The 57,671-nt window shown below is 65.1% G+C and carries 48 protein-coding genes and 3 pseudogenes (2 of these 51 only partly in view); 25 read left to right on the top strand and 26 right to left on the bottom strand.

What is annotated here, in order from left to right; genetic code table 11:
• From CAURIS_RS10500 to CAURIS_RS10480, 5 genes are all read left to right on the top strand, one after another.
• A protein-coding gene (locus CAURIS_RS10500; protein ID WP_290342010.1) for a cutinase family protein crosses the window boundary here: on the top strand, positions 1 to 404 show its 3' portion. It extends 538 nt beyond the left edge of the window; 404 of the gene's 942 nt are visible here — the last part of the coding sequence; the start codon falls outside the window, past its left edge; it ends in the stop codon at positions 402 to 404.
• Between the two features lie 39 nt (positions 405 to 443).
• The gene (locus tag CAURIS_RS10495) at positions 444 to 2,252 is read left to right on the top strand and encodes a FadD32-like long-chain-fatty-acid--AMP ligase (protein ID WP_290342009.1); all 1,809 of its coding nucleotides are present in this window, start codon (positions 444 to 446) and stop codon (positions 2,250 to 2,252) included.
• Positions 2,253 to 2,284: 32 nt separating this feature from the next.
• Complete coding sequence (pks13, locus tag CAURIS_RS10490; protein ID WP_290342008.1) at positions 2,285 to 7,015, top strand: polyketide synthase Pks13; 4,731 nt, start codon at positions 2,285 to 2,287, stop codon at positions 7,013 to 7,015.
• Positions 6,999 to 8,540: an acyl-CoA carboxylase subunit beta gene (locus CAURIS_RS10485; RefSeq protein ID WP_019194796.1), complete on the top strand. Its 1,542-nt coding sequence runs from the start codon at positions 6,999 to 7,001 to the stop codon at positions 8,538 to 8,540. Before pks13 ends, CAURIS_RS10485 begins: the two co-directional genes overlap by 17 nt.
• 858 nt (positions 8,541 to 9,398) lie before the next feature.
• A complete protein-coding gene (locus CAURIS_RS10480) occupies positions 9,399 to 10,643 on the top strand; it encodes an HNH endonuclease signature motif containing protein (RefSeq protein WP_290342007.1) in 1,245 nt (414 codons plus the stop codon).
• On the opposite strand, the gene CAURIS_RS10475 is transcribed toward CAURIS_RS10480, so the two are convergent.
• The 5 genes from CAURIS_RS10475 to trmB are packed head-to-tail and all read right to left on the bottom strand — an operon-like array spanning position 10,640 to position 15,777.
• Positions 10,640 to 10,987 (bottom strand): DUF3054 domain-containing protein, encoded by a 348-nt coding sequence (locus CAURIS_RS10475; protein ID WP_290342006.1) that lies wholly within the window; start codon positions 10,985 to 10,987, stop codon positions 10,640 to 10,642. The genes CAURIS_RS10480 and CAURIS_RS10475 overlap by 4 nt on opposite strands.
• A gap of 10 nt (positions 10,988 to 10,997) precedes the next feature.
• Complete coding sequence (locus tag CAURIS_RS10470) at positions 10,998 to 12,005, bottom strand: lysylphosphatidylglycerol synthase transmembrane domain-containing protein (RefSeq protein ID WP_290342005.1); 1,008 nt, start codon at positions 12,003 to 12,005, stop codon at positions 10,998 to 11,000.
• Positions 12,006 to 14,309, bottom strand: a complete 2,304-nt coding sequence (locus tag CAURIS_RS10465) for an MMPL family transporter (RefSeq protein WP_290342004.1) — start codon at positions 14,307 to 14,309, stop codon at positions 12,006 to 12,008.
• A 9-nt stretch (positions 14,310 to 14,318) separates the two neighbouring features.
• Positions 14,319 to 15,002, bottom strand: a complete 684-nt coding sequence (locus CAURIS_RS10460) for an NYN domain-containing protein (protein WP_290342002.1) — start codon at positions 15,000 to 15,002, stop codon at positions 14,319 to 14,321.
• A 4-nt stretch (positions 15,003 to 15,006) separates the two neighbouring features.
• Positions 15,007 to 15,777: a tRNA (guanosine(46)-N7)-methyltransferase TrmB gene (gene trmB / locus CAURIS_RS10455; RefSeq protein ID WP_290342000.1), complete on the bottom strand. Its 771-nt coding sequence runs from the start codon at positions 15,775 to 15,777 to the stop codon at positions 15,007 to 15,009.
• Between the two features lie 425 nt (positions 15,778 to 16,202).
• On the opposite strand from trmB, the gene CAURIS_RS10450 reads away from it, so the two are divergent.
• Complete coding sequence (locus tag CAURIS_RS10450) at positions 16,203 to 18,029, top strand: phosphoenolpyruvate carboxykinase (GTP) (RefSeq protein ID WP_290341999.1); 1,827 nt, start codon at positions 16,203 to 16,205, stop codon at positions 18,027 to 18,029.
• Here the strand turns inward: CAURIS_RS10450 and CAURIS_RS11720 are convergent.
• Positions 18,026 to 18,187 carry an integrase core domain-containing protein gene (locus CAURIS_RS11720; RefSeq protein WP_435384007.1) on the bottom strand — a complete coding sequence of 54 codons (162 nt, stop codon included), beginning with the start codon at positions 18,185 to 18,187 and terminating at the stop codon, positions 18,026 to 18,028. The two genes, CAURIS_RS10450 and CAURIS_RS11720, sit on opposite strands and share 4 nt — an antisense overlap.
• A 53-nt stretch (positions 18,188 to 18,240) precedes the next feature.
• Between CAURIS_RS11720 and CAURIS_RS11715 the strand changes: the two genes are divergently transcribed.
• The 6 genes and pseudogenes from CAURIS_RS11715 to CAURIS_RS10415 all read left to right on the top strand — a co-directional run bounded on the left by CAURIS_RS11715 (position 18,241) and on the right by CAURIS_RS10415 (position 23,650).
• A complete protein-coding gene (locus tag CAURIS_RS11715; protein ID WP_435384006.1) occupies positions 18,241 to 18,423 on the top strand; it encodes a hypothetical protein in 183 nt (60 codons plus the stop codon).
• 78 nt (positions 18,424 to 18,501) lie between these two features.
• Positions 18,502 to 19,752: an IS256 family transposase gene (locus CAURIS_RS10440; protein ID WP_353959236.1), complete on the top strand. Its 1,251-nt coding sequence runs from the start codon at positions 18,502 to 18,504 to the stop codon at positions 19,750 to 19,752.
• A gap of 255 nt (positions 19,753 to 20,007) precedes the next feature.
• Positions 20,008 to 21,484 (top strand): annotated as a pseudogene (gene istA / locus CAURIS_RS11710) (IS21 family transposase).
• Between the two features lies 1 nt (position 21,485).
• On the top strand, positions 21,486 to 22,226 hold the full coding sequence (istB, locus tag CAURIS_RS10425) for an IS21-like element helper ATPase IstB (RefSeq protein ID WP_290341995.1): 741 nt from the start codon (positions 21,486 to 21,488) through the stop codon (positions 22,224 to 22,226).
• Between the two features lie 149 nt (positions 22,227 to 22,375).
• Positions 22,376 to 22,882, top strand: coding sequence for a hypothetical protein (locus tag CAURIS_RS10420; protein WP_290341994.1), 507 nt, complete (start codon positions 22,376 to 22,378; stop codon positions 22,880 to 22,882).
• 3 nt (positions 22,883 to 22,885) lie between these two features.
• Complete coding sequence (locus CAURIS_RS10415) at positions 22,886 to 23,650, top strand: ATP-binding protein (RefSeq protein ID WP_290341993.1); 765 nt, start codon at positions 22,886 to 22,888, stop codon at positions 23,648 to 23,650.
• Positions 23,651 to 23,715: 65 nt separating this feature from the next.
• Here CAURIS_RS10415 and CAURIS_RS10410 read toward each other — a convergent pair whose 3' ends face one another.
• Positions 23,716 to 24,285 (bottom strand): helix-turn-helix domain-containing protein, encoded by a 570-nt coding sequence (locus CAURIS_RS10410; protein WP_290341992.1) that lies wholly within the window; start codon positions 24,283 to 24,285, stop codon positions 23,716 to 23,718.
• Positions 24,286 to 24,384: 99 nt separating this feature from the next.
• Here CAURIS_RS10410 and CAURIS_RS10405 point away from each other — a divergent pair, with 99 nt between their 5' ends.
• Positions 24,385 to 24,816 carry an integrase core domain-containing protein gene (locus CAURIS_RS10405; RefSeq protein WP_290341991.1) on the top strand — a complete coding sequence of 144 codons (432 nt, stop codon included), beginning with the start codon at positions 24,385 to 24,387 and terminating at the stop codon, positions 24,814 to 24,816.
• A 32-nt stretch (positions 24,817 to 24,848) separates the two neighbouring features.
• Here the strand turns inward: CAURIS_RS10405 and CAURIS_RS10400 are convergent, their stop codons facing one another.
• The 6 genes and pseudogenes from CAURIS_RS10400 to CAURIS_RS10375 all read right to left on the bottom strand — a co-directional run.
• Positions 24,849 to 25,832: an SMI1/KNR4 family protein gene (locus CAURIS_RS10400; protein ID WP_290341990.1), complete on the bottom strand. Its 984-nt coding sequence runs from the start codon at positions 25,830 to 25,832 to the stop codon at positions 24,849 to 24,851.
• 17 nt (positions 25,833 to 25,849) lie between these two features.
• Positions 25,850 to 29,578 (bottom strand): HNH endonuclease, encoded by a 3,729-nt coding sequence (locus CAURIS_RS10395; protein ID WP_290341989.1) that lies wholly within the window; start codon positions 29,576 to 29,578, stop codon positions 25,850 to 25,852.
• A 6-nt stretch (positions 29,579 to 29,584) separates the two neighbouring features.
• Positions 29,585 to 30,487: an AbfB domain-containing protein gene (locus tag CAURIS_RS10390; RefSeq protein ID WP_290341988.1), complete on the bottom strand. Its 903-nt coding sequence runs from the start codon at positions 30,485 to 30,487 to the stop codon at positions 29,585 to 29,587.
• A gap of 82 nt (positions 30,488 to 30,569) precedes the next feature.
• Entirely contained in the window at positions 30,570 to 31,874 is a 1,305-nt protein-coding gene (locus CAURIS_RS10385; RefSeq protein WP_290341987.1) for an LGFP repeat-containing protein, read from the bottom strand.
• A 134-nt stretch (positions 31,875 to 32,008) separates the two neighbouring features.
• Positions 32,009 to 32,314 (bottom strand): hypothetical protein, encoded by a 306-nt coding sequence (locus CAURIS_RS10380; RefSeq protein ID WP_290341986.1) that lies wholly within the window; start codon positions 32,312 to 32,314, stop codon positions 32,009 to 32,011.
• A 283-nt stretch (positions 32,315 to 32,597) separates the two neighbouring features.
• Positions 32,598 to 33,248 (bottom strand): annotated as a pseudogene (locus tag CAURIS_RS10375) (IS3 family transposase); the annotation flags it as partial.
• A gap of 151 nt (positions 33,249 to 33,399) precedes the next feature.
• Here CAURIS_RS10375 and CAURIS_RS10370 point away from each other — a divergent pair.
• Positions 33,400 to 33,729, top strand: coding sequence for a transposase (locus CAURIS_RS10370; protein ID WP_290341985.1), 330 nt, complete (start codon positions 33,400 to 33,402; stop codon positions 33,727 to 33,729).
• Positions 33,726 to 34,082, top strand: coding sequence for a hypothetical protein (locus tag CAURIS_RS10365; protein WP_290341983.1), 357 nt, complete (start codon positions 33,726 to 33,728; stop codon positions 34,080 to 34,082). The genes CAURIS_RS10370 and CAURIS_RS10365 overlap by 4 nt, the downstream gene beginning before the upstream one ends.
• On the opposite strand, the gene CAURIS_RS11640 is transcribed toward CAURIS_RS10365, so the two are convergent.
• On the bottom strand, positions 34,017 to 34,214 hold the full coding sequence (locus tag CAURIS_RS11640; RefSeq protein ID WP_353959263.1) for an integrase core domain-containing protein: 198 nt from the start codon (positions 34,212 to 34,214) through the stop codon (positions 34,017 to 34,019). The genes CAURIS_RS10365 and CAURIS_RS11640 overlap by 66 nt on opposite strands.
• 554 nt (positions 34,215 to 34,768) lie before the next feature.
• On the opposite strand from CAURIS_RS11640, the pseudogene CAURIS_RS10360 reads away from it, so the two are divergent.
• Positions 34,769 to 35,976 (top strand): annotated as a pseudogene (locus CAURIS_RS10360) (IS3 family transposase).
• Between the two features lie 58 nt (positions 35,977 to 36,034).
• Entirely contained in the window at positions 36,035 to 36,169 is a 135-nt protein-coding gene (locus CAURIS_RS10355) for an ATP-binding protein (protein ID WP_290341982.1), read from the top strand.
• A gap of 222 nt (positions 36,170 to 36,391) precedes the next feature.
• Here CAURIS_RS10355 and CAURIS_RS10350 read toward each other — a convergent pair whose 3' ends face one another.
• On the bottom strand, positions 36,392 to 37,150 hold the full coding sequence (locus CAURIS_RS10350; protein WP_290341981.1) for a class I SAM-dependent methyltransferase: 759 nt from the start codon (positions 37,148 to 37,150) through the stop codon (positions 36,392 to 36,394).
• Between the two features lie 5 nt (positions 37,151 to 37,155).
• Here CAURIS_RS10350 and CAURIS_RS10345 point away from each other — a divergent pair, with 5 nt between their 5' ends.
• On the top strand, positions 37,156 to 38,220 hold the full coding sequence (locus CAURIS_RS10345; RefSeq protein WP_290341980.1) for a glycosyltransferase family 4 protein: 1,065 nt from the start codon (positions 37,156 to 37,158) through the stop codon (positions 38,218 to 38,220).
• Here CAURIS_RS10345 and CAURIS_RS10340 read toward each other — a convergent pair.
• From CAURIS_RS10340 to CAURIS_RS10325, 4 genes are all read right to left on the bottom strand, one after another.
• Positions 38,217 to 38,441 carry a three-helix bundle dimerization domain-containing protein gene (locus tag CAURIS_RS10340; RefSeq protein ID WP_019194784.1) on the bottom strand — a complete coding sequence of 75 codons (225 nt, stop codon included), beginning with the start codon at positions 38,439 to 38,441 and terminating at the stop codon, positions 38,217 to 38,219. The two genes, CAURIS_RS10345 and CAURIS_RS10340, sit on opposite strands and share 4 nt — an antisense overlap.
• 24 nt (positions 38,442 to 38,465) lie before the next feature.
• Positions 38,466 to 38,648 (bottom strand): hypothetical protein, encoded by a 183-nt coding sequence (locus CAURIS_RS10335; RefSeq protein ID WP_290341979.1) that lies wholly within the window; start codon positions 38,646 to 38,648, stop codon positions 38,466 to 38,468.
• Positions 38,649 to 39,005: 357 nt separating this feature from the next.
• The gene (locus tag CAURIS_RS10330; RefSeq protein WP_290341978.1) at positions 39,006 to 40,367 is read right to left on the bottom strand and encodes an MmpA family trehalose lipid delivery protein; all 1,362 of its coding nucleotides are present in this window, start codon (positions 40,365 to 40,367) and stop codon (positions 39,006 to 39,008) included.
• The gene (locus tag CAURIS_RS10325; RefSeq protein ID WP_290341976.1) at positions 40,348 to 41,043 is read right to left on the bottom strand and encodes a porin PorA family protein; all 696 of its coding nucleotides are present in this window, start codon (positions 41,041 to 41,043) and stop codon (positions 40,348 to 40,350) included. The genes CAURIS_RS10330 and CAURIS_RS10325 overlap by 20 nt, the downstream gene beginning before the upstream one ends.
• A gap of 75 nt (positions 41,044 to 41,118) precedes the next feature.
• Here CAURIS_RS10325 and CAURIS_RS10320 point away from each other — a divergent pair, with 75 nt between their 5' ends.
• Genes CAURIS_RS10320 through CAURIS_RS11630 form a run of 3 tightly spaced genes read left to right on the top strand, consistent with a single transcriptional unit; the run spans position 41,119 to position 42,929 of the window.
• Positions 41,119 to 42,081 carry an acyltransferase family protein gene (locus CAURIS_RS10320; protein WP_290341975.1) on the top strand — a complete coding sequence of 321 codons (963 nt, stop codon included), beginning with the start codon at positions 41,119 to 41,121 and terminating at the stop codon, positions 42,079 to 42,081.
• 16 nt (positions 42,082 to 42,097) lie between these two features.
• On the top strand, positions 42,098 to 42,703 hold the full coding sequence (locus CAURIS_RS11635) for an IS3 family transposase (protein WP_353959235.1): 606 nt from the start codon (positions 42,098 to 42,100) through the stop codon (positions 42,701 to 42,703).
• Positions 42,669 to 42,929 (top strand): integrase core domain-containing protein, encoded by a 261-nt coding sequence (locus tag CAURIS_RS11630; RefSeq protein ID WP_353959234.1) that lies wholly within the window; start codon positions 42,669 to 42,671, stop codon positions 42,927 to 42,929. The genes CAURIS_RS11635 and CAURIS_RS11630 overlap by 35 nt, the downstream gene beginning before the upstream one ends.
• Positions 42,930 to 42,957: 28 nt before the next feature.
• Here the strand turns inward: CAURIS_RS11630 and CAURIS_RS10315 are convergent, their stop codons facing one another.
• A complete protein-coding gene (locus CAURIS_RS10315) occupies positions 42,958 to 43,449 on the bottom strand; it encodes a MarR family winged helix-turn-helix transcriptional regulator (RefSeq protein ID WP_290341974.1) in 492 nt (163 codons plus the stop codon).
• The gene (locus CAURIS_RS10310) at positions 43,446 to 43,721 is read right to left on the bottom strand and encodes a hypothetical protein (protein WP_231286668.1); all 276 of its coding nucleotides are present in this window, start codon (positions 43,719 to 43,721) and stop codon (positions 43,446 to 43,448) included. The genes CAURIS_RS10315 and CAURIS_RS10310 overlap by 4 nt, the downstream gene beginning before the upstream one ends.
• A gap of 338 nt (positions 43,722 to 44,059) precedes the next feature.
• Between CAURIS_RS10310 and ribB the strand changes: the two genes are divergently transcribed.
• Genes ribB through CAURIS_RS10295 form a run of 3 tightly spaced genes read left to right on the top strand, consistent with a single transcriptional unit; the run spans position 44,060 to position 48,228 of the window.
• On the top strand, positions 44,060 to 44,812 hold the full coding sequence (gene ribB, locus CAURIS_RS10305; protein WP_290341973.1) for a 3,4-dihydroxy-2-butanone-4-phosphate synthase: 753 nt from the start codon (positions 44,060 to 44,062) through the stop codon (positions 44,810 to 44,812).
• Positions 44,813 to 44,820: 8 nt separating this feature from the next.
• A complete protein-coding gene (locus tag CAURIS_RS10300; RefSeq protein WP_290341972.1) occupies positions 44,821 to 46,065 on the top strand; it encodes a lysophospholipid acyltransferase family protein in 1,245 nt (414 codons plus the stop codon).
• 3 nt (positions 46,066 to 46,068) lie between these two features.
• Complete coding sequence (locus tag CAURIS_RS10295; RefSeq protein WP_290341971.1) at positions 46,069 to 48,228, top strand: MMPL family transporter; 2,160 nt, start codon at positions 46,069 to 46,071, stop codon at positions 48,226 to 48,228.
• Positions 48,229 to 48,427: 199 nt separating this feature from the next.
• Here the strand turns inward: CAURIS_RS10295 and ptsP are convergent, their stop codons facing one another.
• The 5 genes from ptsP to CAURIS_RS10270 form a co-directional block, all read right to left on the bottom strand.
• Positions 48,428 to 50,119 carry a phosphoenolpyruvate--protein phosphotransferase gene (gene ptsP, locus CAURIS_RS10290; protein ID WP_290341970.1) on the bottom strand — a complete coding sequence of 564 codons (1,692 nt, stop codon included), beginning with the start codon at positions 50,117 to 50,119 and terminating at the stop codon, positions 48,428 to 48,430.
• 8 nt (positions 50,120 to 50,127) lie between these two features.
• Positions 50,128 to 51,237, bottom strand: coding sequence for an HPr family phosphocarrier protein (locus CAURIS_RS10285; RefSeq protein WP_290341969.1), 1,110 nt, complete (start codon positions 51,235 to 51,237; stop codon positions 50,128 to 50,130).
• A 4-nt stretch (positions 51,238 to 51,241) separates the two neighbouring features.
• Entirely contained in the window at positions 51,242 to 53,239 is a 1,998-nt protein-coding gene (locus CAURIS_RS10280) for a glucose PTS transporter subunit IIA (RefSeq protein ID WP_290341968.1), read from the bottom strand.
• Between the two features lie 163 nt (positions 53,240 to 53,402).
• Entirely contained in the window at positions 53,403 to 56,333 is a 2,931-nt protein-coding gene (locus tag CAURIS_RS10275; protein ID WP_290341967.1) for an alpha-(1->3)-arabinofuranosyltransferase domain-containing protein, read from the bottom strand.
• Between the two features lie 15 nt (positions 56,334 to 56,348).
• Entirely contained in the window at positions 56,349 to 56,546 is a 198-nt protein-coding gene (locus tag CAURIS_RS10270; protein WP_290341966.1) for a DUF2613 domain-containing protein, read from the bottom strand.
• A 71-nt stretch (positions 56,547 to 56,617) separates the two neighbouring features.
• Here CAURIS_RS10270 and CAURIS_RS10265 point away from each other — a divergent pair, with 71 nt between their 5' ends.
• Positions 56,618 to 57,671 carry the 5' portion of a glycoside hydrolase family 3 N-terminal domain-containing protein gene (locus tag CAURIS_RS10265; RefSeq protein ID WP_290341965.1) on the top strand. The gene runs 137 nt beyond the window's last position, so only the first 1,054 of its 1,191 coding nucleotides appear in the window; its start codon is at positions 56,618 to 56,620; the stop codon falls past the right edge of the window.

Raw genomic sequence — 57,671 nt, 5'->3', positions numbered from 1 at the left:
CGGAGAAGCTGCTCGGCGCGGTGATGATCGCCGACGGCCGGCGTGAGGCCGGGGTGGGCGTGAACCCCGGTGTGGAGATCCCCGGCGTCGGAGCGGAGATCGCCCTGGAGCCGCTCAACCGCGTCGTGCAGGCGGTCACGCCGGGCGCGACCATGACGGGGACGCGCGAGGGCGGCTTCGGGGCAGTCGCCGACCGGGCCTACGAGATCTGCGCGCCGAACGATTCCGTGTGCGACGCGCCGCAGGACTTCGGCACCCTCGTCGCCCGGGCCGGTGACCTCCTGCTCGCCAACGGCAACCACGCCCAGTACGCGACCAACCCCGAGGTGATCCCCGGCACCACGGCAACCCAGTGGACGATCGACTGGGCGCGTGGCGTCCTCGATCGCGAGCTCGGGCGGTAACATTTCAAGCGTCCTAACAATTACTCAAAAAGGAGTCCCATGGATCTGAGCGTCATCATCCAGCGCTTCATCGACGAGGAGGGCAAGATCGCCCTGCCCCAGAACTTCACCATCCCCGCGCTCACCGAGATGCTGTACTTCATGGGCGCGCAGTTGGGGCAGTTGGATGAGATCAACATCCGCTACTGGGACTTCTCGGAAAGCTCCGAGGGCGAGCTGCGCACCATGACGCGCCGGGAAGTCAACACCCGCGTCAAGGCCGTCGCGGCGCGCCTCATGCAGGTGGGGAACCCGGGCGACCGGGTGGCTATCCTCGCCGCCAATTCCCCCGAGTACCTCTTCGGCTTCATGGGCGCGATGTACGCGGGCCAGGTGCCCATTCCGCTCTACGATCCGAACGAGCCCGGCCACGGTGATCACCTGCGCGCGGTGCTGAGCGATTCGGGGGCGAAAACTGTGCTGACCAACAAGGCCGGCGGGCCCGCCGTGCGCGCCTTCTTCGCCGACCTGCCCGCCGCGCAGCGCCCGCGCATCCTCTCGGTGGACTCCCTTCCGGATTCGCTCGCCGAGTCCTGGGTGCCGCTGGAGACGCCGGAGGGCACGGACACCGCTAACGACACCGCGTTCTTGCAGTACACCTCGGGCTCGACGCGCATGCCGGCCGGCGTGATCATCACCAACGAGTCGATCGTGACCAACGTCATCCAGATCTACACGGCGGTGGACCTGCAGCAGCCCCTGCGCGCCCCGATCTGGCTGCCGCTGCACCACGACATGGGCATCATCGTTTCGATGCTGCTGGTCGTGCTCGGCAACGAGATCGAGTTGATGGCTCCGCGCGACTTCATGCAGCAGCCGAAGCGCTACATCAAGCAGCTCTCCCGCCGCGCGGACGACCCCGAGGACCTGCACATTTACTCGCTGGTGCCCAACTTCGCGCTCGATGTCATGGCCCGCTACGCCAACCTCACGGAGGAGGACGGGGTTGACCTTTCGGCAGTCGAGGGCCTCATCATCGGCTCCGAGCCGGTGACCGAGCGGGGAGTGGAAACCTTCGTGGACGCCTTCGCGGACTACGGCATCCGGCGCCCGGCGATCCGCCCGGGCTACGGCCTTGCGGAAGCCACCCTCATCGTCACCACCGCGCAGACGGAGGACCGGCCGAAGTTCCTCAAGCTCGACCGCGAGAAGCTCACCGAGGGCAAGGCCGTCGCCTCCGCCGACGGCGTAACCATGGCCTCCACCGGCCAGCCGGTGCGGTGGATGAACTTCGCCATCGTCGACCCGGAGACCCGCAATGAGGTGCCCGCGGGCACCGTCGGCGAGATCTGGATCAACGGCGCCAACGTCGCCGGCGGCTACCTCGACCGCGCCGAGGAAACCAGGGAGACCTTCGCCAACACCATCGGCGAGACGCTCCAGGAGGGCCTGCCGAAGGATCACTGGCTGGCCACCGGTGACCTGGGTGCCCTCGTCGACGGCGAGCTCTACATCACAGGCCGCCTCAAGGACTTGATCGTGGTGGCCGGGCGCAACCACTACCCGCAGGACATCGAGACCACGGTGCAGAAGGCCAGCGAGCACGTGCGCACCGACTCGGTCGCCGCCTTCGCCGTGCCGGGCGAAAACGTCGAGCGCCTCATCGTCTTCGTCGAGCGCGCCGACGACGCGACCCCGGAAGGCGACGCCGCTGCGGAGGACGCCATCCGCTCGGCCGTCACCTCCGTTCACGGGATCTCCCCCGACGTCATCGCCTTCTACGCCCCGAACGAGATCGCTCGCTCCTCCTCTGGCAAGATAGCGCGCCGGGTGAACATGAAGAGGTTCCTGGAGCAAAACGACGGGTAACACATCCGCCACCGTCAGCGATATGGAGTGCTATGAATGAAAACGAGCTGAGCGCATGGCTGCAAACGTGGGTGGCCCGGGCCGTCGGCCTTGAGGTCGGCGAGGTCGACCCCACGAAGCCGCTGGAATCATTCGGCTTGTCTTCCCGCGACGCCGTCATCATGTCCGGCGAGCTGGAGAACCTGCTCGGCCGGCGCGTCGACCCGACCGTCGCCTACCAGTACCCGACAATCGCCGCGCTCGCGGCGGCGCTGACGGCGCCGAAGGAGGAGAAGCGCCCGGCGGTGCGTCGTCAAGCAAGCTTCTCCCCGGGGACCCACGACATCGCGATCATTGGCTCGGCCGGCCGCTTCCCCGGCGCCGAGAACAACGAGGAGTTCTGGCAGGTGCTTATCGACGCCCGATCGACCACCGGGCCCCTGCCGGAGAAGCGCTGGTCGGAGTACGCGGGCGACCCCGTCGTGCGCTCGAAAATGGCGGAGGAGAACACCGACGGCGGCTACCTGTCGGACATCGAGAGCTTTGACAACGAGTTCTTCGGCCTGAGCCCGCTGGAAGCGGTGAACATGGACCCGCAGCAGCGCGTCATGCTGGAGCTGGCGTGGGAGGCGCTCGAGGACGCGCACCTGCCCGCCAGCTCGCTGCGCGGCGAGCCCGTCGGCGTGTTCGTGGGCTCCTCCAACAACGACTACGGCATGCTCATCGCGGCGGACCCCTCGCAGGCGCACCCGTACGCGCTGACGGGATCGTCGAGCGCGATCATCCCGAACCGCATCTCCTATGCCTTCGACTTCCGCGGCCCCTCGGTCAACGTGGACACGGCGTGCTCGTCCTCCCTGGTCTCCGTGCACCAGGCGGTGCGCGCGCTGCGCGACGGCGAGGCCGACGTGGCGCTGGCCGGCGGAGTGAACATCATGGCGAACCCCTTCGCCTCCTTGATGTTCGCGGAGCTCGGGGTCATCTCGCCGACGAGCAACATCCACGCCTTCTCCGAGGACGCCGACGGCATCGTCCGCTCGGAGGCGGCCGGCTTCGTCGTGCTCAAGCGCGTGGACGACGCCCTACGCGACGGCGACACCGTCCTCGCCGTGATCAAGGGCTCCGCCACGAACTCGGATGGCCATTCCAACGGCCTGACCGCCCCGAACCCCGAGGCGCAGGTGGACGTGCTCGAGCGCGCCTACGCGGACGCGGGCATCGACCCGGCCGAGGTGGACCTCGTCGAGGCGCACGGCACCGGCACCCTGCTCGGCGACCCGATCGAAGCGACGGCCCTGGGCACGGTGCTCGGACGCGGCCGCGACGGCGCCAGCCCGCTGCTGCTCGGCTCCGCGAAGTCGAACATCGGGCACTCTGAATCCGCCGCGGGCGTGGTCGCGCTGATCAAGGTGCTCGAGGCGCTCAAGCACGACACGATCCCGGCCTCCGTGAACTATGTCGGGCCGAACAAGTACGTCGACTTCGACGCGCAGCACATCGAGGTGGTGGAGGACCCGCGCGAGTGGCCACGGTACTCGGGCCGCCGCGTCGCGGGCGTGTCGGGCTTCGGCTTCGGCGGCACGAACGCCCACGTGGTGCTCGCGGACCTGGACCCGGCCGAGTACGACACCGACGCGGCCGCCACGCCCGCCGAGCTGCTCGGCGCGGGCGCCGTGGGGCTGCCGGTGTCGGGCCTTTTGCCCTCGCGCCGCGCCGCGGCTGCCGCCGAGCTCGCCGACTTTTTCGAGGGGCGCCCGGACGCGGACCTGCAGCCGGTGGCCCGCTCGCTGGCCACGCGAAACCACGGCCGCAGCGCCGCCGTCGTCCAGGCGGCGACCGTCGAGGAGGCGGTGAAGAAGCTGCGCCAGGTCGCCGAGGGCAAGCTCGCCCCCGGCATCAGCGTGGCCGACGCGCCCGCCGCGATGGGCCCCGTCTTCGTCTACTCCGGCTTCGGCTCGCAGCACCGCAAGATGGCGAAGCGGCTGCTGGAGACCTCGCCGCTGTTCCGCCGCCGCATGGAGGAACTCGACGAGTACGTGCAGTTCGAGGCGGGCTGGTCGATGCTCGAGATCATCCGCGACGACGAGCAGACCTACGACACCCTGACCGGCCAAGTCACCATCACCGCCATCCAGATCGCGCAGACGGACCTGCTGGCCTCCCTGGGCATCACGCCCGCCGCGACCATGGGCATGTCCATGGGGGAGATGGGCGCCGCCTACGGCGCGGGCGGGATCACCGCGCGCGACGCCATCCTCATCGCCTGCCACCGCGCCCGCCTCATGAGCGAGGGCGAGGAGATGATCGCCGGCACCGCCCAGGAGGGCGCGATGGCGGTCGTTGAGCTCAGCCGCGAGGAGCTGAGCGAGTTCGTCGACGCCCACCCCGAGGCGCGGGGCGCGGAGCCCGCCGTCTACGCCGGGCCCGGCATGACCACCATCGGCGGCCCCGCGACGGCGGTCGAGTTCGTCGTCGCCGAGCTGGAGAAACAGGAGAAGTTCGCGCGCACGCTCAACGTGCGCGGCGCGGGCCACACCAGCATGCTCGACCCCATCATGGGCGACCTGGCCGGCGAGCTCGCCGGCCTCGAGCCGCGCCCGCTTGCCGTCCCGCTCTACAGCTCCGTCGACCGCGGCGCGGTCTACCGGGTGGGCGAGGTGGTGCACGACGCGGAGTACTTCCTGCGCATGACCCGACAGTCCGTCTTCTTCCAGGACGCCACCGAGGCGGCCCTTGCCGCCGGGCACAGCACCTTCGTCGAAATCGCCCCGAACCCGGTTGCGGTGATGGGCATGATGAACACCGCCTTCGGCGCGGGCAAGCCCGACACGCAGCTTCTGTTCACCGCGAAGCGCAAGGTCGACGAGGTGGCCAGCCTGCTCGACCTGGCCGCGAAGCTCTACGTCCAGGGCGTCGACGTCGACTTCCGGGGCTTCTACGGTCCCGGCCGGGTGCTCGACGCCCCGCCCACCCCCTTCAAGCGCAACCGGCTGTGGACGAAGGCGCGGCCGTCCTCCGCCTCGACCTCCCTGCTGGGGGCGAAGGTGACGCTGCCGGACGCGACCGTCGCGTACTCCATCCAGGCGGACCAGGTGTTCAGCCCGCACCAGCTCGTTGAGTCGGTCGCCGAGGAGATCGCCCCCGGCTCGCGCGTGGTGGCTACGGAGGAATCGGGCTACCTGCCGCCGGACGGCGAGCTGACCACCATCGTCGCCACCTCGCTGGGCGGGGTGAGCATCAAGGTCTACGACGGCTCCGAGCTTGTGGTGGAGGGCTTTGCCACCTCCCTCGACCTGGGTGAAACCCGCGGGTTGCAGGGCGTGGCGGAGGTAAAGCCCTCGCCCTCGCCGACGGCGCCCGATGAGGGCGTCGAGGCCGTGCGCTGGGACCCGCACAGCGGCGAGACGGTGCGCGAGCGCCTGCGCGCGATCGTGTCCGAGTCGATGGGCTACGACGCCGAGGATCTGCCGGACGAGCTGCCGCTCATCGACCTCGGCCTCGACTCCCTCATGGGCATGCGCATCAAGAACAGGGTGGAAAACGACTTCCAGATTCCCCCGCTCCAGGTGCAGGCGCTTCGCGACGCCTCCGTCGCCGACGTCATCAGCATGGTCGAAGACGCCGTGGCGGGCCGCCCCGACGCGCCGCAGCCGCTACCGTACAACTCCGAGACCCGCACCCCGGCGGCCGCCGCGACGAAGGCCCAGGGCGTGGGCGTCGCCCCGCGCGACGCGGCGGAGCGCCTTGTCTTCGCCACCTGGGCGAACTACGTCGGCGCCGCCGCGGCGGGCGTCACCTCGGAGCTCCCGCAGATCACCGAGGAGCAGGCCGAACACATCGCCGCGCGCCTGAGCGAGCGTGCCGGGGTGGAGATCACCGCGGCGTTTGTTCGGGGCGTCGATACGCTCGAGCCCCTCGCCAACGAGGTGCGCGAGGGCCTAGAGACCCCCGTCGAGGGCAACTTCCGCGTGCTGCGTGAGCGCACGGAGGGGATGGACGCCCCGAGCGTGTTCGTGTTCCACCCGGCGGGCGGCTCGAGCATCGTGTACGAGCCGCTGGCCCGCCGGCTCGGCGAGGACGTCCCCGTTTACGGAGTAGAGCGACTGGAAGGATCCCTCGAGGAGCGCGCGGAGGCGTACCTGGAGGACATCGAGCGGCTTGCCGCGGGCCGCCCCGTGGTCCTCGCCGGGTGGTCCTTCGGCGGCGCGCTGGCCTACGAGGTCGCCGAGCGCCTCGGCGACGACAAGGTCGCCTTCATCGCGCTTCTGGATACCACCCAACCCTCCGAACCCACCCCGAACACGCCGGAGGAGACGCGCGCCCGCTGGGAGCGCTACGCAGCCTTTGCCAAGGACGCCTACGGCCTGGATTTCCCGGTGCCCTACGAGCTGCTCGACTCGGCTGGCGAGGAGGCTGTGCTGAACATGCTCGGCGAGTTCCTGGCCACGACCGACGCCTCCGAGCACGGCCTCGCCGCCGGCGTGCTGGAGCACCAGCGGGCCTCCTTCGTGGACAACCAGATCCTGGCCAACCTCGACTTCGGCCGGTGGGCCGCGGTGTCCGTGCCCGTGCTGCTGTTCCGCTCGGAGCGCATGCACGACGGGGCAATCATGCTCGAGCCCGCCTACGCGCACATTGACGACGACGGCGGGTGGGGCGCTATCGTGGATGACCTCACCATTGTCCACCTGCCGGGCGACCACCTCGCGGTCGTGGACGAGCCGGCGGTGGGCATCGTTGGCAAGCACATGAACGAATGGATTGACAATGTCGACAGCCTCTAAGCTCGCTGATCTGCGCGCGCGGCTGGAAAAGGCCCAGGACCCCGGGTCGGAACGGGCGCGCAAGCGCCGCGACGACGCCGGGCAGACCACCCCGCGCGAACGCATCCACGCGCTCCTCGACGAGGGCTCCTTCGTCGAGATCGGCGCCCTCGCCCGCACCCCAGGCGACCCCGACGCCGTGTACTCCGACGGCGTGGTCACCGGCTACGGCCGCGTCGACGGGCGGCCCGTGGCCATCTACGCTCACGATAAGACCGTGTACGGCGGTTCCGTCGGCGTGACCTTCGGACGCAAGGTGACCGAGGTGATGGAGATGGCCATCAAGGTCGGCTGCCCCGTCATCGGCATCCAGGACTCCGGCGGCGCCCGCATCCAGGACGCGGTGACCTCGCTGGCCATGTACTCCGAGATCGCCCGCCGCCAGCTGCCACTGTCGGGGCGCTCCCCGCAGATCTCCATCATGCTGGGCAAGTCCGCCGGCGGCGCGGTGTACGCCCCCGTGACCACCGACTTCGTCGTCGCCGTCGACGGGCAGTCCGAGATGTACGTGACCGGCCCGAACGTCATCCGCGAGGTCACCGGCGAGGACATCTCGTCCGCCGAGCTCGGCGGAGCGCGCATCCAGGAGCAGTCCGGCAACATCCAGGCCGTTGTCGCCACCGAGGAGGAGGCCTTCGACTACGTCCGCGACCTGCTCGCCCTCCTGCCCACCTCGGCCTTCGACGACAGCCCCGTCGCCTGGGCGCCCGCCGACGAGGACCTCGACGATTCCGAGCTGGACACGTTCATGCCGGACGACACCAACGCCGGCTACGACATGCGTGAACTGCTCGCCCAGCTCGGCGACGACGACGACCTCGTCGAGATCCAAGCCAACTACGCCGAGAACATCATCTGCGCCTTCGGGCGTATCGACGGCCGAACCGTCGGCTTCGTGGCCAACAACCCGATGCACTACGCCGGCTGCATCGACGCCGACGCCGCCGACAAGGGCGCCCGCTTCGTGCGCACCTGCGATGTGTACAACATCCCGCTCGTCTACGTGGTGGACACACCCGGCTACCTCCCCGGCGTGGACCAGGAGCGGCAGGGCCTCATTCACCGCGGCGCCAAATTCGCCTTTGCCAGCGTCGAGGCCACCGTCCCCAAGGTGGCCCTCATCGTGCGCAAGGCCTACGGCGGCGCCTACGCCGTCATGGGCTCAAAGAACCTCGCCGGCGACATCAACCTGGCGTGGCCCACCGCGCAGATCGCGGTCATGGGCTCCGCCGCTGCGGTCGTGATGATCCAGGGCAAGCAGCTCGACGCCATCGAGGACCCCGCCCAGCGCGAGGCGATGAAGAAGATGTTCATGGACTTCTACGACGAGACCATGACCTCTCCCTACGTCGCCGCTGAGCGCGGCTACATCGACGCGATGATTCAGCCCTCGGAAACGCGCCTCGCGCTGCGCCGAGCTCTGCGTCAGCTGTCTACCAAGTACGACGCTGACCTGCCGAAAAAGCACACGATCTCGCCGCTGTAACGTTTCGGTTACGTCACACGTTAGACTCCTCTAGAAGTCATCGTTCCCAAGAAAGGTTCCGAAACCTATGCTCTCCAGCGCTTTCGACATCGCCGGCGACCTGATCAACTACCTCGTGTGGACCTTCAAGGCCCTCTCCAGCGGCAACCCGCTGTTCAACCTCGGTTCCAGCTTCCCGCGCTAGAAGTTGCGCCTGCGGCACTCACCCCCCCCCCCAGTGGGTGGGTGCCGTTTTTTGTAATTGCGTGGGCATATTCGGTGGAGTCGTGTGTGGGGTATGCATTGCATAGTCGGGGCGCTTGGGGGCTTCGGGGCCGGGGTGTATGCATTGCATAGTCGTGGCGCTCGCCGGCTGGGCGTTGATCCGTATGCATTGCATAGTCGGGCGCTCGCCGGCTGGGGGCTGATCGGTATACATTGCATAGTTTCGGGCCCGTCCGCTTCGGGGCCGAGGTGTATGCATTGCATAGTTGGGGCGGTCGGGGGCTGATCCGTATGCATTGCATAGTTTCGGCGCTCGCCGGCTGGGCGTTGATCCGTATGCATTGCATAGTTTCGGCGCTCGGCGGCTGGGCGTTGATCCGTATGCATTGCATAGTTTCGGCGCTCGGCGCCCGTGGGCTGATCGGTATGCATTGCATAGTTGGGGCGCTCGCCGGCTGGGCGTTGATCCGTATGCATTGCATAGTTGCGGCGCTCGACGCTCGGGCGCTGATCGGTACGCATTGCATAATCCGTTGCATTCAAACACGCGCGCTATGCAAACGTCAAAAAGCTGCATTTAGCCAGCTCAACCCACATGTCCGACGCGTTGTTATACTGTCAATCAAACACACGATCGACACGCTTGGGGGAGCAATGGACACACCACCAACCACCGTCAGCAGGGACAGCGCACCCTTACATATCGCACACACCATCGAAAAAGGGTTCGGCATATTCTCGCGCCGCAAGGCGCAGATACTCTACGCCATCGCACTATTCGACGTCCTCGAGCTCGCCCCCCAGTTTGGCGCACAAACGACCGCATTATGGCTGGTCAGGACTATCGCGGTACCGAACTCCACCGCCCACGAGTACGTCAGGGTTGCCCGCGCAATGCTGCGCTTCGAGGTGATGGCACAAGCATTCTTGGAGGGGAGAACAAACTACTCCAAGGTCAGACTGATACTGCCGCTGCTTACAAAGGACAACGAGGCTGAACTGGTGGAGCTGGCCTGCACCGTGACGTTCCACGAGTTGGAGATCGCGCTGCTGCAATTCCGCCAGCCAGCAAAGAAAGCGACGAGGACGTCCTACGTGCGTCTAAAAGCCGCGCCGGATGGGCGTATAAAGCTGTGGGCGGATTTCAACGCGGCGGAAGGCGCGCGTGTGATGGCGGCGATGAAGGTCGGGGAACTCGCCTGGCACGACGTGGACTGGACATCCTTAGCAGGCAACGACGGGACGGTGGATCCGGAGCGTATCGACGCTGAAATAGACCGCCAAGATGAAAAAACACGCGGCTGCTCCGGTTTCGGCCTGCCCATCGGGGAAGTGCTGGTCAGCGCGTTTATGGGCATGGTGAACATGACGTTGTCGCGGCCGCGTAACCCGTTGCGCGCACCGGGGGCGCACGTCAACGTCGTCATGACCACCGACGGCAAGGCCTACCTGCCCTACAATCCTGGTGCGCCCTCGGAGGCGGTGAAAAACTTCCTCGCCAACGCCCACTACCGAATCAACAGGGTCGACGAGACAGGGCTGGTGCTCAACAGCGGGCGCGCGTTTCGCCTTGCCTCCGACGCCCAGGTCAACGCGCTGATGCTCATGTGGCGTCACCAGTGCGCGATGCCCGGGTGTAGTCACACGCGTTTTATGGAAATGCACCATGTCCGTGACTGGGCTGATGGCGGGCCGACGGATCTGGACAACTTGTTGCCGTTGTGTTCGGCGTGCCACAGCCTTGTTAGCGACAACTACATCACGATTTTGCGCGACGGTGGGGACTTTCATTTCCTGGGCCCGGGTGGGGTGCGCTACGTCAGCACAGACCGCGGGCTGCCGGTGCGCAACGACGACGCTCGGACGCTGGAGGAGTTCAACGAGCTCAGCTGGGTCTAGCGGCGCCTCGACACGGCGAGCTTCGCGATGCCGCGCCAGCCGAGCATGAGCAGGGCGGAGGTGGCACCGGCGACGACAACGAAGGACCAGTGAGGCAGCTTGTCACGGTAGAAACCCCAAATGATCAGGCCGACGACAAGGGTGATCAGCCAAATCAACCACCCCGTGTTGCGCCGCACCGCAAGCCACGCAAGGGCCAGGCCGACGCCGAAGGGAACAAAGGTCTCGAGCCAACCAAGGAACGTGAACGGCATCTCTTCAGTTTGGTGGGCAGCGCGGGCGAGGAGGGCAAAGGCGGCGATGGCGACGAAATCGGCGGCGATGGCGTAGGGCTTGTGCAACATGACAGGAAGCCTAGCGCTCGGGGGTAGCGGGAGCGCCTAGGACGTAGCCCCGCCCCGCGTAGAAGATGAAGTAGTACACCCAGCCGATGGCGGTGATCAATACGAAGGAGATCAGGCGATAGAGGAGGGTGATGGCGGTGGCGTCGCCAAGCGAGAAGCCCCCGGCGGCGAGGACGCCGACACCGACGGCGTCGACGGTGCCCACGCCGCCGGGGGTGACTTGGGCCGTGCCGGCGAGTTTGGTCATGACGAACGCGAGCATGACGGAGCGCAGAGCTGGGTCGTCGGTGATGGCCAGGGCGGCGAAGTAATACGTGGCCGCGTCGAGGACGCGGTTGAGCAGTGACAGAACGGCCGAGGAGGCGAAGGCACCCGTGGACATGCGAACGGCGGCGATCTGGCCAACGACGTCGGCGACGGGACGTTCGATCCGGCCGGGCAGGTGCCGTACCGCGCGCTGCATGGTGTTCGGGTTGCGGGCCACCCAATACAGGGCCAGGGCAACGCCGACGGACGCGGCGAGGGACGCGGCGAGCGCAGGCAGGGAGAGGTCGGCGCCCAACACGGCGACCGAGAGGACGCCGATGGCCACCAGCCACACCGTGGACAGGGCGCTGGAGATCACGATGAACCAGCCGCACAGCCCCACCGAGGCGCCCCACGAGCGATGCACGTTGAAGGTGAACCAGGCGGAGATCGCGGGGCCCCCGGGGACGGTGGTGGACCACGCGTTGGATGCCAGAGACAAGCGGTTGCAGGGCGGGAAGCCGACGATGTGGCCCTGGCTGTTGAGCAGCACCTGGCGCACCCCGGACATGGCCACGATGGAGACGTAGGCGACGACGACGGCGGCGACGACGGGGCCCACGCTCGCCCGCGCGAGCGCGTCCCACGCCTCGCCGAGGAAGGGAAGCTGGTCGCGAAGAAAGAACAACGCGAGGACGAGGGCGACGAGGGGCAGAAGCCACCGCGCCCACTTCGCTGCCCGTTCGCGGGCGGTGGTGGCGGGGGTGGCCATCTACCGCTCCAGCTCGCGTGGGCCTTGCTCGGAAAGACGGCGCATGAGCTCGTCGAAGGGCACGAGGGAGGAGTCCTCGTCGATGCTGCGCCCGCCGCGGACCGGCAGGGTGTCGGGGATGGTGTCTGCGATGGCGATCTCGCCGGTGCGCGGGTAGGACTCCGGCGTCGCGGGGGCGGGCCCGGAGGAGGACTCGCCGAGGGACGAGTAGGCGCGTTTGATCCAGCGCGGCGCCCACCAGTTGTCCTCGCGCAGCAGGTGCATCACGGCGGGCACGAGCAGGAGGCGGATGATGGTGGCGTCGAGGGCCAGCGAGAAGATCATGCCGAAGGCGATGTACTTCATCATGACGATGTCGCTCATCGCAAACGCCGCCGCGACGACGATCATGATCGCGGCGGCGGCGGTGATGATCCCGCCGGTGCGCGCGGTGCCCGCGGCGATGGCCTCGTCCGTCGACGCCCCGTGGTGGCGCGCCTCCACCATGCGCGAGACGAGGAACACCTCGTAGTCCGTCGACAGGCCGTACAGGATGGCCACGATGAGCACGAGCACGGGGCTCATGAGCGGCCCCGGCGTGAAGTTCAGCAGGCCCGCCCCCAGCCCGTCGACGAAGACGGCGGTGAGGAAGCCGAGGGTGGCGCCGATCCCGAGCACGTTCATAATCACGGCCTTCGCAGGCAGGATCAGCGACCCGAACAGCAGCGCCATGAGCACGAACGTGGCCACGACCATGTAGAGGGCCATCCAGGGCAGCCGCTCCAGCAGCGCCTCGATCGACTCGACCTCCATCGCTGGGGTGCCGCCCACGTACAGGTCGACGCCCTCGGGTGCGTCGATGGCACGCAGTTGCGTGACGACGTCCTCCCCGCCGTTTCGGTCCTCCAGCGGCGCGGACAACACCGTGGTGCCGTCCTGGGAGGGGTGGGTCGGTTCGAGCGGGGAGGTCAGGCCGGCGACCTGGCGCGCTTGGAGGACGACGTCGACAAGCTGCTGGTTGTTCGCCCCGGTGACGACGAGCTTGATGGGGTCGGTGCGGAAGGCGGGGAACGTCTCGTTGAAGGTGTCCTGCGCCTGGCGGGTTTCCTGGTCGGGCGGGAGGTAGGACTCGTTGATGCCGCCGAAGCTGATGCCCACCATCGGGATGGTCAGGGCGATGAGCAGGGCGGACACGCCGACGGCGACGCCCTTGGCGTGGCGCATGGCCCAGCGCGGGACCTTGTACCAGACCGTGTCCTCGAGGCGGCGGGCGCGGCGCGACGTGCGGCGCACGGACCACCGGTCGATGTTGTGGCCCAGCATCCCGAACAGAGCGGGCAGGACCGTCACCGAGATGACGGCCGCGAGGACGACGGCGCTGATCGCGCCGTAGGCGACCGACTTGAGGAAGGCCTGCGGGAACATGAGCAGGCCCGACAGGGCGACGCCCACCATGAGCGCCGAGAAGAACACCGTCTTGCCGGCCGTGGTCGTTGTCGCCGCCACGGCCTCCTCGACGTCGACGCCGCGGTCGAGCTCCTCGCGGAAGCGCGAGACCATGAACAGGCCGTAGTCGATGGCCAGGCCCAGGCCGAGCAGGGTGATCACCGACTGGGAGAACACGTTCACCTGCTGCACTGTGGCCAGGATGGACAGCAGCGACAGGGAGCCGAGGATGGAGAGGATGCCCACGATGAGCGGCATCGCGGCGGCGATGACGCCGCCGAAGACGAACAGCAGGATGACGGCGACGAAGATGAGGCCGATGCGTTCGGCGCGGGCGATGTCGTCGGACATGCCGTCGTCGAGCGCGTCCGCGACGGCGGTCGCGCCGGCGATGTGGACGGTGGCGCCGTCGGGCAGCTCGATGCTGCGAAGCGCCGGTTCGATGGTGCGGAAATCCTTGAGCGTCTGCTCCCCGTCGCCGGCGAGGCCGATGGCGGCGAAGGCGCGGGTGCCCTCGGCGTTGACCTGCTGCGGGTTCGGCGAGGAGAAGTAGCTGGCCACCGAGTCGATCTCGGCGGGGAAGCGCTGCTGTAGTTCGGTGATCTGCCGGTTGGCCTCGTCGAAGACGGGGCCGGAGGTGACGCCCGTGGGGGCGTCGACAAGCAGGATGACGTCGCCCGAGTTATCGCGGCCGAAGGTCTCCTCCTCGATGACCGCGGCCGTGGTCGAGTCGGCGTTCGGGTCCTCCCAGCCCTCCTGCGAGAGCCGCTCCGGCAGCTTCGAGCCGAAGAAGACCTGCATGAGGATGATGATGGCGATGACCACCACGGGGATGATCCGGCGGAACCGGTAGGCGATGCGCCCCCACGTATAGAACAAGCGAGCCTCCTACTTGTGGTCGCGGTGGTTGTGCAGCAGCGACGACAGCGGGCGGAACGGCTGCAGCCACGCGCCCTCCTCGGGAAGCTGCTCCAGGTTGACCCGGGGCAGAGGCTCGCGGAACACGCCCGGGATGTCCTCCAGGTCGACGAAGGTGATCTCCTTCGAGCTCACCGCCCACGAGGCGTGCTCGTGGAAGCCGAGGACGATGACCGGCACGCCGGCGGCGATGAGCTCCTCGATCGGGCCGTGGAAGTTCTGCCCGTCGGCGGAGGCGATGACCACGCCGCGCAGCACGCCCTCGGAGCGGCGGCGCTCGATGTGCGCGAGCATGTCCTTGTCCACGTCCGAGTCGTCCTCGCTCTTCGGCTTGGCAAAGACAGCGAAGCCGACGTTGCGCAGCGCCTCCACCCACGGGCGCACCACGTCCGCGCCCTGCGGCGAGATGTTGGTGAACACGGTGGCCTCGGGCTCGACGCGCTCCTCGATCTCCTGAGAACGCGCCTGGGCCTGGGAGATCAGCCAGCGGCCGATGGCGTCGAAACGCGGGCGGTAGGCCGCTGTGGGGCGGCCGCCGAGGATCGCGCCGAGGCCCATGTCCAGGTTCGGTGCGTCCCACACCAGCAGGAAGCTGTTCGGGCCCGGCGTCGCGCCGGGGGAGTAGGGGTGCGTGATTTCGTGCAGGTCCTGCATTGTCTTAGATCCTCTCCCAGAGGTATTCGCGGATAGTGTGGTCCTTGTTCAGGCCTTTGCCCTCGAACTTGGTTATCACCTGGCGGTCCGTGAGCAGCGGCGCCTCCGGCCACGGCCAGCCCCGGTAGGCCAGGCGGGGCTCGACGTCGACCCGCTCGTCGATCCACTCGGCGTAGCCCGCGTGGTCGGTGGCCACGTGGAGCACCCCGCCCGGCGCCAGGCGGGAGGCGATGAGGTTCAGGGTGCCGGACTGGATGATGCGCCGTTTGTGGTGGCGCGCCTTCGGCCAGGGGTCGGGGAAGAAGATGCGCACCCCGGCGAGGGAGGCTTCCGGGATCATGCGGGCGAGAACCTCGACGCCGTCTCCGCGGACCATCCGGATGTTCTCGATGCCGCCGCGCACCACGGCGCCGAGCAGCTTGGCCAGGCCAGGCTTGTACAGCTCGACGGCGATGACGTTGGTGTCCGCCTCGAGGGGGGCCATCGCGGCGGTCGAGGTGCCGGTGCCGGAGCCGATCTCCACGATCGTCGGGTGGCCGGTGCGGCCGAACCAGGCGTCGACGTCAATGGGGTCGTCGCTGAGCACGCGGCCGAGACGCGGCCATTCGGCGTTGAAGAGCGCTTCCTGGTTGTCCGTCAGGGTGCCGCGGCGGAAGGTGACAGAGCCGAGGCGCGGGTAGTCCAAACCGGTGTCGAACTCGGTCTGAAGTGGCCGGCCGTGGGGCAGTTCGCCCACGCCTGGCCGTTCAATTTTAGGGTTATCAGAACTATTCATCACGTTAATTGTCCATATGACGTGGGTAAAGGCAAGTTTCTGGGCACTCTATCGGGCGAGAGAGCTCCCGCGTGGCAGGCCACCCCCCAACGGGGGTAGCAAACGGTCATACGCGGAGGGTTGGACCGCTTGACTCGGGTGGGGGTGGCGATTGGTGCAGCGTAACGGCCATAACTACAGGGCGACAGGCAGACATTGCCACCCCCTCACGGGGGTGAGGCGCCCCGTTATGTGCGTGGTCTGCGTCACCGGTGAGGACCAATCTGGGGTGTGTGTCATGCGCATTTGTGCAAGATGTGCCGCCCTTTCGGCGTTATTCGATAACCTAGGTGCCTACATGTCGCCCACCGGCGATCGCCGGTACCCCCGCGGTCGACAAGGTGAACGTACAACTGAGGATGCACAGCAATCACACAGGAGGGCAGATGGCCACTGCAGTAAAGGGCATGGCGCAGCCCGCGCCGACCGAGAACGAAGAACTCATCGCGTGGGTCAATGAGGCCGTCGAGCTGTTCCAGCCGGAACGCGTCGTGTTCGCGGACGGTTCCCGCGACGAGTGGGACCGCCTGGCGGCCGAGCTCGTGGAGAAGGGCACGCTAACGAAGCTCAACGAAGAGAAACGCCCGAACTCCTTCCTGGCGCGCTCCAACCCGACAGACGTCGCGCGCGTGGAGTCGCGCACGTTCATCGCCACGGAGAAGCAAGAAGACGCCGGCCCGACGAACAACTGGATGAAGCCGGCCGCGCTCAAAGAGGAGATGCTCTCGCACTTCCGCGGGTCGATGAAGGGCCGCACGATGTACGTCGTCCCCTTCTGCATGGGCCCGATCACGGACCCGGACCCCAAACTCGGCGTGCAGCTGACGGACTCCGAGTACGTCGTCATGTCCATGCGCACCATGACGCGCATGGGGCAGGCGGCCCTGGACAAGATCGAGGGCGATAACTTCGTGCACTGCCTCCACTCCGTGGGCGCCCCGCTCGCCGAGGGCGAGGAGGACGTCGCCTGGCCGTGCAACGAGACCAAGTACATCTCCCAGTTCCCGGCGACCAAGGAAATTTGGTCCTTCGGCTCCGGCTACGGCGGCAACGCTATTCTGGCGAAGAAGTGCTACGCCCTGCGCATCGCCTCCGTCATGGCCAAGGAGGAAGGCTGGATGGCGGAGCACATGCTCATCCTCAAGCTCACCTCCCCGGAAGGTAAGAGCTACCACATCGCCGGCGCTTTCCCCTCGGCCTGCGGCAAGACCAACCTGGCCATGATCACCCCGACCCTCGAGGGCTGGTCCGCCGAGGTCGTCGGCGACGACATCGCCTGGCTGCACCTGCGCGACGACGGCCTCTACGCCGTCAACCCGGAAAACGGCTTCTTCGGCGTCGCGCCGGGCACCAACTACGCCTCGAACCCCATCGCGATGCAGACGATGGAGCCGGGCAACACCCTGTTCACGAACGTCGCGCTCACCGACGACGGCGACATCTGGTGGGAGGGCATGGACGGCGACGAGCCGGAACACCTCATCGACTGGCGTGGCGAGGACTGGACGCCGAGCTCCGGCCGCGACGCCGCCCACCCGAACTCGCGCTACTGCGTCCCCATCGAGCAGTGCCCGACCGCGGCCGCGGAGTTCAACGACCCGCAGGGCGTGCGCCTTGACGCGATCCTCTTCGGCGGCCGCCGCGCCGACACAGTCCCGCTGGTGACCCAGGCCTACGACTGGGAACACGGCACCCTGATCGGCGCCATGCTCTCCTCGGGCCAGACCGCCGCCTCCTCCGAGGCGAAGGTGGGCACCCTGCGCCACGACCCGATGGCCATGCTGCCCTTCATGGGCTACGCCGTCGGCGACTACTTCCAGCACTGGCTCGACATGGGCGCCAAGGGCGGCGACCGCATGCCGGCCATCTTCTTGGTCAACTGGTTCCGCCGCGGCGAGGACGGCCGCTTCCTGTGGCCGGGCTTCGGCGAGAATTCGCGCGTGCTCAAGTGGGTCGTCGACCGCATCGAGGGCCGCGTCGGCGCCGACGACACCCTGGTGGGCCACACCGCCCGCGCCGAGGACCTCGACCTGGCGAATCTGGGCACCCCGCTTGACGACGTCAAAGAGGCCCTCTACCCCGACCCCGACCTGTGGATGGAGGACATCGACGACTCCCGCCGCTACCTCGAGGGCCTGGGCCAGCGCGTCCCGCGCGAGCTGTTTGTGCAGCTCGACGCCCTAGAGAAGCGCGCGGAGGAGGCCCGCAGCTAGGTGTGCTTCCCCGTGGCGTTGTGAACGCGTTGTGCGGGGGTGAGGCCGTCGATGGCGGTGTGGGCTCGATGGTAGTTGTACTCGTGGATAAACTCCGCGTGCGTCTGCTGTCGGGCCTTTTCGCTGGTGTACGGGCGGATGTAGGCCCATTCCTGCAAATGAACCGTTCTACTTTGCCGTTGGTCTGCAGCCGGTACGGCTTGGTGTAGACATGCTTAATCGTGCCAAGGCCAGCGTTGAACGCCGTGGAACGGTAGAAGGCTCCATTATCCGTCATCACCCGGGTGACCTCGACGCCGTGAGCGGAAAAGAACGCGCAGGCACGCCGCTTAAACCGGCTGCGGTGTCCTACTTCTCGTCGGCCAGGATTTCCGAGTACACCATGCGCGAATAGTCGTCGATGGCGTGATGCAGGTGAGGGTGTCAGGTGTTTTGTGTGTGAGGCTCTGATCCAGAAGGACTTTCACTGATAATGACTACTGTGTCACCGAAGAAAGGCCATGACCCGAGCAGGGTCAACGAGATCAGCGCGAAGCTGATGGAAAACCCGGAAATCGCCGCACTGATCGGCGAGCTATCAACCTCCGTCGACGATGCCAGCGACCTGGTCAAAGGTCTCCTGCAAGCCTCGATCAACGCGGGTCTGCAGGCGGAAATGGACGCCCTTTTAGGGTACGGACACTCTGATCGCGCGGCGAAAGCCCAGGTAAACCCCTCAAACGGTGGCAATCACCGTAACGGGTCGTACACCAAAACTGTGGGCACCGGCTACGGCCCGGTAGATATCACAGTGCCTCGGGATAGGGCGGGCACGTTTCACCCGGTCATGGTGCCGAAAGGGGCACGTCGGCTGACAGAGCTCGATGACATGATCGTCTCGCTCTACGCCGGCGGAATGACGGTACGCGATATCCAGCACCACCTGGCATCGACCCTGGGGGTGGACATCAGCCCGGATACCATCAGTACCATCACCGATGCGGTCCTCGATGAGGTGATGGTGTGGCAAAACCGTCAGCTCGATGAGTTCTACCCGGTCATTTTCCTCGACGCGCTGCGGGTGAAAATCCGCGACGGTCACCGGGTGGTCAATAAAGCCTGCTACATGGCTGTTGGCATCGACATCGACGGGACCAAACACATCCTGGGCTTGTGGATCGCCGACAATGAAGGGGCTGCATTCTGGGCATCCGTGTGCGCGGACCTGGCGAACCGTGGAGTCAATGATGTGTTCATCGTCTGCTGCGACGGGCTGAAAGGCCTGCCTGAGGCTGTGGAAGCGACCTGGCCGAACTCGATGGTACAAACCTGCATCGTGCACCTGATCCGGGCCGCCAACAGGTGGGTGTCCTACCAGGACCGCAAATCTGTATCCAGCGCGCTGCGGCAGGTCTACACCGCACCGAATCAGGACGCCGCTTGCGCCGCCCTCGATGCCTTCGAAGCCTCGGAACTGGGGCGGAAGTACCCCCAGTCGGTGAAAGTCTGGCGCGACGCGTGGGAGAGGTTTATACCGTTTCTGCAGTTCCCGCCTGCAGCTCGCCGGGTGCTCTACACCACCAATGCCATCGAGTCGCTTAACGCTGAGCTGCGGAAAGCGACCCGCAACCGCGGCCAATTCCCCACGGATGCTGCGGCGTTGAAAACGCTGTGGTTGATGGTCTGCAACATCGAGGACAAACGCGCCGCCCAACGCGCGAAAAAAGCGATGTGTCTGATCTGATGTAGTTGGTCCGGTTCGGCTTGGGAAGTAGGCCGTGTTGGCGGCCTGTTTTGGTCCGTTTCAGCGCGCAAAATTAGGCCACTTCCCCATGTGGCTGTGACTGGTGTGGCCCCTTTTTTTAGATAGGGAAAGGGCCATGCCGATAACGATCCCCCAGTAGGTTTCTGTTCCTGAGAAATGTCCCGCCTTCGTTTATTCGCGAGGTCCGGGACGTGGATGTTTCAGGAAAGGACCAGAAAGTAGATGACGATCAGCATGACCACGGTCGAAACTATCAGGCAGCTCGATGACGAGGGAATGTCCAGACGAGCGATTGCCAAAGCGGTAAACGTGGCGCGGGCCACGGTCGATAAGTACGTCAATCAGGAAGATTTCAGCCCCACTCCGCCGGTGACGGTGCGTAAACCCGGCTCGATCGTGCTGGGTGAGACGCTGTGCGCCGTGATTGATGGTTGGCTTGAAAATGATCAGCGCATGCCGCGAAAGCAGCGCCACACCGCGCGACGCATTTGCGACCGCCTCGTCGACGAGCACGGATATACCGGCTCGTATTCCCCGGTTCAGCGCTACGTCAAGCAGTGGAAACAGGACCACAAATCCCCAGGGGATGGGTTCATGGAGTTGGAATGGTCACCTGGGGTCATCCAGGTCGATTTCGGCCAGGCCGAGGTCGTTATGGCGGGAACTGCTAAGGTGGTGCACCTTTTGGTGGTGACGTTTCCGTACTCGAATATGCGGTTTTGCAGGGCGTTCGCCGGAGAGACCGCTGAGTGCGTTATCACCGGCCTGTTGGACGTCATCGACACCGCCGGCGGGGTGCCGACTGAGATGGTCTTCGACAACGCCACCGCCATTGGGCGACGCTTGGGTCACCAACGTGGTGGAATCCGAACTCTTCGCCGCGTTTAAGGCGCACTATCGGACGAAGGCTCGCTACTGCAACCCGTACTCGGGCCATGAGAAAGGCAACGTGGAAAACGCGGTCGGCTTCATCCGGCGCAACCTGTGTGTGCCTGTGCCTGAAGTAGCCAGCCTGGCGGAGCTAAACGACTATCTCAGCTCCGGGTGCGCCGCGTTTGCCGACCAGATCCACTACAAAAAGTCGGCCACGATCGCGGAGCTATTCCAACAGGATCAGCAAGCGCTCAAAGCGTGCCCGTCGGTGAGGTTTAACCCGGTGCGCTTCGAAGTGCGCCGCACCGATAAGACCGGGGTCGTCACAGTCGGCGGCAATCGCTACCTTGTGGGCCCTGCCTGGGCGGGAAGGCAAGTCACGGTGGAGCTATCGCATGACACCGTCACCGTCTTAGACGACAACACCCGACGCATCGTCGCACTGCCACGAGTCTTCGGCACCACAGAGGAAACGGTGATCAACCCGCTGAGTGTTTTGCCTTCGCTGGCGAAAAAGCCCGGGGCGTGGGCGAACTCACCACTTCGCCGCCACATGCCGGACGCTGTCGTGGGCTATCTCGACGCAGCAGATGCGACAACCCGCAGAGAGTTTTTCACCCACGCCGAAACCACCGCCACAGAATGCGGATTCGACACCACCGTCACCGCTGCCGCGGCACTGCTGGAAACCAACGCGACACCGACCGGGCCACACCTCGGCATCGCCGCACGCTACAGCGCCCCACCACCAACACAGCACGCGCGAGCAAATCTCACCACCTACGATCAGCTGCTCGCCACCAGCACCACCACACCTGATCATGTGGAGGCGACCTAAAATGAGCACCGACACCACCAACAACAAAGACCGCGTGGTGACACTCGGTCGCCAGCTCTACCTCACCACCGCGGTGCTACGCGAATGCGCAGACCATGCCACCCCACGCCAGTGCGACATACTCATTGAGCTGTTCGAAGCTGAACTTGAATCCAGATCCGCATCTAGAGCGCGCCGCCTGATACACCGAGCACGAATCCCGGTACGAAAAACTCTCGACAACTACGACTGGTCCCCGGTAACTCTGCCCGCCGACATCACCCGCGAACACCTCACCACCCTCGACTTCCTCAACGGATGTGAAGACCTCGTCTTCTACGGTGATGTCGGCACCGGCAAAACACACCTCGCCATCGCCCTGGTCACCGCAGCATGTCTCAGAGGCACTCCTGCAAGGTTTTTCACCGCCGCCAGCCTGGTCGACCATCTGCGCAACGCAAAACTTGCCGGCAAACTCGACAAAGAACTCGCAGCCCTCGGCAAAAACGAACTGCTCGTCATCGATGAACTCGGCTACATCCCAATCGACACCGACGGGGCGAGGCTTTTATTCCAAGCCATCGCCGATGCCTACGAACAACGCAGCCTCATCATCACCACCAACCTCGCGTTTTCCCAATGGGGCCACGTCTTCGGCAGCGACGACATGGCAGCCGCCGCAATCGACCGCATCGTCCACCACGGCCGCATGATCACCTTCACCGGCCAGTCCTACCGCATGGCAAACGCCCTCATGAAATAACCCAAAAACCCAGCAACGCCCAAACGGCCCAAAACCACGCCACACCGGCCTAAAAAACCGCGCCGAAACGGCCTACAACAACTTGACAAAACACGAGCGAAGCGGGCAATCGACTGCAACGGCTATATTGAAGGAGCGAAAACCTCAGGGTGGAAACAAGCCATCAACCAACTATCCGTGGCCTACCCAGACCGGTTCGCCAACTACTTGTAAACCAAGCCCCCGCACACAAACAAACGGACACTCTCGAGTACTTCCTGCGCGAAGCCGCCAAAATCGGGCCGGCCACCCGCCAGGTGATTGCCGAGCTCATCGAAGCCAAAGCGATCCCTGCCCAGGCATACCAAGCGTGCCGCAACGTGCTCAACATGGGCAAACACACCAACAAACCAATCCTCGAAGAAGCCTGCAGACGGTTGGTGTCCACCGACGGCGCCAGGCGTGCCGTGTCGTATACCGCGGTGAAAAACATGATAGCCGCCGTGCGCAAAGACACCTCCACACGGCCTACAGGCACTGACCTTTCAACCGATCTGCCAACAAGCAGACCCACCCAAGACGTACCTGCGCCGACAGCGCGTGACACACGCGGCGCCTACCTCGGTGGTGCTGCCCAGTTCAGCCTCGACAACCTCACCAAGAAGGGATCTGCATAACCCATGCCCCACCCACAACCAGCATCAGCATCTGCCCGCTTCCTCGACGAATCAGTCCTGCCGATCTTTACCGACCTGCGCATGACCGCCTTCGGACAAAGCGTCATCGACATCGCCGCCGATCCCGCATTCGACGACTGGAGCTTCTCCGACAAAGTGCTCTACGCACTCGACAAAGAGGTAGCGGCCAAGCGTGAGAGGCGAGTCAACAAACTGCTCAAAGCATCCCGATCGCCAAATCCCGATGCCTGCATCGAAGACATCACTTACACGCCCGGCCGCACCATCAACAAAGAGCAAATCACCCGACTCGCTCACTGCCGATGGTGCCAAAGCGCACAAAACATTGTCATCCTGGGCAAATCCTCCGTCGGCAAGACCTACCTCGCCCAAGCACTGCTCACCGCGGCGTGCCGAAACGACTACTCCGCACGCTTCTTCCGCACCGACACACTCTCCAACCACCTCGCCGTGCTCAAACACGACGACCCAGCCCGCATCACATTCCTCGAAGACCTCCACCACACAGACGTGTTAGTCCTCGACGACTTCCTGACCACCCCAATCGATGCCGCTACCGCACACCAACTGCTCAACATCCTCGCAGAGCACGAACCCCGCGGATCCACCATCGTGACATCCCAGTTCACACCCGACGAGTGGTACAAATCCATCCCGGATGCCGTCATCGCCGAATCCATCCTCAACCGACTCGTCGCCGGCGCCGAAATCATCACACTCGAAGGCACCAACATGCGACTGGCCTAATAACCCCACCAAAACCCCAAAACGCCCGGGTGTTACTCGATACTCACCCGGGCGTTACTCGATACTCACCACACCGTTACTAAACACGTGGTCCTAACAGGCACGGCCTGAAACGATGTCGACAACAAGGCCCACATCCCTGCAACAAGATCTGCGGTCGTGCGTGACGGCAGCACACGCGCGGCCATGAACCTCGAATACGACGCCACCATCACCAGCACCGGAAACGCTACTTTCTTCCCGGTTCCGTCGGGAATCCCGCCGGCGGGGAAAGTCAGGTCACACTGGATTTGCTCACCAGGGCGGTGAATCAGCGTGTCCACCGGGTCCGCCTGCTGATAGTCAGGGCGGATGCGGCGCACATTGTCGCGAAACCATGTGATCGACCCACAGCACCCCACACGCTGCGCGATCACAGTGGCAGGCAACGTCGGGGTCTGTTCCAGCAGGGCACGAACCCGCGGTTCAAACGGGGTGAAGCTGGTCTCGGATCTTGCACGCTTCTTGTACACAGGTGGCGCATCTGAGGCCAGCGCCCTTTCCACCGTCTTTTTCGCGCAGCCTATTTCGGCCGCGATTTTCCTGATCGACAGGCCCTGCCGACGCAGATACCTGATCTCGGCCCACTCTTCCACGGATATCACCCATCCAATCTTGTCGGTGGGCTACTTTTCGACCGTCGTAAGCGGGCTACTTTTCAAGCGTCGCTAACAGATCAGACACACACTCCAAAAGTGGTGCACGCAGATTCCGGCGCCGCGATGATCGCCGGCGCGGTCACCGACGTGTTCCACGCCCACGGGGTTGTTGAATCGCATTCCCGGCCCAGGGTGTCCAACGACAACCCCTATTCAGAAGCGGTGTTCGCGACGATGAAAACCCACGCGAGCTACCCCGGAATATTTACCAGCCTGGACCACGCCAGAGCCTGGTGCGCGTCCTGGATCGAAAGCTACAACACCACGCATCTGCATTCCGGTATTGGTTTCTACAGCCCCGACGAGGTCTACACCGGCACCTGGCAAACACGCCGCCAAGCGCGCCAACACGCGCTAGATGCCCACTACGCTGCCCACCCCGAGCGCTACCGCCGACCACCACAAGCCCCATCCCCCAACCCAATCGTTGGCATCAATCTTCACCACCAACGACTCACAAAAGGTTGACAAATACCGGACTCAGAAAAATGTAGCTATCGTTAAAAATCCGTCGCTGGCTCTATCGGTCGCAACTCGTCCAGAACTGTATCGATATAGTCACTATCGAGGACATACCCGCTTTTTGATGGCCGCAATCGTCCTTCTTCGACGCGGGTTTCCCACCACGCCGATATGGGATAGTAGGAGTACGTAGACAGCCAATTCAAGTCAGGGTTGACGAATGACTCTGAAATCAACTTGTGAAGCGAAACTGGGCTCTCTTCATTTTCCGGGTAGACGAAGGTTTGCGGATCTGGTTGAGGGGCTACGTGTTGGGCTATCCAATAAAGAACATCCAGGAAGCGTCTGGTTTCGACGGAGTTTTTGCTGATGGATACAGAGGGCGTAAGCGCGAGAGGTTCTGCTGACTTACGCAAAAGCTGTTCGATACCTGGAGTAGGTGTTTGAGAGATAGCCTCGCGTAAGGCTGGGGAGAGTTGGCCTTGGCGGACGCCAATAATGCCCGCGTCATCCGGAATATCAACACGGCCAGGCTCAATATAGGGATTAGGCCCCAATTGCGAAAGGAAGTCATCGACAGAGTCGGCTACTTGCGTCATTTGGCCTTCGGGGTCCGTATTAAAGTGCAACACGGAACCTAACGGAAATTCAGCGAGACGGTAGTTGATGACGAAGCATTGATGCATTCCATCGCTAGTGGTAGCTAGCAATAGCACCTCGTCGGGAATCTCCCATTCATCCATGAGGAAGACTCCATACTCGACCAGGTCGATGTTGTCCCCGTTGGTTGCTTTCCCGTTGCCGAAAATGACGTCGACCGCGATTTCAATCTTATCACCGCCGGACGATGCAGTTCTGCTGAGAAAATTGCGGTCGGGATTGAGTACCCCTCCACCGGTTTGTATCAACAAGTTCTTGTAGTCCACGGGCAGCACTTTTCCGAGGCCCTGCTCTATCTCGGAAATACGGGCTGGATCGGCGGGCTGGCCGGTTGAAGTGAAAAGAGAAGTATAGTTCGACATTCTGTCTCCGCTAGAGCTTAGGGCCGGTGCATTGAAAAACCGCCGGTATGTCTGACGGCTTTATGCAGCTTCGTTGGAATGAGTTGCATCCGACCCTTATCTTCGTGATGGTGCCATGTTAGCTTTTCCCGTTCCCTGTATCCTGGGGGAAGCCCTAATGCTTTGTCTGCTGCGCGGTAATCCGCATCACGATCACCCGTGATCTTGATCACTACGTCGCCTTTCCTGCCATTGTAAGTATGAACGTGCGCATTGAAGTTCGGGAATCCTCTTTCGGTAAAGCGGATTGGACCAAACTCCCAATCTTTCGGCATTCTTGCGGGGTCACCGTCGCGCCAGAAACCATCTGCAAATTCAGCGTTGATTGGGTTGCGGTTGAACGGTCCTACTTTCTGGACTGTGGATGGGATTGGGCATTGTGAAGCGGCTATTGCGTAGGGGCTTGTGGTCCCAGCAGTAGGGTGGTAGATCGCGGGGGCGTAGGTAGGCGTTCCTGCGGTGTGGGCGATGGTTCCTGTGATGCGGCAGGCGACGGGGTTGAGCGCTTCGTTGAGCGCTTTTGTGACATGTGAATTACTGAACGCGTGTTTGATGTCGCCGGCTTTGGCGATGAGCCTGCGGATGGCGGGCATGGCTTTGGCGATTTTTGCTGCCTTGCCGATGGGCAGGATTCCTACTGTCGCCCAGATGCATCCGTTTACTTGTCCGCGGAAGCATTTAAGGACGTCGCCTACCCCGATGAGGTCGAGGATGAGGTCGAGGTTTTCTTTCCCGATCGCGTTGCGGATTCTATCGAGGGCGCTTTGCGTCTCAGTGGTGATGAGTCCTTCTGCGGCTGCGGAGCGGGCTTGTTCGAGTTCGGATAGTTCGAGTTGCCATGCCGCGTTGTAGGCGTCGTTGGCGGCTTGTGATGCGGCGGCGGCATCGTGGCTGGCCGCGTTGGCGGATTGGCGTGCGGATGAGGCGGAGGCTGCGGCGTTGTTCGCTGCAGTGCGGGCAGTGGCGGCATATGCGGTGGCTTGATCGGCGTTGCTGGTTGCTTGTGCTGCGTCGGCTTCGGCAGATGCTGCGGCGGCGTGGGCTTTTTGTTGCTGTTGTTTGGCGAAGGTTAGCGCTTGTTGCGCGGAGGCGACGTGGGTTTGGGCGAGTTGCGCTGATTGTTGGGCTTGTCCTGCCCATTGCTGTGCTTGCTGTGCGTACTGGTCGGCTTGGGCTGCCGACCCCAGGGCGCGTTGGTGGGCTTGTTGTGCGTCGGCGGCTTGCTGGGAGGCGGTAAGGGCCGCGTTTTTACCGAGTTCGAGTAGCGCGTCAATATCGGCGTTGTGGGCGTCGCGCTGGTGGTCATACATCGCGCGGCGGTATTGCTCGATAGTGACGAATTCATTGAGACCTGCACGGTCGCCGGTTACTGCCGCTTCGGCGGCGATTGCGACTTCCCGGCCTCCGGATTCTGTCAGGGCGTAGGCTTCCTGCAGCTGGTCGGTGTAGCGGGCGTGGTCGTATCCGCCGCCGTGGACAAAGGTATTAAGGGCATCAAATGTGTTGGTGCGCAGTGCTTCGTCTGCGGCGGCTTGCGTGGCAGGTCCGGCGCTTTCACGCAGTTGCCAGGTTTGCGCAATAAGGCCGGGCAGGCGCATCTGGGGAAGCTCGTCGTTGATAAAGCGCGCGATTGCGGCGTCGTCCTCGTAGCCCATTTCGTCGGCGGCGGCGCGGATGTTTTCATCCGGGTCGTACAGGGCGATGTAGCTGACCTCGTTGAGGTCATCAGTAGCGACCGCGTCGGGATAGGAGTAGAAGGCGAAGTCAATGAGATCCTCGTCGGTGTTTCCTTCGAGGGCTACTTTCGCCGCTCCCGCAACAGCGGGGGATCCGACTTGGGCTGCAGCAAGCGCGAGTTGGCGGATATCGCCAAGAGATTCATCGGTGGGGGTAAAGCTGTCCTCACTGTCAGGAAGCGACTGGGTCAGCGCCTCCATGCGAGCTGTAAGTTCGCCACGGCGTTTGCGCTCTTCAGCCGCGGCGTTATCTTGGGCGTCTTGAACGTCGCGTGCTGCGAGGGCTTGATCTTTCAGGAATGCACGTTCGTCTTCAAGGCGCTGGTCGGCGCTTACGTTTGCAATCTGATGCGTTTTGACCGCGAGGTCTGTGTTGCGGCGTGCTTTATCCGCTGCATCGGCTGCGGCCTGGGCATGCTGGCCAGCAAACGTGGCGGCGTAGCGTGCATTTCCCGCTTCGCGTGCCGCAGCGTCGGCGGCGTCGGCAGCTCTGCGTGCATGGTCGGCAGCTTCGCGTGCGGCGGTTTTCGCCTCTTCAACCAGGCCCTGAATCTGGGCAACAAGGGTGTCGACCTGGTGAGCGGCGTTGCGGGCGCGGGCCGCGGCGTTGCGGGCGCGGGCTGCTCCGGCTCGGGCTTCAGCCGCGGCGGCTTCACTGACTCCTGCCGCACTGGCGGCGTTGGTTGCTGCTGTGGCGGCGGCGTCGGCGTTTGCTGCCGCTGATCCTGCGGCACGTCCAGCAGATTGGGCATAGCCTGCGGCTTGGGAGGCATAGTTATATGCTTCGGCGGATCGCTGCGCGGCTTGAGCAGCGTTGCGTGCCTGTTCAGCAGCGCGGCGCGCTGCCGCAGCGGAACCTGCATCGTATGCTGCGGCGTTAGCAGCTGAGGCTGCCGCCGCTGCGGCGGCTTGGGCGCGCGCAGAGGCGGAGGCAGCACGAGAGAGGGCATCAGCGGTTTGCCGGAGGGCTTGACGTGCCTCCTGTGAGGCGGCTACTGCCTGATCGGCGACGTGCGCTGACTGGGTGGCGAGGTTACCTGCCGCAATTGCAGCGTTTCCGGCCCTGTTTTGGGCTGCATTGGCGGCGAGCGCTTCATCGCGGGATTTTTCCGTCGCGATGCGGGCCGCTTCAGCTGCGCGTGCCGCCCGGTCAGCCTGCATCCACGCTTTGTTGTTTTCGTTTGTGGCGGTCTCAGCCTCTGTGATGGCCATTTCGACCAGCTGGGAAATGTCCATCCTTTCGGCATCTTGGGTAGCCGCGACGAACTGGCCGTAGCGCAAAAACCCCTCGATCGCGGTATCTGTTCCCACCTGCAATGCTTCCGCGGCGTTGGCCGCAACTGTCGGCAGGGGCGAGTTCGTCAGCTCGTAGACTTCACGCCGGCGGTCATGCGCGCGTGCTGTTTCCTGCCCTGTGGCCGCGAACTCGGCGAGTGCGTCCGGTGTGTTGATCCGCAGTGCTTCGTCAGCGGCTGCTTTTAGAGTGGAGCCCTCGGGGGCTTCTGCGGCTTCCCAGGCAGTTGCACGGTCATCTTGTGCTTGAGCTTGCTGCCACCCTGACTCGATGAACTCGCCCATTTCCTCTGTGGTTCCGGAAGCGAGCAGTTCATTGGCGCGGTCCTGCACCGTCGGTCCGCTCACAGATGACAGTGTGGACATGATGCTGCGCAGGTCCTGTTGCTGTGCAATCTCGCGCCCTGTATCGACGTAGTTCGACCAGTTCCGCTCGGAGCCGCTCAGGGCGTCTACTGCAGCTTCGCGTGAGGCGGGAAACGCGGAATCGAGCATGCTGACAGCAAACGAACGTGCTTCAGCTGAAGCAGTGATCTCCTCGGACAGTCGCTGTGCTTCGTCCTGGGCGATGGCATCGGCCTGGGAGGTTGAAGCAACGATCGCGGTGACCAGTGATCCTGCGAGAAAACGATGCGTCCACAGGCGGACTCGGCCGGTGCGCATATGGGATGGCAACATGGGATTCTACTTTCCTGGCCAGGCGAGAGCCTGGTCGCTAAACCACACAGTTTCGAGGCTGCGTGTGGTGCTGGTGGTGACTTTTCCTCCGGTTGCGGCAGCAAGGAGGCGGGTTTGGTTTGAGGCGTTAGCCAGATGCACCCCGGTGGGTGTCGTTGTTGCTGCACTGGCACACCAGGTCGCGGATTTTGGGGCGGGGTTGGTGGCTGTTTGCACCGCTCCTGTGGTGCTCATTGTCAGAAAGACTCCCGGGTAGGCGGCGGACTCTAAGGAGACGCATTGTGTGCCGTCGAGAGCAGGAACAACAGTAAAGGATGCATCCAGTCGGTCGTTGAACCCGCTATTGCGATCCAGTGCGCTTAAGGACACTCCTGCCCAGCTGATGCGCAGGACACGTCCGGGCGCTAGTTTTCCTGCGCTGCGCAGGGTGATGACGTTGGATTTATCGGCCGCCGGTGTCAACGTGGCGGTGGATGTGCCGGTGGAGGTTGCCACGGGGCTAACTTGCAGCTCGACGATGGTTGACCCACGGCGGTCAACGTCAACACTCTTAACCTGTCCAGGTTGGATGGTCTGTTGGAAGTAGACGGCACCGTCGGGCAGTTTGAAAGCCACGGCAACGGGGACGGTGAGGTTGTTGACCACGCCGTAGGAGCCGGTGATGTTGACCGCGACCCACCCCGTGGGTGCTACAAGCCCAAAGCAGGCGGACATGCCTTGCACGGATGACGAGTCGACGCGGATTTGTTGCGGTTGCATACCGCAGGCTTGCTGGGTTAACCCGCCGTCACCGGCGATGGTGTCGACGGTGGTTTTCGCCAGTGCCGGGGCAGCAAACGCGGCGGTGGTCATCAGGGCTGCTGCTGCGGCGACAGCAGCGTGCACCAAGCGGGGCAGGCGAGTGTGCATGATGGCAGGTGTCTTTCGTCTCGACGGGCAAAAGGGGTGGGCGGTCGGAACCGGAGGGGGCGAGATGGTTGCGTGTGCGGGGTTAGGGGGTCAGCGGGACGTAGGTGGTGGTGGATTTATCCAGCGTGGTGCGCAGTTTGCTTGCAAACGGCCCCCAGATTTGCGTGCCGATATGCTCGGAGCTAAACGGTCCTTGTACCTGGGTGGATGCTGTCGGTCCGGAGGATTCGACGATGAGGCGGATCCAGGTTTTATTCGACCCGGTGTAGCGGGTCTTGATGTCGGCGGTGTCGAAGACGAGGTTTTTCTCATCCGCCGGTGGGGCGGTGACCTCGTCGAAACGGATGGTCAGCAGGCGACCAGCTCCCTCGGGGTGGTCGGCGGCTGTTTTTAAGGTGAATCCGGTATCCGAGATACGGTCAACGGTGACTTTTCCGCGGTACCCACCGACACCGGTGAGAGTGCATACCACACCCAGGGTGATTTCTTTCGGACACCCCGTTAACGGGAAGTACTTGTCCATGTTCTGAATCAGTTCGCGGTGTGCGCCCGCGGCGTGCCAGCGAGGAAGGTCTTCTTTTGCGAAAAGGGGGTAGACCTGCCGGTAGCTGGAGTAGGCCTTGTTATCGAACTTTTCCAGGGCTACACCGGTGGGCTCAAACGCTTGGATGGAACCACCGATGAAATTCTGCTTCATCCCGCCGCCGGCAGTGTACGGATCCGACGACGGGAATCCGAGGGGGCTTTTCTCCCAGCCGGCTTTGGCCCAAAAGTCGCGAATCTTCCCGCTAACAGTGTGTACCCCGCCAGCAGGCGAGTAGTAGATCGATCCGTTCTGAAAGTGGTTGTACTTGCCTTTTCCATCCGGGGTTGTCAACTCATCGGTGGTGGGATAGCCCAACGGCCCGGTCTCCCATCCTTGCGCCGCCCATTTGTCGCGGATTCCGCCCCAGATCTGGTGTGCGTCGGTGTTCGGCGACCAGTAGATTGATCCGCCCTGGAAGTGGTTGAACCGCCCCACACCGTCAGGTGTTTTCAACTCATCGGTAGTGGGGTAGCCCAGTGCGGCGTTTTCCCACCCGAGATCGCCCCATTTGTCGCGGATGCGTCCTCCGACCTGGTGGGCGGTGCCGTTGTCGACGTTGGGGTGCCAGTAGATGGAGGCGTCGCGTTGGAAGACCTGGAAACGACCGTTCCATGCAGCCACACTCTCCGGTGTGGTGGCATCCCCGAACCTGCCCCATCCACCAAGCCGGTGGTAGGTCTCCTCAATCCTGCCGCCGATCCAGTAGCCGTGGAACACGTCTGCCGGGGCGGTGGCAACGGTCAATGTGCACGCTGTAATAGCTGCGGTGGCCGCAGCGACAAGTTTTGTACCGAGCTTCATAGACTACCGCCTTGTGTGCAGTGAATTGCAAGGCTTTATTAAGTAAGCCTTCGGCCAATCACCATACTAAAGCAAAGCGAATGATTTTGCTCGGCGAGGAAAGTATTTTTCCGTGCGGGGGTAGTCTTCTACGGCTAGAGGTCGGGTTGTGCCGACATGGAAAGAACGTGTGAGCGGTTGAGTGGATCCCAGACCATGTAGCCCAGATCGGCGAGTTCGGCGAGAGCGTTTATGGTGGTGTGCTTGCTGGTTTTGCTCGCGATATCGAGCTCTGTAAGGATGAGGCCCCGGTAGCCCCAGGTGTCGGGGTCAGTGATGCGGATCAGTCTCGATGAGAAATCATCCAGGGCTTCCATCCATGTCACCGAGGGGTCTTCTCGTTGCATCTGGCGGGCTTTCTCTTCGTACTCCCAGGCGGAAAAGGGGAGGAACTCATCCATGCTCATATGCGTGATGTCTGTGATGGTGGCGGGGAAGGGGGAGTCGTCGGTGAATGCGGCGGGGTAGATGAATCCTTGTTTAGTGGTTTTGCGCGCTTCCCTTCCAGCTGCGCGTCGTTGTCGGCTGTGGGGGGCCCGACCCCTGGAAAGTGGACACAGGGAATTGAACTTATGCGGTCAGGGTGAGTTTACCGCAGGTGCGGTTTTCGTACTCGATGGGCGAGAGATAATCGCACCATGAGTGGGGGTGTCCCCCGAGTAGTGGACACGGCGTTGGTGTCAGTTAGGCAACGAGGCCTACGGTAGCAGTCGTCGTCGCGGTCTCGAAGGCAGGGGGCGAGCGGTAGTCCAGGGCTGAGTGGCGCCGGCGAGTGTTGTAGCGGGTGACTCACCGGAAGACCTCGTGACGGCACACCTCGGCAGAGTCCCACCCACGAGCACCTTGGAGAGTTTCTCGCTTGAGGGAGGCGTTGAACGACTTGGCCATCGCATTATCCGCACTCGAGCTGATCCGGCCCATCGACTGGCGGTCTCCTAGCCGCCGACAGGTGGTCTGGAAGGCTGAGGAGGTGTATTGCCGTCCGTGGTCGGAGTGGAATACGGCCCCGGCCAACGAGCCCCGCGCCCGGGCCGCGTTTTCCAGGGCGTCTTCGACGAGACTGGTGCGCATGTGGTCGGCGATCGACCAGCCGACCAGACGCCGGGAGCACACGTCGATGACGGTGGCCAGATAGAGGAATTGGCCCTGCCCGCAGGGCAGGTAGGTGATGTCGCCGACGTAGACCTGATTCGGTGCCTCAGCCCGGAACTTGCGTTTGAGGAAGTCGTCGACAACGCGTGCGCCCTGGTCCTTGACCGTGGTCTTCTTCGGTTTACGTAGGTTCACACCGACGATGTTGTGGGTGCGCATCAGCCGTTCCACGTGCTTGTGGTTGGTTCGCCCCGGGTTTAATGGAGGGTAGGAATTTGAGGGTGTCAGGTGTTTTGTGTGTGAGGCTCTGATCCAGAAGGAGTTTCGGGCCTGACCCCCGTTTAGTGGACACGCTGGAACTGGTCCGGACTGGACCGGAGAAAGCTGAGACACTATGCCGAAAAACACTTACTCCGATGAATTCAAAGCCGACGCGGTCGGGCTCTACGAGACCACCGAGGGAGCCTCGTATTCCTCGATCTCGGAAGACCTCGGGATCGCCCGCGGCACGCTGAAGACCTGGGTCCACAAGGCCCGTCGGGACCGAGGGCAGATTCCCTCGACGTCCCCCGCTGGTGCCGACCAGGGGCTGGACCCCGAGGATGAGCTGGTCCGCCTGCGGTCAGAGGTCCAACGCCTGAAAGCCGAAACAGTGAAGCTGACGACCGAGCGCGACATTCTGCGCAAGGCGGCCAAATATTTCGCGGGAGAGACGACCTGGTGAGCCGCTTCCAGTTCGTTGACGACCACCACACCACCCACGGGGTGAAGCGGTTGTGCCAGGTACTCGGCCTGAGCCGGTCGAGCTTCTACAGATGGCGGGCCGGATACGACGCCCGCGCCGCCCGCCGAGACGCCGACAAAGCGCTGGTTAAGCGCATGCGCGAGTATCACCGGGAATTCGACGGCACCATCGGAGTCAGGAGAATGACCATCGAACTCAATGAGAAAGCAGATCAGCCGATCAACCTGTCAAGCCCCGAGTTTTGTAGAGGGTCCTATTGTTGTCGACTAGGCCGCTTGGGCTTTCGCGGCGGTGTATTCCTGATGGGCCTGGCGGGGTGGGCGGTACCCTAGCGCCGAGTGCAAGCGGCGGTTGTTGTACCAGCCGACCCATGTCGAGGTCGCGACGAGAACGTCTCGCAGCCCCGGCCAGGCCCTTCGGTCGATGAGTTCAGCTTTGAATACGGAGTTCAGCGCTTGTGCCATTGCGTTGTCGTATGAGTCTCCCCGCGAGCCAACCGAGGCGATAACCTGCGACTGGGCCAAGGTCTCTCCGTAGACGACCGACCTGTACTGCACGCCCCTGTCTGAGTGATGGATCAGACCGGAGACGTTGTCACCGGCGCGCAGGCGCGCTGACAAGGCCATGTCGAGTGCGTCTTTAGCCAGTGATGTGCGCATGTGGTTGGTGATGGGCCAGCCAACAATCTCGCCGGGTGTACGCGTCGAGGACGAACGAGGCGTACACCCACCCGACACGCGTGGGGATGTATGTGATGTCCGCAACCCACAGTCGGTTCGGCGCATCGACACAAAAGTCGCGCTCGACCAAGTCGACTGGGCAGTTATCGGGGGCAGCGCTCACGGGTGGAAGGGCTTTTTCTTCCGGCGCCGGATACCACGGATGCTGTCGAGTGCCATGAGGCGCTAGGCGGTGCACCGGGCGACGTGACCGAAGTCGCCTCGGCGATGGACCTGACCCCCTGTTGGTGGACATAGGCTAGCCCCGGTTGATAGCCGGAGGAAGGTAGTCTCTGTTCATGCCTCGTAAGTCCTACTCTGAGGAGTTCAAGCGCGACGCGGTCGCGATGTATGAAGACACAGACGGTGTGTCTCTTGACTCGGTTGCTCATGATCTCGGTGTTAACCGTGGCAGTCTCGCTGCCTGGGTCAAGCGCTACGGCACGGGCAAAAAAGCCCGCGCGATTGATGCCGCAGCTCGAGCCCGAAAAGCATCGGATTCAGAGCGGATCCGACAGCTCGAGAAGCACAACCGGCTTCTTCAACAACAGCGAGATATCCTTCGCAAGGCGGCGCAGTATTGTGCGAAAGAGATGGGCTTGTGATCCGCTTCACGTTCATCTGGGACCATCGCACCGAGTTTTCGCTCACACGGATGTGCGACGTGCTGAAGGTGCAGCGATCTTCCTATTACAAGTGGAAAAAGACGCAGGCCGCGCGCCGTCAGCAGGGTTGTTGACGATGCTGTTCTTGGTGCTCGTATCCGCACTGTGTTCACCGACGAACACGGACTCTACGGAGCCAAGCGCATCGCCGCGGTGTTGAACGATTCTGATTCGGGGGCGCATGAGGTGGTCAATCACAAACGCGTTGCACGCATCATGAAGGCCATGGGCATCCAGGGGTTTGACGAAGAAACGTCGCGTGCGCACCACCGTGGCAGATGCTGGCCGCAGTGTCTTTTGCGGATCTTGTTCGCAGGCAGTTTCATGCCCCGGCGCCGAATCGCGTGCTTGTCGGCGACATTACCTACCTGCCGGTATCCGGTGGCGGCACTATGTATCTTGCCACCGTGATCGATTGTTATTCCCGCAGGCTGGTGGGATTTTCTATTGCTTGCCACATGCGCGTCGATCTGGTTATCGATGCGTTGGACTCAGCGCGGCGCGCCCGGGGCAGTCTGAAAGGAGCGATTTTTCATTCAGATCACGGCAGTGTCTATACCTCGAAGGCATTTCGCTCACGATGCACGATGCTAGGGGTGACCCAATCGATGGGGGCGGTGGGAACAAGCGCAGACAACGCGCTGGCGGAGTCGTTCAACGCGACAGTAAAACGCGAGGTGCTGCACAACCGGACATGCTTCGACTCGATGCTGCACGCCAGACGGGACGTCTTCGCGTGGTGTGTGCGCTACAACCAGAAGCGCAGACACTCATGGTGCGATTATCTCTCGCCCATCGAGTACGAAAACCGCACCTGCGGTAAACTCACCCTGACCGCATAAGTTCAATTCCCTGTGCCCACTTCCCAGGGGTCGGGCCCAACCCCGCGGATCCACCATCGTGACATCCCAGTTCACACCCGACGAGTGGTACAAATCCATCCCGGATGCCGTCATCGCCGAATCCATCCTCAACCGACTCGTCGCCGGCGCCGAAATCATCACACTCGAAGGCACCAACATGCGACTGGCCTAATAACCCCACCGAAACCCCAAAACGCCCGGGTGTTACTCGATACTCACCCGGGCGTTACTCGATACTCACCACACCGTTACTAAACACGTGGTCCTAACATTCGGCTGGATACCTACACCCCTACCGGAGGCCCCCTTCATTCACACCGTTCACAACCTCTCAGGGAAGTGCAAAGGGAATGTCCTTGTCTGGGTGAAATAAGCGGTTCCGAAAACCGGCGTTTTACCTTGCGCGCAGCACCACCACGAGGTTGGACACTGCGAACTCGCGCAGCAGCGGGACGCGCGTGAGCCACCACGCCCACCGGGGGTGGTAGCGGGGAAAGGCGAACACGAACTCGCCTGTCCCCGCTGTCTGCATCTCGCGGGCCCAGTTGAGGCCGGCGGCGGCGGAGACGTCGAAAAGCGAGGTGCCCCACACGTTTTTCGGCTCGCGGCCGTGCTTTCTCACGTAGCGGCGCCGGGCGAACTCGCCGCCGACGTAGTGCTCCCACAGTCCGGTCTCGTGGCCGCCGAAGGGGCCGAGCCACACGGTGTAGGACAGCACGACCAGCCCGCCGGGGCGGCACACGCGCAGCATCTCTGCACCCATGTCGCGCCAGTTGGGGATGTGCTCGGCCACGTTGGAGGAGTAGACGAGGTCGAAGGAGGCGTCGGCAAAGGGCAGGGCGGCGCCGTCGCCGCGTACCGCGCCGTAGCCGGTGAGCCCGGCCGCGCTCATCTCGGAGACGCTGGGCTCCAGGCCGACGTAGAAGGAGTCGGCGAAGGCGTCGGCGAAGTAGCCGGGTCCGCCGCCGACGTCGAGCACGCGTACGCCGCGGACGGGCGTGCCGGCGAGGTCGGTGGAGAGGGCGTCGAGAAGCTGGCGCGTATCGCGCGCGAGGCCGGAGTAGAAGATGCTCGGGCGCACCTGCTCGTAGGGGAAGGACCGCAGAAGCCGAAGGGAACGGCGGAGCGTGGCCAGGCGGCGGGTACGGTACATAACCTATGAAGATACTTCTCCTATGCTGGCGCGATACCACCCACCCGCAGGGCGGCGGTTCGGAGCGCTACCTCGAACGCGTGGGGGAATACCTCGCCGGGCGGGGCCACGAGGTGGTCTACCGCACGGCGAAGCACACGGACGCGCCGCGGCGCTCGACGCGTGGCGGGGTGCGCTACGAGCGCGCGGGCGGGAAGTACGGGGTGTACCTGCTGGCGCCGCTGTCGGTGTGGAGGCACCGCCCGGACGTCATCGTGGACACCCAAAATGGCATTCCTTTCTTCGCGCGTGCGTACTCGCGGGCGCGGTCGGTGCTGCTGACTCACCACTGCCACAAGGAGCAGTGGCCGGTCGCAGGCCCGTTCATCGGGCGCTTCGGGTGGCTGTTGGAGTCCGTGGTGGCCCCGTGGGTCTATCGCGGGGCGCAGTACGTGACGGTGTCGGAGGCGTCGAAGGCGGACCTGGTGGCCCTCGGCGTCGCCCCCAGCGACATCGCGATTGTGGAAAACGGGGCCGACCCGGTGCCCGAGGGGGTGCCCTCGCTTGTCGACGACGGCCTCGTCCACGTCCTCACCCTCTCGCGCCTGGTGCCGCACAAGCGCCTCGAACACGCCATCGACGCGGTCGCGGAACTCGACGGGGTGGTGCTCGACATCGTGGGGTCCGGCTGGTGGGAGGATAAGCTGCGCGCCTACGCCGAGCCCTACGGCGACAAGGTGGTGTTCCACGGGCACGTCAACGAGGCGCACAAGCACGCCCTGCTCGAGCGGGCGGAGCTGCACCTCATGCCCAGCGCGAAGGAGGGCTGGGGGATCGCGGTGACGGAGGCGGCGCAGCACGGGGTGCCCACCGTGGGCTACTACGACGCAGGCGGCCTGCGGGACTCCGTCGTCGACGGGGCCACAGGCCGCCTGGCGCGCAATCGCGCTGAGTTTATCGAGGTCACGAGGGCGTTGCTTGACGACGCCCCCGCACGCGCCCGCCTCGGCGCTGCCGCGCGCGCCTGCGCCGCGCGTTACTCCTGGGAGGAGTCGGGGCGCAAGTTCGCGCAGCTGCTCGCGGGTGGTTAGAGCGCGCCGCTGCGCAGGCGGTCGAGCATCTCGGCCTCGACGAGTACGGGCAGGAAGTTGTCCACCGTTGCCTTTTCGCGGTGCGAGGCAAGGACGGAGTCGAAGTTGTCGCTGATCTGGTTCTCCGCGTAGCGGTCAGACCAGGTGGAGATGAGGTCCTCGCGAATGTTGCGCAGGGCCTTCTCGCGGATGATGCTGAAGTCGATGGTCTTCTTGGTCATGGTGTTTCCCTCCTTGGGGAATTGTTAGAGAGAGCCGAAGCGCATCCGGCCGAGCATTTCGGCCTCGATGAACAGCGGCATGAAATCGACGTCGGCGTTGTCTTTGCTGTGGGCGTTCTCGTAGGTCTCGCGGACCCGGTTCCCGCGGTGGCGGTTGGTGCTCAGGGCCTCGCGGATGGTGTTGAGGTTGATGTTCTTCTTGGCCATGGTTTTTCCTCCTGGGGGTTAGTTCGAGTCGGGGTTGCAAGTGGTGATCGCGACCTTCGCCGCGGAGCGCCTATCGACGGCTTCCTGGCGCAGCGGCCGGATCAGTGCGTGGCTCATGTCGTGCATCACCCTTCCTGCTCGAATCGCGGTCACGTCAGCACGTAACCTTTCGTTCAACTGCGGTTAACTTTATAACCCGGTTTTTACCCATGCAAGGCCGCGGCCGCCGAACGGCGAAAAATTGTGGGGAAATGCCCACTTATCGCCCTGTTTGCGCTGGTAGGAAGGCATATAACCAGTTTATAACAATGGGTGAAATCCAATGAACGGACGTCCAGGAGTGAGGTTAACTAAAGGTTAACGGCGGGTCATTCCCCACAAGCCCATCGCCACCCACGCCACCAGCAGCGCCACTCCCAGCGGGGGCAGGCCGCGCGCCGGCGCCCCCGTCTCCGTCGCGCTCCCGTCCGGGTGCACCACCAGGCCAATGCCCAGCCGGCGCAGCGCTGCCGGGTCGTCGACCTGCGCTGCGGCGCGGCGCCACCGCGGCGAGGCCTCGTCCACAACCACGCCGTCGACGACGAGCTCGCCCGGCTCCACCACGTTCATCACCTTGGGCGCCGGGTCGACCGCCGGGACGCCGTCCGAGCGCAGCACGAGCGCCGGCCGGTCCACGAAGAAGACGTCGCGGCCCCGGTCGTCGACGGCGGGGGCCGCCACGTCGCTGACCGGCCGCAGCGCGGAGACGGCCACGGCGGCGTCCGGGACCTGCAGCAGCGCCAGCGCCAGGGCCGCCGGGGCGGCGCGCAGCGGCACGGCGCCGGCGGCGCAGACGAACGCGGGCAGCGCGAGGATGAGCCACTTTTGGGCGTCGCGAAGCAACCCGCCCCCGGGAAGGGAGGTTACGGCCCAGGTCAGCGCGCCGCCCCACGACAGCAGCGCGACGCCAAAGCCCACGGCAGCGAGGAGCAGCAGGCGCGCCGGGACCCCGCGCCAGCCGAAGGCAAGCACGACAAAGAGAACGATGCCGAACACCGCGAAGCCGGCCTCCCGGGAGGCCGGCACCGCCGCCGCGTTCCAGATCCCGCCCAGCCCAGCGAGCGAGCCCAGGGTGCCCGCCGCCTCCTCCGCGCGCGGGGCGAAGACCTCCACCGACGCGGCCGAGGACGTCCCGCCGCCCGCGAGGACAGCCGGGACCACCCACGGCAGGCACAGCGCCGCGGAAAACACGGCGGTGCCGACGCTGCGCGAGGCCGCGAGCGAGGCGAGCGCCCCGGTGGGTGTGAGCGACGCCAGCCAGCGCCACCCCCACGCCGGAGCGAGAGCGATCCAGGGCATGAGCCACGCCGCCACGGCCAGCGACCACTGCCCCTGCAGCAGGCGCTCCACGACGAAGGGATTCCACACCGCCACCGTCATCGCGGCCGCCTTTCCCCACGCGGAGTCCGCCGCGCGCCACCCGGCCCAGGCTGCGCATCCGGCCGCCGCCACCGCCATGACCCGCACGATGAGCACGGGAAAGGGCAGCGCGCCGAGCAGCGCATCCTGCGGGACGTTGCGCGCGGGCAGGTCGCCTAACCCCAGCGCCGCGCGCGTGAGCGCCATGTCCGGTAGCACCATCATGTCGCGCAACGCGAAAGACTCGCCCGGGAGGAAGAAGGGCCACGTCACGGCGAGGACGAGGACAACGCCCCAGGCCCTAGCGGCGCGCAACGGCAACCGCCAGCCACGCGAGGGTGAGCACCGCGACGGCGCGCGTGACCCACCCCAGCACCTCGAGTGCGCGCAGCACGAGCACGTCGCCGCGCGCCGTATCGATGGCCCCCCGGCGCGTCTGTTCCGAGAGGCGGAAAAACCCCTCGGCGGGCCCGCCGGAGGCGGTCCACGTCTCGTCGAGCACGCGCCCGGTCCGCCGCTCCAGGTCAAAGATCCGCTCCGCCCGGTAATCCCCCTGCGCCACCTCGGCCCGGTACTTGTAGGTCTCCAACCCGGCCACGTTGCCGGGCCCGAGGTAATCGAGCGGCACGGCGCGCTCGGCGAAGGGGTCCGAGTACGGGTAGCTGCGCTTTTCCGGCGCGAAGGGGAAGGCGTAGGTCAGGCCCTGCCGGTCGTCGACGGGTAGGGCGGTATCGGCGCGGGCGGTGTAGGAGTCGCGGTGCTCGGTGTCGTCGATAAGCAGGCGTGCCTCGATGTTCACCTCGTCGCGCGCCGCGCCCCGCGAGAAGCTGGCCTCCACCGAGTAGGGCACGGGCCCGTCGTAGGTGGCTGCGAACGTTGCCGGGCGCGGCAGGGTGCGCTGCACGGCGACAATTGCGGGGGTGAGCAGGTTCAAGGCCAGGCAGGCGAGGAGGATGGCCGCGGCGATGCGCAGGCGTCTGACTCCTACAATGAACACATCAGAAACAATAACCTACTGCCCGAACTCGAGGGCCTGCGCGCCGTCGCCGCCCTCGGGGTCCTGACCACGCACGTGGCCTTCCAGACCGCCACCGAATCGCGCATCCTCGAACGCTTCGACTACTTCGTCGCGGTGTTTTTCGCGCTTTCGGCGTTCCTCCTCGCGCGCGGCGGGCACCGGCCCGGCTACTACCAGCGCCGCCTCGCGCGCCTCGCCCCCGCCTACGTGGTCTGCGTCGTCGTGGTCGCGCTCACCTTGCCCGAGCTGACGAACCTGAGCGTGCCCACCTTCCTGGCCAACCTCTTCCTCGTGCAGATCTACGTGCCCGACGCTCTCATCGCGGGCCTGACGCAGATGTGGTCGCTGTGCGTCGAAGTGGCCTTCTACCTCGTCCTTCCGGCGTACCTCGCCCTCGGCACGCGCGGGCGCTGGGCCGCGCTCGCGGTGGCGGTGCCGCTCTCCTTCGCCTGGCCGTGGCTCATCGACTCCGTGGACTGGGTCAACATGCAAATCTGGCCGCCGTCCTACGTTTCGTGGTTCGCGGTGGGCCTCGCCGCCGCCGAACTCGAGCGCGCCGGGGTGCGCTGGCGGTGGCCGCGCTGGCCCGTCGTCCTCCTTTTCCTGCCCATCGCCTGGCTCGGTGGGGTCGCCGGCCCCCCTGGCCTCGAGCACCCCACCCCCGCGGAGTTCAACCTCCGCATCCTCCTCGGCGCCTGCTTCGCCGCCGTCCTCGTCGTGCCCTTCGCCCTCGGGCCGCGTGACGACGCCCCCCTGGCCTCACCCCTCATGACCCGCCTCGGCCGCTGGTCCTACTCCATCTTCCTCTGGCACGTGGCCGTCCTCTCTTTCGCGTTCCCCGTCCTCGGCGTGCCGCTTTTCAGCGGGTACTTCCTCCCGGTGCTCGCGTTCACCGCAGCGTTCAGTATCGCGGTGGCCTACGTCTCCTACGAGTGGATCGAAGTGCCGGGAGCGCGGTGGCTGCGCCGCGCACTCGCGACGGGCACGCCGCGCGGCCAAGAGACAGTGGGGCGGTAGGGCGCCGGGGTATGCATTGCATACCCCGGGCCTGAATCATCTCGATCTATCCGCGACCGACAACTACTCCTGCTATGGAGCGCGCAAACTTTGGGCTGAGATCAATCGCCAAGGTGACTTCGGTCACGTCGCCCGGTGCACCGTCGAGCGCCTCATGGCACTCGACAGCATCCGGGGTATCCGGCGCAGGAAGAAAAAGCCCTCCACCCGCAGCGCTGCCCCCGATAACTGCCCAGTCGACTTGGTCGAGCGCGACTTTGTGTCGATGCGCCGAACCGACTGTGGGTCGCGGACATCACATACACCCCCACGCGTGTCGGATGGGTATACGCCTCGTTCGTCCTCGACGCGTACACCCGGCGAGATTGTTGGCTGGCCCATCACCAACCACATGCGCACATCACTGGCTAAAGATGCACTCGAGATGGCCTTGTCAGCGCGCCTGCGCGCCGGTGACAACGTCTCCGGTCTGATCCATCACTTTAGACAGGGGCGTGCAGTACAGGTCGGTCGTCTACGGAGAGACCTTGGCCCAGTCGCAGGTTATCGCCTCGGTTGGCTCGCGGGGAGACTCCTACGACAATGCAATGGCACAAGCGCTGAACTCAGTGTTCAAAGCTGAACTCATCGACCGTAGGACCTGGCCGGGGCTGCGAGATGTTCTCGTCGCGACGTCGACATGGGTCGGCTGGTACAACAACCGTCGTGTGCACTCGGCGCTGGGGTACCGCCCACCCCGCCAGGCCCATCAGGAACACACCGCCGCGAAAACCCCAAGCGGCCTAACCAACAACAATAGGACCCCCTACACAACCCAGGGCTTGACATGTACTGGATGCGAGTGTTGATTCGATCCGGTCGCGATGGGATTGGAACCTAGAGCTTGTCGAACAGGTGTGGGTAGCGCTTCTTCATGGCTGCGGTTAGGGAGGGGTCAGTCAGTAGACAGGTCAGTTGGGTGAGGATGTCCTCCGGGTGAGCGCTGAGCGCATGGGTGAGGGCATCACCGATACTGTCGTCGAAGTTCTTCTTGAGATTGGTGATCGCGGCAACCATTTCACGACCGGCCGGCGTGAGAGCGTGGAGGGTTGCCCGTTTATCTGTGGTGGACTGGGAGGTCATTGTCAGCCCTTTGGATGCGAGAGTGGTGAGCAGGCGACTGGGACTGCCGGATTCGCAGACGAGGTAATCGCCGACTTCTCGAGTGCTCATCGGGCCGTAGGTGCCGATGACTTCGATGGCTTCGGCTTGGGAATTGGTCAGGTCCAGCTGTGCAAAGAGATTGTTGAGTTGTCGGTTTCCTTGCCGTTGGAGGGCGAGGATCAGGTAGCGGAACTCTTCAGGGTGGTCGGCAATGGTCTTGTTCATGAGGGGATGTCGTGTGGGGAGGAGTTGTTGAGGGTCTGGGCGAGGCGGGTCAGGCGCTTGTGGGGGACGAGCGAGGCTTCGTGGTCACCGATGATGGCGGTGAGGACACCGTGCTGGTTGATGGTGTGGGCGACCGTCGTGCCGCGAGGATCTGGGGTGAGGGTGAAGGTGGATTCTTCGGTGAGGCCCGGGATCTCGATATGAAACGTGATGACGTCAGGGGAGGGTTGCGTGTAGGTTAACTTTCCTTTCAGGAGGCTACGGACGGTCACGGAATGCGCACCGTCGGAATCTTCTGGCCCGATATTGCTGAAGGCAGGGTTCCATGTGGAGAGATTGCTGATGTCGAGCAGGATTTTTCTAATCATAGACGGATCATGCTCAAGAGTAATAACCGCGGAATTCTGCGTCTTTAATGACATAGCATGAATGTTAGGCGATCGCCCAGTAAAAAGCGAGTGCTTACTGATTGCGCTGGCGTTATATAAAAAACTACCCCCAATTTTGGGTAATTTACCGTTCGCGTGGAGAGCATTTGCGGCCTGGAGTACAAATACCAATGACACAACATCGATGTTGCGTCACGGGTATTTTTTGAAAGGATCTGACCATGACCCGCACGCTGACCGACATTCCACAGACCAACGACACCAAGACCACCGCTCGCCTCGATGCAGAAACCCATCTGGCTCCCATTGAAGACATCGTCGCGGATATTGCCACCGGCAAGATGGTCGTTCTCGTCGACGATGAAGATCGAGAAAACGAAGGCGACCTCATCATGGCCGCCGAAGCGATCACTCCCGAGGCTGTCAACTTCATGATCTCCCAAGGCAAGGGACTGCTGTGCGTTCCCATGACCGCTGAGCATGCCCGCACCCTCAACCTCGCTCCCATGGTCGAACGCAACGAAGACGACTTCGGCACCTCCTTTACCGTCTCTTGCGATGCCACCGCCGACTTCGGCATCACCACTGGCATTTCCGCCTCCGACCGCGCCGCAACGATCAACCTGTTGGCCTCCGGGGGAGTAGCCAGCAACTTCCACCGCCCCGGCCACGTCTTCCCACTCATGGCACGCGAGGGCGGCGTGCTCACCCGCATCGGCCACACCGAAGCAGGCAGTGACCTCGCCGCCATGGCTGGATTCGCTCCCGTGGGAGCCATCGTCGAAATCATCGGCGACGACGGCGAAATGCTGCGCCTCCCACAGCTCGTGGAATGGTGCGCCGAACGCAGCATCGCGCTATCCACCATCGAACTCTTGCGCACCTACCGACAAGAACAGGTCGCCGCCGGTGTCGCGATCACCCAACGTCCCGACGGCTCCCCACTGGCCACCCCCCTGACGAGCGCGAAGTAAGTGCCACCATGGTCAACCACAACACCACCCGCATCGGGCAATACATCCGCAAAATATCGACCCCTCGCATCCACGACCTCGTCCTCCGACACGTCGGTTATGTCGAAGGACTAGAGAATATCCCGCGCACAGGACCGGTCATCCTCGTCGCCAACCACTCGTCCTACATGGACCACTTCGTGATGAAAACCCTCGCCGAGTCTGTTCGCCCCGGCCGCGTCTGGTTCCCGACAAAGGCGGAAGCCTTCGACACCTTCTTGTCGCGCGTCTGGCACGAATCCATGGACTGCTACCCCGTGGATCGCAACGCGCCCAGCGAAGAAATCTTCCAACGTGCCCGCGACGTCCTGGATCGTGACGACACGCTCGTTCTCTACCCCGAAGGCACCCGCAACACGGGAGAGGGGCTCCTCCCGTTTAAGTCCGGAGCGTTCCGGATGGCATTGGCCAACAAGACGCCCGTCATTCCCGTCGGGATGACCGGCCTAGCCGAGGTGCTTCCGAAGGGTGCGTCCATTCCCCGCCGCCGGTTGTTCTCTGTCGCGATTGGTCAACCGTTGACGGTGCCGACCAGTGGTGATGAACGTGCCCGAGCGCGCGCCATGCGCGATGACGCTTTCGACAAGATCTCTGGTCTGAAGTACCGCTCCAGTCACATCACCGCGAAAGATTCCGGCCAGGCGCTCGACGGGATGGTTACGCTCTCCCACACCATGGTGGCTGAGAACCTCACGGTGGACGGAAACCTGCCCGCCGAGGTCGTCTCCCGGATTCAGCTTCTGCTGAGAATTGCAGATAAAACGTCCCGACGGCGCTTGGACTTGCAGGTACAGAAAACACGCATCGACGGCTTCCGCGCCTTAAACTCACTGACTCCCGTGGGCACGATGGTGCGTGCCGCTGTCGTGAATCAAAAAGCCGATCGACTTTCCGACCTGCATTCGTCCTACGACTTCGCGGCCTACCTCGCTGGTCGTAGCTCTCTGGTCCTGCCGCAATGGATGGGAGGCGGCACAGGCAAAGCGAGCACGCACTTCAAGCGTGCCGTCGCCCGCGAAGGGCAAATGACATCACAGGCCTATGTGGGGCTTGGGGAGTCTCTGGCTGCCGCCGGTGACACCTCCGGCGCCGTCGACGCCTACGAGCACGCACTACACAACATTGATGCTTCTGACCCCCGAGGAGTCGCGCGCAAAGAGAAGATCTCTCGTGCCGTAGCCCAGCTCACCGGCGCAGCACACGGGAGGCCATAACTCATGATTCTTACGTTTGTTCAGCGTCACGCCAAGCTCGTGATTCTCCTGTGGGCAGTAGTGTTCGTCCTCAGCGCGGTCGGCGCATGGCACCTTAACGACTCCGTCAAAGCCGGCGGCTTCAATGACCAACACGGTCAATCGTTCGCCGGCCAAGACGTCAACCGCGAGGCCTTCGGTGATGCCGACAATGAACTCTCCGTCGTGCTCACCTCCGACGAGACCGTTGATTCTTCAACACTGGATGCCGTGGAAACTGCCATCCACGAGCTGCCACACGTTGAGTATGTGACGGATGGACGACAAGTCGCGCAGCTCGGCTCTGACTCCGGGCAGACGCAGATCGTCCAAGTCGGCTTCGACGCCGACAACACGACGACACAGAACATGGTGCCCACACTCCGTGACAAAGTCGCCGAGGCTGTCGACGGCACCGCGGTAGACAGTCACGTTACGGGCGCCGCGGCACTGGACTATGACCTGAATATTCAGTCCCAGCAAGATGCCCTGCACGCGGAAATGATCGCCTTCCCGCTGCTCATCCTCGTGCTGCTGTTCATCTACCGCGCCGTCGGTCCAACCGCGGTCACGCTGATCACGGCAGGCATCTGCCTGGCGGGAACACAAGGTGCCGGGACGGTCTTGGCTCAGTTCATGGATGTGTCGAACATGTACGTCACGGGTGCATCATTGATCGGCTTGGCCGTGAGCGTGGACTATTGTCTCTTCCTCACTGCTCGTTACAAAGAGAACATCCACGCTGGGGTGGACACACCGGAGGCATTGCGCCTGGCGACGCATACCGCGGGGCATGCCATCCGCTTTGGCGGCCTGAGCGTCATCGCCGCCTTGTGCGCCCTGTTTATCGCTCGGAATATGGTCTTTTCTTCTATTGCGTTGGCAGGGATCATTGTGACGACGATTGCACTGCTTGCTCTGTCCACCCTGGTGCCGGCCATCATCACCGTGCTCGGCGACCGACTCTTCTTCGGCAAACTGCCGGGCTTCCACGACGCGCTGGTTATCGAGGAGGAAAAAGATTCACCGATGCTCCGCACAGCACTGACCAAACCAGCCATCGTGGTTTTCTCGGTCGTCGTGCCACTGCTCGTATGTGCCGCACCGTTGGCGGGAATCAAGCTGCAGGTCCCAGTCGCCAGCGTGTCGATCCTCCCAGAGGGCAAGGATTCCCGTGAGGGCATCGAAGCGATCCAGTCCGAACTCGATGCCCGCACCTTGTTCCCCACGAGCGTGACCTTCGAAGGGGCACCAGGCGAATCAGCTGAAGACGTGCAGGCGAAAGCCACAGCATTCGCCGACCAACTTGGTGGCGTCAGCAACGTCGATCAGGTGCTTGTCCCGGGGACGCCAGAGGAAAAGCTCTCCCCCTACCCACTATCGGGATCGCAACAGTCAGTGAATTACTCTCGCGTGCTCGTCACCTCGACGGGACTGCCGGATTCTGATGACGCCCACGAGATGATCCGAGATATTAAAGATCTCACAGGCGACCAGGCTGATGTCTACGTCTCGGGAGCCACCGCCCAGGGGGACGATTTCGACCGCTTGGTCGAAAGCTCCATTCCCTGGATCATCGCAGCCGTGGTGCTCATCTCGTTGGCCCTGCTGGGCTGGGCATTCCGCTCGTGGCGCCTGCCCGTCCTCGCGGTTGTCCTCAACGGACTGGTGGTCTCTGCGGCGATGGGACTGTTGTCCTTTATATGGAAAGCCGTGACGGGTGATTCCATCAACTCGGTCACCCCGATCGTTATCTTCGCAATCGTCTTTGGCCTATCGATGGACTACATGGTCCTCATGGCCTCCCGCATGAAAGAAGAATTCGTTAACGGTGCGGCCCACCGTCGTGCCATTGCGTTGGGAATCGCCAAGACGTCACGGTTGGTGATCTTCGCGGCGATCATCATGATCGGAGTATTCCTCTCGTTCATGGTCGCGGAAATCAGCATTGTGCGCGAGATCGGTCTGGGCTTGGCCATGGCCGTCGCGATGGACGCGCTGATCGTCCGTCCACTGCTGCTGCCGTCGATCTTGACGCTGATCGGGCCGAGCGTGTGGGGTGGTACCTCCACTACCACGACGGAGTTGGGGGGAGGTGAAGCCGATGACCCCCGACGTCCAGAGCCCACACCCGTGGCCGTTTGATGACGCGGGCATCGTGAATGTCTACCCCGTGCGATTGGCCCATGACCCGCAGGGTGGTGCGGGCGCCGGGTATGCATTGCATAGTTTTTGCGCGGGGCGTCGGTCTTGGCGCGGGGGCGCCGGGGTATGCATTGCATAGTTTTTGCGCGGGGCCGCCCCACGCTCCCCGGACACATGAACCCGCAGGGCCACTACCGGATCAAAGCAACGCCTCGAGCTTCGGGTTGGCGAGCGCGGCGACGGCTGCCTTGGCGTCGGCGGCGGTGAGGGCGTCGACGGCGTAGGCGGCCATCTGCTGGCAGGTCGCGCGGTCGTGCATGTGCAGGGCGGCGCGCACGGCGGGGACCTTCGAGGGGGCCATGGACAGGGAGCTTACCCCGAGGCCGACGAGCACGAGGGCGAGCAGCGGGTCGCCGCCGGCTTCGCCGCACACGCCGATGGGTTTGCCGGTGGCGTCGCCGCCCCGGCAGGCGGTGCGGATCATGGTGAGGACGGCGGGCTGCCACGGCGAGAGCAGCTCGGAAAGCGCACCCTGCATGCGGTCGGCGGCCATCGTGTACTGGGAGAGGTCGTTGGTGCCGATGGACGCGAAGTCGACGACGTCGAGAAGCTGCTTGGCGCTGATGGCGGCGGCGGGCACCTCGATCATGATGCCCACGTGGGGCAGCTGGCGGGCGCGGGCCTTGTCCGCGAACCAGCGGGCCTCCTCCATCGTGGCCACCATGGGTGCCATCACGCGTAGGTCGGCGCGGCGGCCGGTGGCCTCGAAGGCGGCGGCGAGCGCGTCGAGCTGGGTGTCCAGCAGGTCCTCGCGCGCCTGGGAGAGGCGCAGCCCGCGGCGCCCGAGCGCCGGGTTGTCCTCCTCGCCCAGGTTGGCAAAGGCCAGGGGCTTGTCGGCGCCGGCGTCGAGGGTGCGCACGACGACGCGGCGGGTACCAAAGGCCTCGAGGACGCGGGAGTACGTCTCGGTCTGTTCCTCGAGCGTGGGGGCGCTGGCGCGGTCGAGGAAGAGGAACTCGGTGCGGAACAGGCCGGTGCCTTCGACGTCGCGGGCGGCGGCGGCCGCGCCGTCCTCCGCGGTGCCGATGTTGGCCAGCAGGCTCACGGGGTAGCCGTCGGCAGTCCTGCCGGGGCCGGTGGATTCCGCGAGGGCCGCTTGTCGACGCTCCGTGCGGCGCCTCATCTCGTCGACCTCCTCATCGGAGGGGCGGACGATGACCTCGCCGGCCCCGCCGTCGAGGGCGACGAGGGTGCCCTCGGGGATATCCATGATCCCCTCCGCCCGGACCACGGCGGGGATGCCGAGCTGGGCGGCGAGGATGGCGGTGTGGCTGGTGGGGCCGCCAGCGGCGGTGATGATGCCGACGACGAGCTGGGGGTCGAGCCCGACGGTGTCGGCGGGCGCGAGGTCCTCGGCGAGCAGGACGGAAGGTTCGGTGATGGTGGGGACGCCGGGCTTGGGCAATCCGCGTAGCTCGCAGATGGTGCGGTCGCGCACGTCGTAAAGGTCGGTGACGCGCTCGGCCATGTAGCCGCCCAGGTTGCTCAGGATCGTGGCGTAGTCCTCGACGGCCTCATGGACCGCGCGGGTCACGCCGGCGCCGGCTGTGAGCTTCTTGTCCGCGGCCTTTGCCAACGCGCGGTCGGAGGCGAGCTGGGCGGTGGCCTCCAGGATGGGGCGGGCCTTCGGGCTGGCGGTTTCGGCCTGCTGTTTGAGGGAGGCGGTGACCGCGGCCATCGCGGCGCGGATGCGCTCGCCGTCGGCGGCGGGGTCGGTGGAGGCGGGCTCGTCGGCGTCCACGCCCGGTGCGGGGAGGACCTTGACTGCCTCGGCGCTCGCTGTGCCAGGGGAAACGCCAATGCCGTAGATGACGGTGTGCTGTTCAAACATGGTTCCTCCTACTCAGAGCTGAGGTCGCGTTCGAGCATAGCGGCGAGTGCGTCGAGCGCGTCGGCGGCTCCGTCGCCGGTGGCGGAGAGGGTGACCACGTCGCCGTGCTTGGCGCCCAACGCCATGACCTCCAGGACGGAGGCGGCGTCGGCCTGGTGCCCGTCGAAGGATACGGTCACGTCGGCGCCGGACGCCGCGGCCACCTCGGCGAAGAGGGAGGCCGGGCGCGCGTGGAGCCCGATCGGCGCGGCGATCGTGGCGGTGCGGGTGGGGGTGGCTGCCTCCACCATGCGGGCGATGTGGAGGGTCAGGTAGGACACCTCGTCCTCGGTGAGGGCTGCGCCGAGGCGCAGCTCGATCAGCGCCGCGAGGCGCTGGGCGCTGCGGTAGGCGCCGGGGGAGGAGTCGCGGATGGCGCGGCCGATGGCGGAGGAGTGCTCGCTGAGCTGCTCGTGGTTGGCGATGCGCACGAAGAGGTAGCGCAGGTGGGTGATAAAACGCGCGATGCTGACCGACCCGGAATCGAGGGCGATGCCGTAGTCGCTTTCGACGTGGTCGAGCAGCTGGTTGAGCATGCCCGTCATCGTGTAGGTGAAACTCAGGTCGCCGGTGGAAAAACCGGCGTTGACCAGGTGCAAGGCGATGGCCACGGCCTCCGCGTCGGGGAGCGGGGCGAGCTCACGCTGCACCACGACGCGGTTTACCGCCGCGACGATGGCCTTTGCCTGGCGGTACTCCTCGCCGTAGAGCTGGCTCACCTCCGCCTGGAGGGGGTAGTCGAGGCGTTGGCCGCTCGCCGCGCGTGAGATGGCGAAGCCGATGTGGTCCGCCAGCGCGATGAGCAGCGAGGCGCTGTGCGCCAAGGAGTCCGGCAGCCCGGCCTCCGCGACGGCGTCGGTGACCAGGGTGACATGCGCCAGCGGGATCGAGCTGAGCATCGTGGCCACGTGGTCGGGGTCCCGCCCGTCTTCGGGAACGAAGGTCCTGGCAACGCGGGCGTCGTCGACGACGTCGCCGGGGTGCGCCTTGAAGCCAATGCCCCGGCCGGTGACGATCTTCTCGCCGGCGGAGTCCTTGGCCAGGTCCACGTTGTTGTTAAAGACGCGCAGAATCTCCATGGCGCTACGGCTGCACCTCAATGACGGTGGTTCCGGCGCCGACGGTGCCGCCGGTGACGGGCTCGACGTGGGACATCTTCTTCGTGTTGGTCACTGTGACGAGTGTGGTCGTGGGGTAGCCCGCCTCGGCGATGGCAGCGAGGTCCACGGTGGCCAGCAGGTCGCCTGCCTCGACGCGCTGCTTCTTTTCTACCGCGACCTCGAAGCCCTCGCCGTCCATTTTCACCGTGTCGATGCCGATGTGGACGAGCACCTCGACGCCCTCGTCCGTCTTGATGCCGAAGGCGTGGCCCGTCTTCGCCACCGTCATCAGCGTGCCGGCAACGGGGGAGACCACCGTGGGCTCGCTCGGGATGATGCCCAGGCCCGCGCCGAGGGCACCGGAGGAAAACACCTTGTCGCCGGTGTCCTCCAGGCTGATCGCCTCCCCGGCGACGGGGGCGGTGACGTGGACGGCCGACGGGGCGTCGTCACGCGGCGCGGGCTCCGCCGTCTCACGCTGGGCCTGCTCCGCGGCGGCGACGCGCGCCTTGACCTCGGCCCGCTGCTCGGGCGTGCGGTAGTCCGTGAGCACGATCGCGAACATGGCGACGAAGAAGGCCACCGCGATGGAGATGGCGTAGACCCACATCGGGCTGAAGACCACGGTGGTCAGCAGCGAGGTGAACACGAAGGCCTGGGTTTGCACCCCGTCGAAGGGGGCGGAGAGCACGGCGATGGTGATGCCGCCGGCGAGGCAGCCGAGCAGCATGCGCGGGTAGATGCGCTTGAAGCGCAGGTGGATGCCGTAGAGCGAGGGCTCGGAGATGCCGCCGAACAGGCCCGCGGCGAGCGCGCCGGAGGCGGTCTGGCGCATCTGGGTGTCGCGGTCGCGCAGCGAGAGGGCGAGGACGCCGGCGGTGGCGCCGAAGCACGCGAAGTTCCACACGCCCATCGGGCCCTGGATGAAGTCGTAGCCCAGCGTCTGGATGTTCACCAGCATGAGCGCGTTGAGCGGCCAGTGCAGGCCCAGCGGGACGAGGAAGGGGTAGAGCAGCGGGATCATGACCGCGAAGACGAACGGCGCGTTGGAGTTCATCCACGCCAGGCCCTCGCCAATGCCGTTGCCCAGCCACACGCCCAGCGGGCCGATGAGGAAGGCGGTCAGCGGGATGATGATGAGCATGGAGATGAACGGCACGAACACCATCTGCACGTTCTCCGGGAAGACCTTCTTCAGGCCGTGGTAGACCAGCGCGAGGATGGGCACCATGAGCAGCGGTACGAAGACCTGGGAGCCGTAGTCGTTGAGCTGCATCGGGATGCCGAAAACTTCGGTGGTGAAGAACTCCTGGCCCAGCGACTCGTTGACGGCGGAGGTGGTGTCGGCGAAGCGCTCCGGGTCGGACAGGCTCATGAACTCCGGCGTCATCAGCGCGGCCATGACGGCGGTGCCGAGCCACGGGTCCACGCGCAGCTTCTTCGCGGCGTTGTAGGCGATCATCAGCGGCAGGAAGTAGAACACGCTGCGCCACATGGCGTCGACGAACACCCAGGTCGCCGGCTTATCCTCCGCGCGGAAATCGACCACGCCGAGCGCGTCGAGCACGGCGGCGATGGCGATGATGAGCGAGGCGCCGAGCAGGACGCCGAGGATCGGGCGGAAGGAGTCGGAAAGGTACTCGAAGAAGTTGTCCAGCCAGGAAAACCTCCCGCGCCCCCTCGCCCGCGCGGCGGCCTTGACGTCGGCGTCGGAGGCGCCGCCCTTCATCTCCGGGAGGTTCTTGATCGCGGCGTACGTCGACTCGACGCCGCCGCCGCAGATGACCTGGTAGCGGTTGCCTCCCTGGCGCACGACACCGAGCACGCCGGGGGTGTTTTCGAGCGCCGTGTCGTCTGCCTGGGCGGGGTCGTTGAGCTCAAGCCGCAGACGCGTCGCGCAGTGGGTCAGGCTGGAAATGTTGCCTGGCCCGCCGAGGTTGGCGACGATATCGCGGGCGGCGGACTCTGTGGTCGTTGCCATCGTGGCCTTCTTTCTTCCGGAGGTGACTGTCGCTCGCATGAAAAAAGACCCGAGGCACCACGACGTGGCGGCCTCAGGTCTTGCCTCGTGCGAGTAACAACCCTGGGTTGGTTCCTACACTTTCTCAATCTAGACCCCGGCCCGGCACCAGTAAAGGGGCGGCCTACCCCCGGGTGGGAGCGTCATCCGGAAAGGCGAGCGCGGCCACCGCAACGCAACCGGCCACGAGCACGAGAGCCGAATCCCCGGCGTAGTTGTCCTGCGGCCACGGCGCCCGCGCGAGCCACAGCCCCATGACGGCGGCGCTCCCGCCCGCCAACACGCGCGAGGGGATGAGGGTGAAGCGGCGGATCGCCCACACCGCCGCGGCCGCCGCCGCGCCGGGCAGAAGGCCGACGCCAGCCGCCGCGACGAGCGGGGAGACGGCCCAGCCGCCATCTTCGGGTACTTCGGGGTCCGCGGCCACGCCGCGCCGCCGCGCCGCCAGGACGAGGCAGGTGATGAGCACCGCCGCGGAGGCCGCGCCGCCCACGGCGAGGCTGAGCCGGTAGGGCCGCTCGCCCGCGAAGGTCATGGTGAACTCGCCGCCCACGCCCGGGGGGACACGGAAGGCCTGGGCGCCGGCGTCGACAAGCTCGGGCTGAAGCTCGACCCCGCCGACGTGCGCGCACAGCCCCTCGTTGAAGGCCCGCGTGGTCAGGATGAGCTGGGGCCGCTCCTGCGCCTCGACCTCCCCGCCGAAGGGCTGCCAGCCCGCCGCCGGTGGCTCCCCGCGCGACACGAGCAGGGTGTCGGCCTCGGTGACCACTTCGTGCGTCCCGGCCGGCAGGTCAACGCTGCCGGAGACCTCCTCGCCGTCGATGACGGCGGGCTCGCTGAGCGTCCACGTGGCGGGCTCCGCGGTGGTGAAGCGGCGCTGCAGCAGGTCCGTCGCGGGGAAGAGGCGCTGGAAGAAGTAGGTGTCCGCGGTGCCGGGCACTTCGACGACGCGGGAGGCGCCGGTGTCGAAGGCGCTGATGCCCACCCGCTCGGTCAGGGTGAGGCGCACTCGCCCCGCCGGAACCGTGAGTGAGCGCGGCTCGCCCGCCACCAGCGAGACCTCCCGTTCGGTGCCCCCGGCGGAGACGGTCACGGTGGTATCCCGCGTGGCGGTCACCCGCACGCGCCCGTCGGAGGTGTCGGATTCGATCCAGCCGCGGGTGTCGCCGGGAGCGGGCCACCACGCGGTGGAGTCCAGGCCGTCGAAGGCGGCGGTCAGCGAGGCCGACGGATCGGCGCCTCCGAAGGCCGTCGCGTCGGCTGCGGAGCTCGAGGCGCGGGCATGCCCCTGCTGCGCTACCCCCACGCGCGTGCCCGCCGAGGGGTAGTCCTTCAGTCGGTTGCCCACGTCGGCGCCCTCGGCCTCGGTGTACAGGTGCGCGGAGACCGGCGAATCCAGCGTGCCGTAGTTGCGCGCCGCCAGCGCCGGCGTGTCGGTGAGGATGTCGGGGTCCGTGGAGCCCACGCGCGCCGGGAAATAGCCCAGCTCCCGGTACAGCAGCGCGAGCACCTCGCCGCCGCCGTCGACGCGGACCGGCTCGTCGGAGGTGATCATCATGTCCCGCTGCGGATCCACCATGTGGATGTCCACCGCGCCGAAGCTGACGGTCGGCTCGCCGAGGTCCGGCGGCTCGGGGCCGTCCTCGAGGTCGTGTCGCACCACCACGGCGCCGACACCGAGGGAGCGCAGGGCCTCGGCGTCCACCGCCGTGGTCTGCCCGTCGAGGCCGCGGATCGCCTCCGGGTGGACCAGGGGGATGGCGTCGCGCACGGCGAAGGGCGCCTCAGTCAACGCCTGGATGGGCTCGTCGCGGGTCCACCCCCACGTCTGCCGGGCGAAGGAGGCCGGAGGGACCACGAGGGTGCGGGTGCCGGCGGCGTGCTCGTCGAGCCAGCGGCCCGCAGCGACCCAGTCGGCCGACACCTCCGTCCAGGTGCCCTGCGGCAGGAGGCGCAGCGTCCACGCCGGGGCGACGGCGACGGCGACGGCGAGCGTGGTGGCCACCGCGGCGGGCGGGCGGGCCCGCGAGAGCACCCAGCCGAGGCCGATCGAGAGGGGTAGGCGCACCAGCGGGTCCAGTTTGTGCAGGTTGCGCAGGGGCGCGAGGGGGCCGTCGTAAAGCGCGGTGGCGAAGTGCGCCGTGCCCAGGACCAGAAAACCCAGGCTGAGCAGCAGCACGAAGTAGCCGCGCCAGGGCGTTCCGCGGTGAGCCAGGCCCACGAGCCCCGCCGCGGCGACGAGCGCGGTGGCCAGGATGAAGGCGGGCTCGGTGGCCACAAGGAAGCCGGCGGTGCGCTCCGTGTCCACGAAGGGCGCCCAGCTGGTCGTGCCGCGCAGGATTTCCACGGGGTTGAGCCACCGCGTGGTCACGGCGGCGGACTCGATGAACTCGGTGAACGGCGGGGAGTAGCGCCCGAGCACCAGCAGCGGGCCGATCCACCACGCACTGACCAGCACCGTGCCCGCCGACCACCAGGCCAGCGGCGCCCACGCGCGCCGCCACGCGAGGTAAACGAAGGCGGGCAGGCAGGCAAAGACGGTGGCGGTGGCGTTGACGGCCCCCATGAGCGCGACGGCGACGAGGGAGGCCGCCACGTTGGGGCGCCGCGCGAGAAGCGGCACGAGCGTCCAGGGTACGAGCGCGACGGGCCAGGCCTCGGAGGAAATGGCGGTGAGGGTGGTGAGGATGCGGGGGCTCAGGGCGTAGGCGAAGGCGGCGGCGACAGCGGGCGCCCCGGGGGCCACGCCGACGCGGCGCGCCAGTACGAGGGCGCCGGAGAAGGCGACGCCCAAAAGAAGCGCCCACCAGAGGCGCTGCACAACCCAGTCGGGCAGGGGGAGCAGGAAGAACGGGCCCTGCGGGTAGAGGTAGCCGTAGGCCTGGTTCTGAATCTGCCCGAGGGTGAACTGATCCGTGTAGGCGTGGGTGGCCTGGCTGAGGAACCCGGCGGGGTCCGCGGTCAGGTCGAACTTCGTGTCCGCGGCCACCCGCCCGGGCGGCTGGAGGAAGCTGAGCAGCGCGAGAACCGCCCAGCCGATGACGTGGCCGCGCACGCTAGGGCGGCACGCCTACTGGCGCGAGCCGTACTCCGGGCCGCCGAGCACAGCTTGCTCCGCCGGAACGGCGTTGCCGGTGGGGACGGTGCTCTGGCCAGAGAAGGAGGCGATACCGATCACGCCGACGGCGCCGAGCATGACACCGACGACGACGCTGGCCACAAGCGGTGAAAGAGTGCGGCGAAGCAGAGACGGGTTCTCCTGAGACATGCATTCGAGTCTAGCAGCGCTAGAGTGATTGTGTTCAGCGCATGTGATCCGGGACCGGGGAGGTGATTGCAGTGCACGACGGCGTGCGGCACGCGGCGCCCGCGCTCGCGGCGGGTTTGCTGGCGGGGGTGCTGGCCGGATGCTCCGGCGGGGGAGGCGAGCCGCCTGCCACCACGACTTCCGCCACCACATCCACCCTGCCCTCGGCTGCGCCGCAGAGCACGATACCCGAGCCCCAGCCGGAGCCCGAGCCCAGCGAGGCCGAGCGGCGCGTGCCCGCGGACCTGCGCGCGAAGGTCGCCTCCCTCATGGTGGTCGGCGTGGCGGACTACGGCCAGGCGCGCGCGGCCCTGGACCAGGGCGTCGGCGGCCTGTTCATCCCCAGCTGGGCGGACCCGGCGCTGTTTACGGAGCCGGGCCGCGACATCAACGCCCTGCGCGCGGAGTACGGCCACCCCTTCTCGGTCGCCGTCGACTTCGAGGGTGGGCGGGTGCAGCGCCACACCGAGGTCTTCGGCGCGTGGATGGCGCCGCGTGACCTCGCCGCCCAGCCGCCGGAGGTGATCCGCGGCACCGGCTACGACATCGGCCGCTCGCTGCGCGCCCACGGGGTGAACGTGGATTACGCGCCGGTGCTCGACGTCGACGTCTCCGACATGGACATCGTGGGCGACCGCGCGTTCAGCGGCGACCCGCACGAGGTCGCCAGGGTGGCAGCGCTGTTTTCGCGGGGGCTTATCGACGCCGGGGTCACGCCCACCTTCAAGCACTTCCCCGGCCACGGCCGCGCCTCGGGCGATACCCACCTCGCGCTGGCCGTCACCCCGCCCCTGGAGCAGCTGCATGGCCTGGACCTCGTGCCCTACGGGCCCACCCTGGACAGCCTCCCCGCGGCGAGCGTGATGGTCGGGCACATGATCGTGCCGGGTTTGGGGGCCGAGGGGGTGCCCAGCTCGCTGAACCCCGAGGCGTACCGGATCCTGCGGGAGGGCGACTACCCGGGCGGCGTGCCCTTCGAGGGCGTCGCGGTCACCGACGACCTGTCGGGGATGCGCGGCTTGCTCGACTACGCGCCGACGGCGGAGGCCGTCGAGCGCGCCATCGCGGCCGGCGCGGATCAGGCTC

Origin of the sequence: Corynebacterium auris (assembly GCF_030408575.1) — a bacterium.
Taxonomy (GTDB): domain Bacteria; phylum Actinomycetota; class Actinomycetes; order Mycobacteriales; family Mycobacteriaceae; genus Corynebacterium; species Corynebacterium auris.
The sequence above is the reverse complement of the archived record's forward strand: the minus strand, read 5'-3'. Positions and strand labels throughout refer to the sequence as shown.

What these genes read in the sequence shown, in the direction of transcription:
- CAURIS_RS10440 (WP_353959236.1), top strand. Translation starts at nt 18,502, where the DNA reads ATGACTACTGTGTCACCGAAGAAAGGCCATGACCCGAGCAGGGTCAAC.
- CAURIS_RS10350 (WP_290341981.1), bottom strand. Translation starts at nt 37,150, where the DNA reads ATGTACCGTACCCGCCGCCTGGCCACGCTCCGCCGTTCCCTTCGGCTT.
- CAURIS_RS10335 (WP_290341979.1), bottom strand. Translation starts at nt 38,648, where the DNA reads ATGGCCAAGAAGAACATCAACCTCAACACCATCCGCGAGGCCCTGAGC.
- CAURIS_RS10315 (WP_290341974.1), bottom strand. Translation starts at nt 43,449, where the DNA reads ATGAACAAGACCATTGCCGACCACCCTGAAGAGTTCCGCTACCTGATC.
- CAURIS_RS10470 (WP_290342005.1), bottom strand. Translation starts at nt 12,005, where the DNA reads ATGGCCACCCCCGCCACCACCGCCCGCGAACGGGCAGCGAAGTGGGCG.
- CAURIS_RS11715 (WP_435384006.1), top strand. Translation starts at nt 18,241, where the DNA reads ATGCTTAATCGTGCCAAGGCCAGCGTTGAACGCCGTGGAACGGTAGAA.
- CAURIS_RS10345 (WP_290341980.1), top strand. Translation starts at nt 37,156, where the DNA reads ATGAAGATACTTCTCCTATGCTGGCGCGATACCACCCACCCGCAGGGC.
- CAURIS_RS10495 (WP_290342009.1), top strand. Translation starts at nt 444, where the DNA reads ATGGATCTGAGCGTCATCATCCAGCGCTTCATCGACGAGGAGGGCAAG.
- CAURIS_RS10370 (WP_290341985.1), top strand. Translation starts at nt 33,400, where the DNA reads ATGCCGAAAAACACTTACTCCGATGAATTCAAAGCCGACGCGGTCGGG.
- ribB (WP_290341973.1), top strand. Translation starts at nt 44,060, where the DNA reads ATGACCCGCACGCTGACCGACATTCCACAGACCAACGACACCAAGACC.
- CAURIS_RS11640 (WP_353959263.1), bottom strand. Translation starts at nt 34,214, where the DNA reads ATGGCACAAGCGCTGAACTCCGTATTCAAAGCTGAACTCATCGACCGA.
- CAURIS_RS10450 (WP_290341999.1), top strand. Translation starts at nt 16,203, where the DNA reads ATGGCCACTGCAGTAAAGGGCATGGCGCAGCCCGCGCCGACCGAGAAC.
- CAURIS_RS10480 (WP_290342007.1), top strand. Translation starts at nt 9,399, where the DNA reads ATGGACACACCACCAACCACCGTCAGCAGGGACAGCGCACCCTTACAT.
- CAURIS_RS10395 (WP_290341989.1), bottom strand. Translation starts at nt 29,578, where the DNA reads ATGTTGCCATCCCATATGCGCACCGGCCGAGTCCGCCTGTGGACGCAT.
- CAURIS_RS10460 (WP_290342002.1), bottom strand. Translation starts at nt 15,002, where the DNA reads ATGCAGGACCTGCACGAAATCACGCACCCCTACTCCCCCGGCGCGACG.
- CAURIS_RS10270 (WP_290341966.1), bottom strand. Translation starts at nt 56,546, where the DNA reads ATGTCTCAGGAGAACCCGTCTCTGCTTCGCCGCACTCTTTCACCGCTT.
- CAURIS_RS10285 (WP_290341969.1), bottom strand. Translation starts at nt 51,237, where the DNA reads ATGGAGATTCTGCGCGTCTTTAACAACAACGTGGACCTGGCCAAGGAC.
- CAURIS_RS11630 (WP_353959234.1), top strand. Translation starts at nt 42,669, where the DNA reads ATGGCACAAGCGCTGAACTCAGTGTTCAAAGCTGAACTCATCGACCGT.
- CAURIS_RS10400 (WP_290341990.1), bottom strand. Translation starts at nt 25,832, where the DNA reads ATGTCGAACTATACTTCTCTTTTCACTTCAACCGGCCAGCCCGCCGAT.
- CAURIS_RS10295 (WP_290341971.1), top strand. Translation starts at nt 46,069, where the DNA reads ATGATTCTTACGTTTGTTCAGCGTCACGCCAAGCTCGTGATTCTCCTG.
- CAURIS_RS10485 (WP_019194796.1), top strand. Translation starts at nt 6,999, where the DNA reads ATGTCGACAGCCTCTAAGCTCGCTGATCTGCGCGCGCGGCTGGAAAAG.
- CAURIS_RS10280 (WP_290341968.1), bottom strand. Translation starts at nt 53,239, where the DNA reads ATGGCAACGACCACAGAGTCCGCCGCCCGCGATATCGTCGCCAACCTC.
- trmB (WP_290342000.1), bottom strand. Translation starts at nt 15,777, where the DNA reads ATGAATAGTTCTGATAACCCTAAAATTGAACGGCCAGGCGTGGGCGAA.
- CAURIS_RS10300 (WP_290341972.1), top strand. Translation starts at nt 44,821, where the DNA reads ATGGTCAACCACAACACCACCCGCATCGGGCAATACATCCGCAAAATA.
- CAURIS_RS10340 (WP_019194784.1), bottom strand. Translation starts at nt 38,441, where the DNA reads ATGACCAAGAAGACCATCGACTTCAGCATCATCCGCGAGAAGGCCCTG.
- CAURIS_RS10390 (WP_290341988.1), bottom strand. Translation starts at nt 30,487, where the DNA reads ATGCACACTCGCCTGCCCCGCTTGGTGCACGCTGCTGTCGCCGCAGCA.
- CAURIS_RS10380 (WP_290341986.1), bottom strand. Translation starts at nt 32,314, where the DNA reads ATGGATGAGTTCCTCCCCTTTTCCGCCTGGGAGTACGAAGAGAAAGCC.
- pks13 (WP_290342008.1), top strand. Translation starts at nt 2,285, where the DNA reads ATGAATGAAAACGAGCTGAGCGCATGGCTGCAAACGTGGGTGGCCCGG.
- CAURIS_RS10415 (WP_290341993.1), top strand. Translation starts at nt 22,886, where the DNA reads ATGCCCCACCCACAACCAGCATCAGCATCTGCCCGCTTCCTCGACGAA.
- ptsP (WP_290341970.1), bottom strand. Translation starts at nt 50,119, where the DNA reads ATGTTTGAACAGCACACCGTCATCTACGGCATTGGCGTTTCCCCTGGC.
- CAURIS_RS10475 (WP_290342006.1), bottom strand. Translation starts at nt 10,987, where the DNA reads ATGTTGCACAAGCCCTACGCCATCGCCGCCGATTTCGTCGCCATCGCC.
- istB (WP_290341995.1), top strand. Translation starts at nt 21,486, where the DNA reads ATGAGCACCGACACCACCAACAACAAAGACCGCGTGGTGACACTCGGT.
- CAURIS_RS10385 (WP_290341987.1), bottom strand. Translation starts at nt 31,874, where the DNA reads ATGAAGCTCGGTACAAAACTTGTCGCTGCGGCCACCGCAGCTATTACA.